The organism is Streptomyces olivochromogenes (assembly GCF_021538895.1).
In the GTDB taxonomy this organism is placed as follows: domain Bacteria; phylum Actinomycetota; class Actinomycetes; order Streptomycetales; family Streptomycetaceae; genus Streptomyces; species Streptomyces olivochromogenes_A.
In genome coordinates, this window is record NZ_JADDRL010000026.1 from 55,672 (window position 1) to 97,905 (window position 42,234).

37 protein-coding genes and 1 riboswitch (1 of these 38 only partly in view) are annotated in these 42,234 nt (G+C 70.9%); of the genes, 16 read left to right on the forward strand and 21 right to left on the reverse strand.

Annotated features, from left to right (window positions below):
• The 6 genes from IPZ69_RS15835 to ctaE form a co-directional block, all read right to left on the reverse strand.
• On the reverse strand, positions 1 to 1,182 hold the 5' portion of the coding sequence (locus IPZ69_RS15835; protein WP_235454760.1) for an aminotransferase class V-fold PLP-dependent enzyme. Its footprint begins 180 nt before the window's first position; the window shows 1,182 of its 1,362 coding nt (coding positions 1-1,182); it begins with the start codon at positions 1,180 to 1,182; the stop codon falls past the left edge of the window.
• 190 nt (positions 1,183 to 1,372) lie between these two features.
• Positions 1,373 to 1,489, reverse strand: a riboswitch (SAM riboswitch).
• 86 nt (positions 1,490 to 1,575) lie between these two features.
• Positions 1,576 to 2,640, reverse strand: a complete 1,065-nt coding sequence (gene trpD / locus IPZ69_RS15840; RefSeq protein ID WP_235454761.1) for an anthranilate phosphoribosyltransferase — start codon at positions 2,638 to 2,640, stop codon at positions 1,576 to 1,578.
• 137 nt (positions 2,641 to 2,777) lie between these two features.
• The gene (qcrB, locus tag IPZ69_RS15845; protein WP_235454762.1) at positions 2,778 to 4,415 is read right to left on the reverse strand and encodes a cytochrome bc1 complex cytochrome b subunit; all 1,638 of its coding nucleotides are present in this window, start codon (positions 4,413 to 4,415) and stop codon (positions 2,778 to 2,780) included.
• Positions 4,412 to 5,470, reverse strand: coding sequence for a cytochrome bc1 complex Rieske iron-sulfur subunit (qcrA, locus tag IPZ69_RS15850; RefSeq protein WP_235454763.1), 1,059 nt, complete (start codon positions 5,468 to 5,470; stop codon positions 4,412 to 4,414). Before qcrA ends, qcrB begins: the two co-directional genes overlap by 4 nt.
• On the reverse strand, positions 5,467 to 6,279 hold the full coding sequence (qcrC, locus tag IPZ69_RS15855; RefSeq protein ID WP_235454764.1) for a cytochrome bc1 complex diheme cytochrome c subunit: 813 nt from the start codon (positions 6,277 to 6,279) through the stop codon (positions 5,467 to 5,469). The genes qcrA and qcrC overlap by 4 nt, the downstream gene beginning before the upstream one ends.
• 80 nt (positions 6,280 to 6,359) lie before the next feature.
• Entirely contained in the window at positions 6,360 to 6,980 is a 621-nt protein-coding gene (gene ctaE, locus IPZ69_RS15860; protein WP_235454765.1) for an aa3-type cytochrome oxidase subunit III, read from the reverse strand.
• Between the two features lie 190 nt (positions 6,981 to 7,170).
• On the opposite strand from ctaE, the gene IPZ69_RS15865 reads away from it, so the two are divergent.
• Entirely contained in the window at positions 7,171 to 7,572 is a 402-nt protein-coding gene (locus IPZ69_RS15865) for a hypothetical protein (protein WP_235454766.1), read from the forward strand.
• A gap of 267 nt (positions 7,573 to 7,839) precedes the next feature.
• Here IPZ69_RS15865 and IPZ69_RS15870 read toward each other — a convergent pair whose 3' ends face one another.
• From IPZ69_RS15870 to ctaC, 4 genes are all read right to left on the reverse strand, one after another.
• Positions 7,840 to 9,102 (reverse strand): L,D-transpeptidase, encoded by a 1,263-nt coding sequence (locus tag IPZ69_RS15870; protein ID WP_235454767.1) that lies wholly within the window; start codon positions 9,100 to 9,102, stop codon positions 7,840 to 7,842.
• 175 nt (positions 9,103 to 9,277) lie between these two features.
• A complete protein-coding gene (locus IPZ69_RS15875; RefSeq protein ID WP_235454768.1) occupies positions 9,278 to 9,676 on the reverse strand; it encodes a cytochrome c oxidase subunit 4 in 399 nt (132 codons plus the stop codon).
• Positions 9,673 to 11,409, reverse strand: coding sequence for an aa3-type cytochrome oxidase subunit I (gene ctaD / locus IPZ69_RS15880; protein ID WP_235454769.1), 1,737 nt, complete (start codon positions 11,407 to 11,409; stop codon positions 9,673 to 9,675). Before ctaD ends, IPZ69_RS15875 begins: the two co-directional genes overlap by 4 nt.
• The gene (gene ctaC / locus IPZ69_RS15885) at positions 11,406 to 12,365 is read right to left on the reverse strand and encodes an aa3-type cytochrome oxidase subunit II (RefSeq protein WP_235454770.1); all 960 of its coding nucleotides are present in this window, start codon (positions 12,363 to 12,365) and stop codon (positions 11,406 to 11,408) included. The genes ctaD and ctaC overlap by 4 nt, the downstream gene beginning before the upstream one ends.
• A 304-nt stretch (positions 12,366 to 12,669) precedes the next feature.
• Between ctaC and IPZ69_RS15890 the strand changes: the two genes are divergently transcribed.
• Positions 12,670 to 14,049, forward strand: a complete 1,380-nt coding sequence (locus IPZ69_RS15890; RefSeq protein WP_235454771.1) for a cysteine desulfurase/sulfurtransferase TusA family protein — start codon at positions 12,670 to 12,672, stop codon at positions 14,047 to 14,049.
• Position 14,050: 1 nt separating this feature from the next.
• On the opposite strand, the gene IPZ69_RS15895 is transcribed toward IPZ69_RS15890, so the two are convergent.
• Positions 14,051 to 15,025, reverse strand: a complete 975-nt coding sequence (locus tag IPZ69_RS15895) for a carbohydrate kinase family protein (protein WP_235454772.1) — start codon at positions 15,023 to 15,025, stop codon at positions 14,051 to 14,053.
• 131 nt (positions 15,026 to 15,156) lie between these two features.
• Here IPZ69_RS15895 and IPZ69_RS15900 point away from each other — a divergent pair, with 131 nt between their 5' ends.
• Positions 15,157 to 15,366, forward strand: a complete 210-nt coding sequence (locus tag IPZ69_RS15900; RefSeq protein ID WP_235454773.1) for a hypothetical protein — start codon at positions 15,157 to 15,159, stop codon at positions 15,364 to 15,366.
• A gap of 117 nt (positions 15,367 to 15,483) precedes the next feature.
• Positions 15,484 to 17,292, forward strand: a complete 1,809-nt coding sequence (locus IPZ69_RS15905) for a hypothetical protein (protein WP_235454774.1) — start codon at positions 15,484 to 15,486, stop codon at positions 17,290 to 17,292.
• An 89-nt stretch (positions 17,293 to 17,381) separates the two neighbouring features.
• Here the strand turns inward: IPZ69_RS15905 and erpA are convergent, their stop codons facing one another.
• Positions 17,382 to 17,738: an iron-sulfur cluster insertion protein ErpA gene (gene erpA / locus IPZ69_RS15910; protein ID WP_062702780.1), complete on the reverse strand. Its 357-nt coding sequence runs from the start codon at positions 17,736 to 17,738 to the stop codon at positions 17,382 to 17,384.
• Between the two features lie 253 nt (positions 17,739 to 17,991).
• Here erpA and nadA point away from each other — a divergent pair, with 253 nt between their 5' ends.
• Complete coding sequence (gene nadA, locus IPZ69_RS15915) at positions 17,992 to 19,176, forward strand: quinolinate synthase NadA (RefSeq protein ID WP_235454775.1); 1,185 nt, start codon at positions 17,992 to 17,994, stop codon at positions 19,174 to 19,176.
• An 18-nt stretch (positions 19,177 to 19,194) separates the two neighbouring features.
• Here nadA and IPZ69_RS15920 read toward each other — a convergent pair whose 3' ends face one another.
• The 6 genes from IPZ69_RS15920 to IPZ69_RS15945 form a co-directional block, all read right to left on the reverse strand.
• Positions 19,195 to 21,459: a protein kinase domain-containing protein gene (locus IPZ69_RS15920; protein ID WP_235454776.1), complete on the reverse strand. Its 2,265-nt coding sequence runs from the start codon at positions 21,457 to 21,459 to the stop codon at positions 19,195 to 19,197.
• Between the two features lie 160 nt (positions 21,460 to 21,619).
• On the reverse strand, positions 21,620 to 24,748 hold the full coding sequence (locus IPZ69_RS15925; RefSeq protein WP_235454777.1) for an efflux RND transporter permease subunit: 3,129 nt from the start codon (positions 24,746 to 24,748) through the stop codon (positions 21,620 to 21,622).
• Positions 24,749 to 24,906: 158 nt separating this feature from the next.
• Entirely contained in the window at positions 24,907 to 25,590 is a 684-nt protein-coding gene (locus IPZ69_RS15930) for a response regulator (protein ID WP_235454778.1), read from the reverse strand.
• Entirely contained in the window at positions 25,587 to 26,870 is a 1,284-nt protein-coding gene (locus IPZ69_RS15935; protein WP_235454779.1) for a sensor histidine kinase, read from the reverse strand. The genes IPZ69_RS15930 and IPZ69_RS15935 overlap by 4 nt, the downstream gene beginning before the upstream one ends.
• 25 nt (positions 26,871 to 26,895) lie before the next feature.
• Complete coding sequence (pspAA, locus tag IPZ69_RS15940; protein ID WP_235454794.1) at positions 26,896 to 27,174, reverse strand: PspA-associated protein PspAA; 279 nt, start codon at positions 27,172 to 27,174, stop codon at positions 26,896 to 26,898.
• A gap of 29 nt (positions 27,175 to 27,203) precedes the next feature.
• Complete coding sequence (locus IPZ69_RS15945) at positions 27,204 to 27,995, reverse strand: PspA/IM30 family protein (RefSeq protein WP_235454780.1); 792 nt, start codon at positions 27,993 to 27,995, stop codon at positions 27,204 to 27,206.
• Between the two features lie 211 nt (positions 27,996 to 28,206).
• On the opposite strand from IPZ69_RS15945, the gene IPZ69_RS15950 reads away from it, so the two are divergent.
• Positions 28,207 to 28,881, forward strand: coding sequence for a DUF3043 domain-containing protein (locus IPZ69_RS15950; RefSeq protein ID WP_235454795.1), 675 nt, complete (start codon positions 28,207 to 28,209; stop codon positions 28,879 to 28,881).
• An 83-nt stretch (positions 28,882 to 28,964) separates the two neighbouring features.
• The gene (locus IPZ69_RS15955; RefSeq protein ID WP_235454796.1) at positions 28,965 to 29,666 is read left to right on the forward strand and encodes a class I SAM-dependent methyltransferase; all 702 of its coding nucleotides are present in this window, start codon (positions 28,965 to 28,967) and stop codon (positions 29,664 to 29,666) included.
• Between the two features lie 74 nt (positions 29,667 to 29,740).
• On the opposite strand, the gene IPZ69_RS15960 is transcribed toward IPZ69_RS15955, so the two are convergent.
• Positions 29,741 to 29,953: a hypothetical protein gene (locus IPZ69_RS15960; RefSeq protein ID WP_235454781.1), complete on the reverse strand. Its 213-nt coding sequence runs from the start codon at positions 29,951 to 29,953 to the stop codon at positions 29,741 to 29,743.
• A 113-nt stretch (positions 29,954 to 30,066) separates the two neighbouring features.
• Here IPZ69_RS15960 and IPZ69_RS15965 point away from each other — a divergent pair, with 113 nt between their 5' ends.
• A complete protein-coding gene (locus IPZ69_RS15965; RefSeq protein ID WP_235454782.1) occupies positions 30,067 to 31,275 on the forward strand; it encodes a bifunctional adenosylcobinamide kinase/adenosylcobinamide-phosphate guanylyltransferase in 1,209 nt (402 codons plus the stop codon).
• A gap of 3 nt (positions 31,276 to 31,278) precedes the next feature.
• Here the strand turns inward: IPZ69_RS15965 and IPZ69_RS15970 are convergent, their stop codons facing one another.
• Positions 31,279 to 32,289 carry a class I SAM-dependent methyltransferase gene (locus tag IPZ69_RS15970; protein ID WP_235454783.1) on the reverse strand — a complete coding sequence of 337 codons (1,011 nt, stop codon included), beginning with the start codon at positions 32,287 to 32,289 and terminating at the stop codon, positions 31,279 to 31,281.
• Between the two features lie 133 nt (positions 32,290 to 32,422).
• Between IPZ69_RS15970 and cobT the strand changes: the two genes are divergently transcribed.
• The 3 genes from cobT to IPZ69_RS15985 all read left to right on the forward strand — a co-directional run bounded on the left by cobT (position 32,423) and on the right by IPZ69_RS15985 (position 36,291).
• Positions 32,423 to 33,535 (forward strand): nicotinate-nucleotide--dimethylbenzimidazole phosphoribosyltransferase, encoded by a 1,113-nt coding sequence (gene cobT / locus IPZ69_RS15975; protein ID WP_235454784.1) that lies wholly within the window; start codon positions 32,423 to 32,425, stop codon positions 33,533 to 33,535.
• A gap of 141 nt (positions 33,536 to 33,676) precedes the next feature.
• Positions 33,677 to 35,473 carry a phosphatidylglycerol lysyltransferase domain-containing protein gene (locus IPZ69_RS15980; RefSeq protein WP_374293279.1) on the forward strand — a complete coding sequence of 599 codons (1,797 nt, stop codon included), beginning with the start codon at positions 33,677 to 33,679 and terminating at the stop codon, positions 35,471 to 35,473.
• Positions 35,470 to 36,291, forward strand: a complete 822-nt coding sequence (locus IPZ69_RS15985) for a hypothetical protein (RefSeq protein ID WP_235454785.1) — start codon at positions 35,470 to 35,472, stop codon at positions 36,289 to 36,291. The genes IPZ69_RS15980 and IPZ69_RS15985 overlap by 4 nt, the downstream gene beginning before the upstream one ends.
• Here IPZ69_RS15985 and IPZ69_RS15990 read toward each other — a convergent pair.
• Entirely contained in the window at positions 36,231 to 36,995 is a 765-nt protein-coding gene (locus tag IPZ69_RS15990; RefSeq protein WP_235454786.1) for a hypothetical protein, read from the reverse strand. The genes IPZ69_RS15985 and IPZ69_RS15990 overlap by 61 nt on opposite strands.
• Before the next feature lie 72 nt (positions 36,996 to 37,067).
• On the opposite strand from IPZ69_RS15990, the gene IPZ69_RS15995 reads away from it, so the two are divergent.
• The 5 genes from IPZ69_RS15995 to IPZ69_RS16015 form a co-directional block, all read left to right on the forward strand.
• Entirely contained in the window at positions 37,068 to 37,871 is an 804-nt protein-coding gene (locus IPZ69_RS15995; protein WP_235454787.1) for an adenosylcobinamide-GDP ribazoletransferase, read from the forward strand.
• Between the two features lie 45 nt (positions 37,872 to 37,916).
• On the forward strand, positions 37,917 to 38,522 hold the full coding sequence (locus IPZ69_RS16000) for an RDD family protein (RefSeq protein WP_235454788.1): 606 nt from the start codon (positions 37,917 to 37,919) through the stop codon (positions 38,520 to 38,522).
• A gap of 237 nt (positions 38,523 to 38,759) precedes the next feature.
• Positions 38,760 to 40,286, forward strand: coding sequence for a leucyl aminopeptidase (locus IPZ69_RS16005; RefSeq protein ID WP_235454789.1), 1,527 nt, complete (start codon positions 38,760 to 38,762; stop codon positions 40,284 to 40,286).
• A 284-nt stretch (positions 40,287 to 40,570) separates the two neighbouring features.
• The gene (lpdA, locus tag IPZ69_RS16010; RefSeq protein ID WP_235454790.1) at positions 40,571 to 41,959 is read left to right on the forward strand and encodes a dihydrolipoyl dehydrogenase; all 1,389 of its coding nucleotides are present in this window, start codon (positions 40,571 to 40,573) and stop codon (positions 41,957 to 41,959) included.
• A gap of 62 nt (positions 41,960 to 42,021) precedes the next feature.
• On the forward strand, positions 42,022 to 42,234 hold a 213-nt coding region (locus IPZ69_RS16015; RefSeq protein WP_308407472.1), incomplete at its 3' end, for a biotin/lipoyl-containing protein.

Here is a 42,234-nt window from a genome sequence, read left to right on the forward strand (position 1 = left end):
CTCGCCCTGGGCCTGCGGGTCGCCGCCGAGGAGGGTGCGCACCAGCGGGTGGGCGCAGAAGAGGCCGTCGCGCACGCCGATGCCGTACTCGGCGGAGAGCGCGGCGGCGAAGTGGGAGCTGTTCCAGCCCTCGACCACGAAGGACAGGACGCCGACGCGGGGGGCGTCGTCGCCGAAGAGGGACAGGATCCTGACCTCGGGGACCTCCGCCAGGCCCGCGCGGACGGTGTCGACCAGGTACCGCTCGCGGGCGACCAGGGCGTCGAAGCCCGCCTCCGTGAGCGCCTTGCAGGCGGACGCGACGGCATAGGCGCCGATGACGTTCGGCGAGCCGGCCTCGTGGCGGGCGGCGGTCTCGTGCCACTCCACGTCCACTCCCCCGTCCTCGCGCCGCGTGACCGCGCGGCTCGCGCCGCCGCCCGCGAGGTACGGCTCGGCCGCGCGCAGCCAGTCGGCGCGGCCGGCCAGGACGCCGGTACCGAACGGGGCGTACAGCTTGTGCCCGGAGAAGGCGACCCAGTCGACGTCGAGGTCCTGGACGGAGACCGGGTGGTGCGGGGCCAGCTGGGCGGCGTCCAGGACGATCCGGGCGCCGTGCGCGTGCGCGGCGGCGGCCAGCTCACGGACCGGCCACAGCTCGCCGGTGACGTTCGAGGCGCCGGTGACGCAGACCAGGGCCGGTCCGTGCGGGTCCCGGTCGGCCAGGGCGCGCTCCAGGGTCTCGACGGCCCGCCGCGGGGTGCGCGGGGCGTCCAGGTAGGTGACCCGGGCGTCCTTCCAGGGCAGCAGGGAGGCGTGGTGCTCGGTCTCGAAGACGAAGACCTGGCAGTCGGCGGGCAGCGCGGCGGCGAGCAGGTTGAGCGAGTCGGTGGTGGACCGGGTGAAGATCACCTGGTCGGCCTCGCGGCAGCCGAGGAACTCGGCGACCGTCCTGCGGGCGTTCTCGAAGAGGTCGGTGGAGAGCTGCGAGAGGTAGCCGGCGCCGCGGTGGACGCTGCCGTAGTACGGCGCGTAGGCCGCCACGTCGTCCCAGACGCGCTGGAGGGCGGGGGCGCTCGCCGCGTAGTCGAGGGCCGCGTAGGTGACTTCGCCGCCGGTCACGAGCGGGACGGTGACATCCCGGCCCAGAACGGGCAGCGGGGCACAAACGGACTGGGCGGGGACAGCGGTGGAGACAGACATGGGGGTACTCCCGTGAGGCAGGTGTGAACAACACGCGAGCGCACGTGCCTCGGGCACGGCTCGACGTGGGAAAGGGTGAAAAGGGGTGTGCGGAGGCGGGGCTCTGCGGCCCTATCGCATTCGCTTGCTCACGGAAGGCTCCCTCGACGACCAGGACCCCTGGTACTGCGCTCCTGCGGAGCGGGCGAGGGGTCCGCGCTTGCCGCAGACCTCGTTGCCTGCGACCTGGTCTTCACCCGGGGCACCCCGCCACGGACGGAGGGTTGCCGGACAGTCGGCCGGGGCCGAATGACTGTCACTCATGACCTGGTTCAGTATCCTGCCACACGATCTTCGGCGCGCAAGGCGCAGTCCGGCATCCGGACTGCGCCCCGCGTCACATCGTGCCGGGGGTCAGGCGTTGCTGACCGCCACCCAGCGCTCCAGCGTGCGCTTGGCCGCCCCCGAGTCGATCGACTCCGCCGCCTTGGCCATGCCGGCCCGCAGCTGCTCGGCCAGCGGCTCCCCCGTCGGATCCAGGGCCACCAGGGCCGCCGCCGAGTTCAGCAGCACCGCGTCCCGTACCGGGCCCTTCTCGCCGTCCAGCAGGCGCCGCGCGACCTCCGCGTTGTAGGACGGGTCGGCGCCGCGCAGGGCGTCCACCGGCACCAGTTCGAGGCCGACGTCGCGCGGGTCGAAGGTCTCCTCGGAGACCTTGCCGTCCCGGACGACCCAGACGTGGGAGGTGGACGTCGTGGTCAGCTCGTCGAGACCGTCGTCGCCGCGGAACACCAGGGAGGAGTTGCCGCGTTCGGCGAGGACGCCCGCGATGATCGGCGCCATGCGCGGGTCGGCGACACCGATCGCCTGGGACTTCACCTTCGCCGGGTTGGTCAGCGGGCCGAGGGCGTTGAAGACGGTCCGGATGCCCAACTGGCCGCGCGCCGCGGCGACATGACGCAGCGCCGGGTGGAACTTGACCGCGAAGCAGAAGGTGATGCCCGCCTCCTCCGCCACCTCGGCCACCCGCTGGGGGGTCAGGTCGAGGTTGACGCCGAGCTTCTCCAGGACGTCCGAGGAGCCCGAGGCGGACGAGGCCGCGCGGTTGCCGTGCTTGACGACCTTCGCGCCCGTGCCGGCCACCACGAGCGCCGACATGGTGGAGATGTTCACCGTCTTCGCGCCGTCGCCGCCGGTGCCGACGATGTCGACCGTGCGGCCCGACACCTCGATCACCTTGGCGTGCTCGTACATCGCCCGGACCACACCGGTGATCTCCTCGACGGTCTCGCCCTTGGCCCGTAGGGCCACCACGAACCCGGCGATCTGCGCGTCGGTCGCCTCGCCGCGCATGATCCGGTCCATGGCCCAGGCCGTCGCGTCGGCGCTCTGGTCACGGCCGTCGAGCAGGGCGTTCAGTACCTCGGGCCAGGAACGGCCCGCCGCGGTGTCGCCTCCAGCGGGGGTCACAGCGCTCATAAGCCGCTCCTGGGTGAGGTCCCGGATTCCGGGACGCGAGTCTCGACGAGGTCCACCCTATCCAGCCGCAGGACACGGCGAAGGGCCCCGTCCGAACACCGGACGGGGCCCCTGCCGTGGCGTGGCGTGCGCAGCGATCAGTGGTGGCCGTGGCCGCTCGTGATCTCCTTGTACTCCTCGACAGTGGGCTTCGGGATCTGGGAGTCCTCGCCGTAGAGCGCGTCGCTGAGCTTGGCGCGCAGCTTCTGCGTGCCCGCCACCTTGCGCTCGACACCGTTCTCGTCGACCAGCGGGCCGATCTCGGCCGGCTCGTACTGGTGGTGAGCCGTGAGGGTGTGCAGCTGCTCCTGGCTCAGCGGCTCGTGGACCTCGATGAACTCACCGTGCGGCAGGCGCTTGATGATGCCGGTCTCGCGACCGTGCAGCACCTTGTCCCGGTCCCGGCGCTGCAGGCCGAGGCAGATCCGCTTGGTGATGAGGAACGCGAGGACCGGTCCGACGAACACGAAGATCCGGACGAACCAGGTGACCGCGTTGATCGACAGGTGGAAGTGCGTGGCCCACAGGTCGTTGCCGCCGCCGATCAGCAGCGTCAGGTACACCGTCATCCAGGCGACACCGAGGCCGGTGCGCGTCGGGGCGTTGCGCGGGCGGTCCAGGATGTGGTGCTCGCTCTTGTCGCCGGTGACCCAGGACTCGATGAACGGGTAGACCGCGATCGCGACCAGGACCAGCGGGAAGATCACCAGCGGGATGAACACGCCCAGGACGAGCGTGTGACCCCAGAAGTTGATCTCCCAGCCCGGCATGAAGCGGATCAGCCCCTCGGAGAAGCCCATGTACCAGTCGGGCTGGGCGCCGGTGGACACCTGGTCCGGACGGTAGGGGCCCATGGCCCAGATCGGGTTGATCTGCGCGATCGCGGAGATGGCCGCGATGACACCGAAGACCAGGAAGAAGAAGCCACCGGCCTTGGCCGCGTACACCGGCAGCAGCGGCATGCCGACGACGTTCTTCTCGGACTTTCCGGGACCCGCGAACTGCGTGTGCTTGTGGTAGATGACCAGGATCAGGTGGCCCACCACCAAGCCGAGCATGATGCCCGGCAGCAGCAGGATGTGGATCGAGTAGAACCGGGCGACGAAGTCGTGGCCGGGGAACTGACCGCCGAAGAGGAAGAACGACAGGTACGTGCCGACGATCGGCACGGACAGGACCGCGCCCTCCATGAAGCGGACACCGGTGCCGGAGAGCAGGTCGTCCGGGAGCGAGTAACCGGTGAAGCCGGTGAACATGCCCAGGACGAACAGCAGGAAGCCGAACAGCCAGTTGATCTCACGCGGCTTGCGGAACGCGCCGGTGAAGAACACGCGCATCATGTGCACGAACATGCCGGCGAGGAAGATCAGCGCGGCCCAGTGGTGGATCTGCCGGACGAGCAGACCACCGCGCACGTCGAAGGAGATGTGCAGGGTCGAGCTGAACGCCTCGGACATCAGCTGTCCCTGCAGCGGGACGTAGCTGCCGTGGTACTCCACCTCGTTCATCGACGGGTGGAAGAACAGCGTCAGGTACACACCCGTGAGGATGATGATGAGGAAGCTGTACAGGCACACTTCGCCCAACATGAACGACCAGTGGTCGGGGAAGATCTTGCGCATGTTGGACTTGGCCAGGGCGTAGATCCCGAGTCGGCCGTCGGCCCAGTCGGCGACGCGCTCGCCGGCCGGAGCCTTCCCGCGGCTGCGGGTCTCTTCGTTCGCTGCAGTACTCATCCGCGCTCCCAGAAAGCAGGACCGACGGGCTCTTCGAAGTCGCCGAGCGCCTCGAGGTAGCCCTCGTCGTTCACGCCGATGCGGAGCTGCGGCAGGGCGTGACCGGCGGGACCGAAGATCACTCGGGCACCGTCGGAGAGGTCGAAGGTGGACTGGTGGCAGGGGCACAGCACGTGGTGCGTCTGCTGCTCGTACAGCGAGATCGGGCAACCGACGTGGGTGCAGATCTTCGAGTACGCCACGATGCCCTCGTGCGACCACTCGAGCTCGCGCTTGTCCTTGATGTTGTCCGGCTGGAGCCGGACGATCATCAGGGCCGCCTTGGCGATCTCGGTCTGGAACTCCTCGTCGGTCTCCTCCAGGCCCTCGGGCTTGGCGAAGGTCAGCGAGCCGACGGCGACGTCCTCGGGACGCAGCGGCTCGTTGGTGTTCATGTTGACGAGCAGCTTGCCCTTGGACCACAGCGTGTGGCGGAGCGAGGTCCCGGGCAGCGGGCCGAGGTCGCGCAGCAGCACGACGCCGGCGAGCGGCACCAGCGTGAGCGCACCGAACATCGTGGTGCGGATCAGACCGCGACGGCCGATCGCGGATTCCTTGGCGCCCTGCTTGAAGTCCGCGATGACCTTCGCGCGGACGTCGGCCGGGGCCGCGATCGGGTGACGCTCGTCGGTGATCTCCACGTCGGACATCAGGGTGCGGGCCCAGTGGACCGCGCCCGCGCCGATGCAGAACAGCGCCGTGCCGAGGGTCAGCCCCAGCGCGAAGTTCAGCGCGCTGAGGTGGCCGATCGGGAAGACGAAGATCGACTTGTCGGACGGGATCGCCACGTACGCGGCGATGAAGGCGACGGTGGCCAGCATCGACACCGTGAACAGCAGGGCGACGACGCGCTCGGACCGCTTGGCGGCCCGCTCGTCGGTGTCCTGGATCCGGTGCTCGTGCGGCGGGAGGCCCGGGTTGGCGAAGGGGTTCTTCTCGTCCGCGACGCCTACCGCGCCGTGCGCGGCTTCCTGCTCAGCGGGCAGGTTCTCATCTGGAATGTCTTGGCTACTCATGACTTCTTGGCCTTTGCGGTCCGAGCGGCGACCCAGACGGCGACCGCGATCAGCGCACCGAGGCCGAAGATCCAGGCGAACAGACCCTCGGTGACCGGCCCGAGGCCGCCCAGCTCGAGACCGCCGGGGTTCTCCGTCCCGCTGCCGTCGACCGCGTTCAGGTACGCGATGATGTCCTTCTTGTTCTTCTCCGTCATGGTGGTGTCGGGGAAGGACGGCATGTTCTGCGGGCCCGTCTGCATGGCCTCGTAGATGTGCTTCGGGTCGACACCCTCAAGGGTCGGAGCGTACTTGCCGTCGGTCAGCGCGCCACCCTTGCCGGTGAAGTTGTGGCACTGCGCGCAGTTGGTGCGGAACAGCTCGCCGCCCGCGGCGATGTCCGCACCCTCCGGGCCGTACTGCTCCTTCGTCGGCACCTCGGGACCGGCACCCAGCGAGGCGATGTACGCCGCGAGCATGTCGATCTGGGGCTGGGTGTAGGTGGGCTTCTTGCGCGGGACCTGGGCACCCTGGGAGGAGGCGGCGGGCATACGGCCGGTGCCGACCTGGAAGTCGACGGCCGCGGCGCCCACGCCGACCAGGCTCGGCCCGTCGGAGGAGCCCTGGCCACCGGTGCCGTGGCAGCTGGCGCAGCCGACCTCGTAGAGCTTCTTGCCCTGTTCGATGGTCAGGGACTGGGCGGTTTCATCTGCCTGCGCCTTGCTCGCGGGCGCGAACGCGGAGTACAGCCCCCCCGTGGCCGCCAGCGCGAGGAGTAGGACGACGACCGCCGCCAACGGATGGCGTCGTCGTGCGGAGAGCTTTTTCACGGATTACCCCGGTGTCAGGATCTTCTGCGTCGATGCTTCTGGGAAGTGCGTTTCTGGAACGCACGCGGGATCGGGCCCGGCTACTTGATCATGTAGATCGTGGCGAAGAGGCCGATCCAGACGACATCGACGAAGTGCCAGTAGTAGGACACGACGATGGCCGCGGTCGCCTGCTCGTGGGTGAACCTCTTCGCCGCGTAGGTGCGGCCGAGGACGAACAGGAAGGCGATGAGGCCGCCCGTCACGTGCATGCCGTGGAAACCGGTGGTCAGGTAGAACACCGAGCCGTACGGGTCGGAGGAGAGCGAGAGCCCGTCCTTCTTCACCAGCTCGGTGTACTCGTAGATCTGACCGCCGATGAAGATCGCACCCATGATGAAGGTGACGATGAACCAGGCCCGGAGCTTCTTCACGTCGCCGCGCTCGGCCGCGAACACGCCCATCTGGCAGGTGAAGGAGGAGAGCACCAGGACCGTGGTGTTCGTCGCCGAGAAGGGGAAGTTCAAGGCCTCGGCCATGTGCTTCCAGTGCTCGGGACCGGTCACCGATCGCAGGGTGAAGTACATCGCGAAGAGGGCCGCGAAGAACATCAGCTCGGAACTCAGCCAGATGATGGTTCCGACGCTGGTGAGGTTCGGCCGGTTGACCGACGGGTGCGCGTGCCCGGTATCTACTGTCGTTGCTGTCGCCACGACCGACATTATGTCGGTCGCTTATCCCGCCCTCACTCCGGGGGGTGCCGTTCGGAGTGTCCGTACCGTGTGTACTGCCCGGATGGCCCATCAAGGGGTCCTTCGAAGTCGTGTCCGAGCCAGTGTTGACAAGGTGTCGGAAGGGGTAGCATCCGCCGCATCGGTCCTGTCCGTACGACGCTGACGTCCCGGAGGAACAATGCAGCCGACCGCCACGGTGCTGGTCTACAGCGACGACTCCAACACCCGCGAACAAGTCCGGCTCGCCACAGGCCGGCGGCCGGCTCCGGACGTCCCCGTGGTGGAGTTCGTGGAGTGCGCGACGCCCCAGGCGGTGCTGGCCGAACTGGACAAGGGCGGGATCGACGTCTGCGTGCTCGACGGCGAGGCCGTGCCCATGGGCGGCATGGGGGTGTGCCGGCAGATCAAGGACGAGGTCTTCAACTGCCCGCCGGTGCTCCTGCTGATCGGACGCCCGCAGGACGCCTGGCTCGCCACGTGGAGCCGCGCGGACGGGGCTGTGACGCTGCCCGTGGAGCCCGTGGAGTTCGCGGAGGCCCTGGCCGCCCTGCTGCGCCGACAGAGGCTGCTGAGCGCCTAGGTCCTGTCGTCAAACTCACGTCGTCCGCCCGCAGGGCGGGCCTTGCGGCGTCAGGTGCGTGCTCTCGGCGTGCCGGCTCCTGGCCCTCGTACTGGATGTACTTGGGTCAGGGGCCGGTGCGGTGAGAGTGCGTGCATGGCGTCGCGAGGCAGGCGGGAGTTTGACGACAGGGCCTAGCGGAGCGGGGTGCGGGGGGGTGTTGGACGCCCCGCACCCCAGGATGCCTCTCGTGGCCGTGCGGCCGCCTCTCACGGCCGTCCGGACGGGTCACACGGCCGTCGGCCGGAGCCGGTCCGCCTCCTCCGGCCTCGGGCTGTCCTTCTTACCCTGGACCAGGGCGCTGCCCGTGCGCCACTTCGCCCAGGCGACGTTCCAGTCGCCGAAGCCGTTGCCGAACGGCTCCATCACGTGGCCGTTGGAGTTGATGACCTGGACCAGGTCGCCCGGGTGGAAGGTGTTGAAGAACCATTCGGCGTTGGTGTTGTTCATGCCGGTGCAGCCGTGGCTGACGTTCTCGTAGCCCTGTGAGCCGACGGACCAGGGCGCGGCGTGCACGTACTCGCCGGACCAGGTGACCCGGGTCGCGTAGTAGACCGGCAGATCGTACGAGTCGGGGTCGCCCTCGGAGATGCCGACCGTGGTGCCGCGCATGCGTACGAAGTACTGCTTCTCCAGTACGACCTTGACACCGTTGCGGGTCTCGTAGCCGGCCTTGCCGGTGGTGATGGGGATCTGGTTGATCTCCTGGCCGTTCTTGTACACCTTCATCTGGTGCGTGGCGGCGTCCGTGACGGCGAGCAGTTTGTCCCCGGTGGTGATCCGCAGGGGTTTGGCCTTGCCACCCCACAGGCGGTCGGCGACCCGGATGCCCTCCAGGTTGCTGTGCACCTGGATGGTGGCGTGCGCGGGCCAGTAGTCCTTGGGGCGGAAGTGCAGCTGCTTGTCGCTCACCCAGTACCAGGAGCCGGCCACCGCGGGCGTGGAATCCACCCTGAGGGCGCCTTCGACCACGGCACGCTGGGCCTTGTCCTTGACCGGCTGGTTGAGGTCGGCCGTGATGGGCTGCCCGACGCCGTACTGGCCCGCCTTCGGCCCGAAGGTGACGTCCAGGGTCTTGCGGCTGGTGGGCGCGCTGGTGTCGAAGGTGATGACCTTGCGGCCGGGTGCGCCGTCGTCGTCCTCCGTGCTGACCCGCACCGTGTAGTGGGCGTTGGCGGCGAGCGGGGCGGTGCTGTGCCAGCGGCTGCCGTCGGCGTCGAGTTCGCCCGCCACGTAGCGGCCCGTGGCGTCCGTGGCCGTGACGTCCGTGATGCGCCCGTCACCGCTCTCGGAGGTGATCTCCAGGGGTTTGTCCGGGTCGGCCTTCTTCCCCGCCTGGGTGGGGGTGTTGAAGGAGATCTGGTCCGCCGCGTCGTACGGCTTCGCGGACAGCGGGTCGCCGTCCGCGCTGCAGGCGGTGACGGCCGCGCCGAGGGCGGTCACCAGCAGCGTGCAGCCGACGACGGTGCGGGTGCGCGGAGAGGTGCTCATGACCTCACGCTAGGAAGGTTCGCGAGCCGGGGCGCGGTGGGTGAGGCGGACGAGGGAACGGCCGCACCCGAAGGGCGCCCAGAGCGTCGTACGGGCCCCGCCGGAGCCCTCCGGGAAAGGCGGAAGCCCGGACTCCCCGAGGGGGTGTCCGGGCTTCCGAAGCGCTCGGCGCGTGCTACTGGGTGCGGTTCTCACCGTGGTAGTACTCGAAGACCCAGCCGAACAGGCCGACCAGGATGATCGGTGCCGAGAAGTACAGCAGCCACCAGCCGACCGCCACACCGAGGAAGGCCAGCGCGCCACCGATGCCGAGGGCGAGCGGCTGCCAGCTGTGCGGGCTGAAGAAGCCCAGCTCGCCCGCGTCGTCCGCGACGTCGGCCTCCTTGTTGTCCTGAGCACCCGCGTCGACCCGCCGGGCGGTGAAGCCCAGGTAGAAGCCGACCATGATGCACAGGCCGAACGCCAGGAAGAGCGCCGTGGTACCGGCCGGCTCCTTCGACCACACGCCGTACACGATCGCGATGGCGAGGACGAAGACGCTCAGCCACATGAACATCCGGCCCTGGATCTTCACTTGCCGGCCTCCTTGTTGCCCGCGATGGCGCTGGTGCCGTGACCGGCGAACTCCAGCTGCTCCATGGCGGCGATCTCCGGGTGGTGCAGGTCGAACGCCGGGGATTCACTGCGGATCCGCGGCAGGGTGAGGAAGTTGTGCCGCGGCGGCGGGCAGGACGTCGCCCATTCGAGCGAACGGCCGTAGCCCCACGGGTCGTCGACCTCGACCTTCTTGCCGTACTTGGCCGTCTTCCACACGTTGTAGAGGAACGGCAGGATCGACAGGCCGAGCAGGAACGAGCTGATCGTCGAGATCGTGTTCAGGGTGGTGAATCCGTCGGCCGCGAGGTAGTCGGCGTAACGGCGCGGCATGCCCTCCGCACCCAGCCAGTGCTGGACCAGGAAGGTGCCGTGGAAGCCGACGAACAGCGTCCAGAAGGTGATCTTGCCGAGGCGCTCGTCGAGCATCTTGCCCGTCATCTTCGGCCACCAGAAGTGGAAGCCGGAGAACATCGCGAAGACGACCGTACCGAAGACCACGTAGTGGAAGTGCGCCACCACGAAGTACGAGTCGGAGACGTGGAAGTCCATCGGCGGCGAGGCCAGGATGACACCGGTCAGACCACCGAACGTGAAGGTGATCAGGAAGCCGGTGGCCCACAGCATGGGCGTCTCGAACGAGAGCGAGCCCTTCCACATGGTGCCGATCCAGTTGAAGAACTTCACACCGGTCGGGACCGCGATCAGGAAGGTCATGAAGGAGAAGAACGGCAGCAGCACACCGCCGGTGACGTACATGTGGTGGGCCCACACGGTCACGGACAGACCGGCGATCGAGATGGTCGCGGCGATCAGACCCATGTAGCCGAACATCGGCTTGCGGGAGAAGACCGGGATGACCTCGGAGATGATGCCGAAGAACGGCAGCGCGATGATGTACACCTCTGGGTGTCCGAAGAACCAGAAGAGGTGTTGCCACAGCAGTGCTCCGCCATTTGCCGCGTCGAACACATGGGCGCCGAATTTACGGTCCGCCTCCAGGGCGAACAGCGCGGCGGCCAGGACCGGGAAGGCGAGCAGGACCAGGACGGCGGTCAGCAGCACGTTCCACACGAAGATCGGCATCCGGAACATGGTCATGCCCGGGGCACGCATGCAGATGATCGTGGTGATGAAGTTGACCGCACCGAGGATGGTGCCGAAGCCGGAGAAGGCCAGACCCATGATCCACATGTCGGCGCCGATGCCCGGCGAGCGGACCGCGTCCGACAGCGGGGAGTAGGCGAACCAGCCGAAGTCGGCCGCGCCGTCCGGGGTGAGGAAGCCACCGACCGCGATCGTCGAGCCGAACAGGTAGAGCCAGTAGGCGAACATGTTCAGCCGCGGGAACGCGACGTCGGGGGCGCCGATCTGGAGCGGCATGATCCAGTTCGTGAAGCCGGCGAACAGCGGCGTCGCGAACATCAGCAGCATGATCGTGCCGTGCATCGTGAACGCCTGGTTGAACTGCTCGTTCGACATGATCTGCAGGCCCGGACGGGCCAGCTCGGCGCGCATGAGCAGCGCCATGACGCCGCCGATCAGGAAGAACGCGAACGACGTGACGAGGTACAGCGTTCCGATCGTCTTGTGGTCGGTGGTCGTCAGCCACTTCACCACGACATTGCCGGGCTGCTTGCGCCTGACCGGCAGCTCGTTCTCATACGAGTCTTCGGCTGCCCCGGCACCCTGGGGTTCGTTGAGGATGCTCACAGGTTGTTCGTCTCCCGGTTCTTCTCGTGCGGCGTCTGCGCGATGCCGGCGGGAATGTAACCGGTCTGCCCCTTCTTGGCGAGGTCCTTGAGGTGCTGCTCGTAACGCTCGGGCGAGACGACCTTCACGTTGAACAGCATCCGGGAGTGGTCGACGCCGCAGAGTTCGGCGCACTTGCCCATGAAGGTGCCCTCGTGGTTCGGGATCACCTGGAAGGCGTTGGTGTGGCCCGGGATGACGTCCTGCTTCATCAGGAAGGGCACCACCCAGAAGGAGTGGATGACGTCACGCGAGGTGAGGACGAAGCGAACCGTCTTGCCCTCGGGGAGCCAGAGCGTCGGGCCGGGGTTGCCGGTCTGCGGGTTCCTCGTGCCCGGCGTGCCCACGTCGTAGACACCGCCGGCGTTCGCCGGGAATTCCTTCTTGAACCGGTCCGGAATGGCGAGCAGTTCCGGAGACGTCTTGGCGTTGCCGGTGGAACCGGGGACGTCCGCGATGTAGTTGAAGCCCCAGCTCCACTGGAAGCCGACCACGTTGACCGTGACGTCGGGCTTCTTGGAGAGATCCAGGAGCTTCGTCTCGTCCCGGGCCGTGAAGTAGAACAGGACCGAGATGATGATGATCGGGACCACCGTGTACAGAGCCTCGATCGGCATGTTGTACCGGGTCTGCGGAGGTACCTCGATCTTGGTGCGGCTGCGCCGGTGGAACATGGCGCTCCACAGGATCAGGCCCCACACCAGCACGCCGACGGCGAGCGCGGCAGCCCAGGAGCCCTGCCACAGGGAGAGGATCCGCGGAGCCTCTTCCGTGACCGGGGTGGGCATACCAAGGCGGGGGAAGTCCTTGTATGTGCAACCGGTAGCGGTCGCCAGGACCAGGCCCGCGGTCAATGCCTGCAGCAGCTTCCGCCGCATCGGGCGCCGCGGCGAGCGGTCGGAGCCGTTGGGACTCACGTAGCGCCTTCCCGAGAGTCTCGCCCGCGCGGTCGGCTGCGGCCTTCTCGCTGGTCGGTCGCCGCCCTGCGTCGGGCAGGGGTTTGGATGTTTATGCGGACCAAACCCTAGCCGACGCCCTCGGGGGGTTCGCGGGGAGGGTGCCATACGCGCTACGGGTCACCCGAAAGCGCCTAGTAGCTCGGGGGTTCGGGTGGTTTGGCGGGTGCGGGATCGCCGTGGTTGCCCGCGTCCACGCGGCCCAGCCGCACCTGAGCACGGTCCCGCACCCCTGCCTGACCTGCGGAAGCTTTAACGTTGCTGTATGTCCTACTTCGACTCCGCCTCCAGCGCTCCCCTTCATCCTGTGGCCCGTCAGGCGTTGTTGGCCTCCCTGGACGAGGGGTGGGCCGACCCGTCCCGGCTGTACCGGGAAGGGCGGCGGGCGCGGTTGCTGCTGGACGCCGCGCGGGAGGCGGCCGCGGAGGCCGTGGGGTGCCGGACCGATGAGCTGGTGTTCACCTCGTCCGGTACGCGTGCCGTGCACAGCGGGGTCGCGGGGGCGTTGGCTGGGCGGCGGCGGGTCGGGCGTCACCTGATCGTGTCAGCGGTCGAACACTCCTCAGTGCTCCATTCGGCTGAGGTGTGGGAGGCGGACGGCGGGACGGTGACCCGGGTGCCGGTGCTGCGGACGGGGGCGGTGACCGCGGCGTCGTACGCCGACGCCCTGCGCGCGGACACCGCGCTGGCGTGCCTGCAGTCGGCCAACCACGAGGTGGGCACCGCGCAGCCGGTGGCGGAGGTGGCCGAGGTGTGCCGGGCGGCCGGGGTGCCGCTGCTGGTGGACGCGGCCCAGTCGCTGGGCTGGGGACGGGTGGAGGGCGACTGGTCGCTGCTGACGGCGAGCGCCCACAAGTGGGGCGGGCCGTCCGGGGTCGGGCTGCTCGTGGTGCGCAAGGGGGTGCGGTTCGCGGCCCAAGGGCCCATGGACGAAAGGGAGTCGGGGCGGGCGGCCGGGTTCGAGAACCTCCCGGCGATCGTCGCGGCCGCGGCCTCGCTGCGGGCGGTACGGGCCGAGGCGGCCCAGGAGGCGGTGCGGCTGCGGCAACTGACGGAGCGGATCCGGGCGCGGGTACCGGAGTTGGTGCCGGACGTCGAGGTGGTCGGCGATCCGGAGCGGCGGGTGCCCGGGATCGTCACGTTCTCCTGTCTCTATGTCGACGGGGAGACCGTGCTGCACGAGTTGGACCGGGAGGGTTTCTCCGTCTCGTCCGGATCGTCCTGTACGAGCAGCACGCTGACGCCGAGCCATGTGCTGAGGGCGATGGGGGTGCTGAGCGAGGGGAACGTCCGGGTGTCGCTGCCGCCGGGGACGGCGCGGGAGGACGTGGAGCGGTTCCTGGCTGTGCTGCCGGGCGTGGTGGCGGGGGTGCGGGAGAAGCTGGGCGCCCCGGCGCCGGCGACCACGGCCCCCGAGGCCGACGTGCTGGTCGTGGACGCCCTCGGCAAGCGGTGCCCGATCCCGGTCATCGAGCTGGCGAAGGTCATCGGGGACGTACCGGTGGGCGGCACGGTACGGGTACTGGCGGACGACGAGGCCGCGCGGCTGGACATCCCCGCGTGGTGCGAGATGCGGGGCCAGGAGTATGTCGGCGAGGAGCCGGCGGACCACGGCTCGGCCTATGTGGTCCGCCGGGTGTCCTGAGCTAGGCGAGGTGCCGCTTGACCTCGGCGGCGGCGTCGTGGCCGTACGCCTTGGTGAAGCGGTCCATGAAGTGGGCGCGGCGCAGCTGGTACTCCTGGGTGCCGACCGTCTCGATGACGAGGGTGGCGAGCATGCAGCCGACCTGGGCGGCGCGCTCCTGGGAGACGCCCCAGGTGAGGCCGGACAGGAAGCCGGCGCGGAAGGCGTCGCCGACGCCGGTGGGGTCGGCCTTGCGCTCCTCCTCGGGGCAGCCGACCTCGATCGGGTCCTCGCCGGCCCGCTCGATGCGGACGCCGCGCGAGCCGAGGGTGGTGACGCGGTGGCCGACCTTGCCGAGGATCTCCTCGTCGGTCCAGCCGGTCTTGGACTCGATCAGGCCCTTCTCGTACTCGTTGGAGAAGAGGTACGTCGCGCCGTCCAGCAGTATCCGGATCTCTTCGCCGTCCATACGGGCGATCTGCTGGGAGAAGTCGGCGGCGAACGGGATGTTCCGGGAGCGGCACTCCTCGGTGTGGCGGAGCATGCCCTCCGGGTCGTCGGCGCCGATGAGGACCAGGTCGAGGCCGCCGACGCGGTCGGCGACGGTCTTCAGCTCGATGAGCCGGGCCTCGCTCATGGCACCGGTGTAGAAGGAGCCGATCTGGTTGTGGTCGGCGTCGGTGGTGCACACGAAGCGAGCGGTGTGCAGGGTCTCGGAGATACGGACCGAGTCGGTGTCGACACCGTGCCGGTCGAGCCAGGCACGGTAGTCGTCGAAGTCGAAGCCCGCGGCTCCGACCAGGATCGGCTTCGAGCCGAGCTGCCCCATGCCGAACGCGATGTTCGCGCCGACGCCTCCCCGGCGTACGTCCAGATTGTCGACCAGGAAGGAGAGCGAGACCGTGTGCAGCTGGTCCGCGACGAACTGGTCCGCGAATCGGCCGGGGAAGGTCATGAGGTGGTCGGTGGCGATGGAGCCGGTGACTGCGATGCGCACGGCGTGGACGCTCCTGAGGGGAGGTGGATTGACAGTTCACGCTACCGGGTTCAGGCAAGGGTCTGAAGCTGGCAAAACTACCCGATAGTAGATCTTTCTTCGCGCGCCTCGGCGTGCTTACGGTGGCGCCTATGACGAACCTGAAGGTCTCTGCCCCCGCTCCGGCCGACCCCGACGGCGACCTCGCGTCGCTGCGCGGTGACTGTGCCCGGATGGCCCCCCACTGGGCGGTTCCCCCTCACGTCCATTCCCGCCCGGTGTCGCCGTCACTCATCCACGGGGTGTCCGTTCCGGCCAAGTCGGCGCGGCTCCTGGACGCGATGTCCGACTACGGGGACTGAGACTGCGCCGGTCGGCTGAACCGGCGCCCGATCAGGGAACCGTGCGCTCCCCCGGTGCGTCCCATCGCCGTCCCCCGAGAAGGGGATGCGCGATACGACCCCACAAGGAGCGATGCGGTGAACACCGAGCGACCCGACCACGACGACGACGCGGGCGCCGTGGCCGGCGCCGAGGTTGAGGGTGAGGCCTCTGTTGCCGCTGAGGCCTCTGCCGACGGCAAGGCCTCTGCCAAGGCTGAGATCCCTCTTGACGGTGAGGCCTCTGGCGAGGCCGAGACGCCTGTCGATGGCGAGGCCTCCGGCGAGGCTGAGGCCTCTGTTGACGGTGAGGCCTCTGCTGATGCCGAGACGCCGCCTCTTGCCCCTGAGCCCTCTGCTGAGGCCGAGGCACCTGTTGCGGCCGACGCGCCGGTCGTGCAGACCGGGGTCGTCGCGGCCGACGGGGACGTCGACGGTGACGGCGGTGAGCGGTCCGGGCGGCGGAAGTCTCCGCTGGTCGCCGCCTCCGTCGCGGCCGCCGTACTGCTGGTCGGCATCGGCGGGACGTACCTGGCCGCCCACGCGAGCGGCGACTCCCGCGGCGGTACGGGATCGTCGGCGCCCGGCGGGGACGGGACTCCCCCGCCGCTCGCGCTCGACGGTGTCTCCGAGGGCGGTACGGAGGGCATCGCGCCCGGTGAGCCCAATCCGTACGGCGTGCGCTACGCGGTCGGCGGCTCGCTGCCGGACGGCCCCGGCTCGGCGGCCGTGTACCGGGCGCAGGGCCAGGTCACCCGGGACGAGGTGGCCCGGCTGGCCAAGGCGCTCGGGATCGACGGGACGCCGGTGGCCGAGGGGCAGACCTGGCGGGTCGGCCGGGACGCCATGGGGCCGAGCCTGCGGGTGAACAAGGAGGCGCCCGGCTCCTGGACCTTCAGCCGGTACGCGCCGGGCACCGACAACTGCAAGGGCACCCTCGTCTGCGCGCAGGACCCGGCCGCCCCGGCGGACGACCCGGTGACCGTGACGGCCGCGAAGAAGGCGGCGGCGCCGATCCTGAAGGCGCTGGGCCAGGACGACGCGAAGGTGGACGCGAACCAGGTCATGGGCGCCCAGCGGGTGGTGAACGCCGACCCGGTGGTGGGCGGACTTCCCACGTACGGCTGGACGACGGGGCTGACCGTCGACAAGCAGGGCGAGGTGATCGGCGGCAACGGGCTGCTGAAGTCGCCGGCCAAGAGCGACACGTACCCCGTCCTGAGCGCGCGCAAGACGCTGGACCTGATGAACGCGGCGCCGCACACCGACGACCGCATGGGCATCGGCGGCTGCGCCAGCCCCGTACCGATGAAGGACCGTCTTGAGCAGCCGTGCGGCTCCTCGACGACGGCGCCGAAGCAGGACACGGCCGCGGTGACGGTCGAGCACGCGGTGTTCGGGCTGGCCTCGCACTCGGTGGACGGGCGGCAGGCGCTGGTGCCGTCCTGGCTGTTCGAGGTGCGGGGCAAGGACGCGCGGGGCACCTTCACGGTGACGCATCCGGCGATCGACCCGAAGTACCTGGCGCCGGCGTCGGCACCGTCCACGGCGCCGTCCGCGGCCCCGACCTCGCCGGGCGACCGGCCGACCGCGACCGAGGCGCCGACCGCACGGAACGTCAAGGTGGACGGCTACACGTCCGACGACAGGGAACTGACCGTGAGCTTCATGGGCGGGGTGTGCGCCGACTACAAGGCGTCCGCGGAGGAGAGCGCGGGCGAGGTGACGGTCAGGGTGACGGAGACGCCGTGGCCGGACAAGGTCTGCATCCTGATCGCCAAGCAGTACGCGCAGACCGTGCGGCTGGACCAGCCGCTCGGCACCCGGAAGGTCGTCGGCACGGACGGCTCGGCCGTCCCGCTCACCAAGCCGGGAGCCCGACTGCCCGCACCGCCCTCGGCCCGCTAAGGCCCGGGCTCTTCGGGCGGATCACGAAAGCACGAAGGCGGCGGCCCTGTCGGAGGGGGCCGCCGCCTTCGCGGTGTTCAGGGTGCGACTCAGCTGAAGGAGTCGCCGCAGGCGCAGGAGCCGGTCGCGTTCGGGTTGTCGATCGTGAAGCCCTGCTTCTCGATCGTGTCCACGAAGTCGACGGTGGCGCCGCCCAGGTACGGGGCGCTCATGCGGTCGGTGACGACCTTGACCCCGCCGAAGTCCTTCACGACGTCGCCGTCGAGGGAACGCTCGTCGAAGAACAGCTGGTAGCGCAGGCCGGAGCAGCCGCCGGGCTGGACGGCGACGCGCAGCGCGAGGTCGTCACGGCCTTCCTGGTCGAGCAGGGCCTTGACCTTGGACGCGGCGGCGTCGGTCAGAACGATGCCGTCGGTGACGGTGCTGGTCTCGTCCGATACGGACATCTACATCTCTCCCGGGTTGTACGGAGACTGCTTGCCGACGAGTGCAACCGTCGGGCCCGCGGATTCATTCCGGGCCGAGCACTTGCGTCCTCTTCCTCCTCATGCTCGCACATACGCGGTGGAGCGGACAGTGAGCGACGGTCGGGTCCGCCGGGATTCACGTCACATAGACGCTATGACCATCGTCAAAGTGACGTGAAGCAGGTTATGATAGATAGCGTCAGTTAGACGAAAAGAAGAAAGGGTGCGTGTCGTGACCACCGCCCAGACCCCGGAGCTCGACGTCCAGCCGACTCCTCTCGCCCTGCTGCTCCTCGGCCGTGAGGCCGACCCGAAGAGCGAGCGCGGCGTCGAATGCCCCGGCGACCTGCCCTCGCCGTCCGACCCCGACCTGGTCGAGCGCGCCCGCGCGGCCAAGGCGAAGCTCGGCGACAAGGTGTTCGTGCTCGGCCACCACTACCAGCGCGACGAGGTCATCCAGTTCGCGGACGTCACGGGCGACTCCTTCAAGCTGGCGCGCGACGCGGCGGCCCGCCCGGAGGCCGAGTACATCGTGTTCTGCGGTGTGCACTTCATGGCCGAGTCGGCCGACATCCTGACGACCGACGACCAGAAGGTCGTGCTGCCCGACCTCGCCGCCGGCTGCTCCATGGCCGACATGGCCACCGCCGAGCAGGTCGCGGAGTGCTGGGACGTGCTGACGGAGGCCGGCATAGCCGACCAGGTCGTGCCCGTCTCGTACATGAACTCGTCCGCGGACATCAAGGCGTTCACGGGCAGGCACGGCGGCACGATCTGCACCTCGTCGAACGCGAAGCGGGCCCTTGAGTGGGCCTTCGAGCAGGGCGACAAGGTGCTGTTCCTGCCGGACCAGCACCTCGGCCGCAACACCGCCGTCCGCGACATGGGCATGTCCCTCGACGACTGCGTGGTCTACAACCCGCACAAGCCGAACGGCGGGCTGACCGCGGACGAGCTGCGCGCGGCCAAGATGATCCTGTGGCGCGGCCACTGCTCGGTCCACGGCCGCTTCAGCCTGGACTCCGTGAACGACGTGCGCGCCCGGATCCCCGGCGTGAACGTGCTGGTCCACCCCGAGTGCAAGCACGAGGTCGTGGCCGCCGCCGACCACGTCGGCTCGACGGAGTACATCATCAAGGCCCTGGAGGCCGCCCCGGCCGGCTCCAAGTGGGCCATCGGCACGGAGCTGAACCTGGTCCGCCGCCTGGCGAACCGTTTCGCGCCCGAGGGCAAGGAGATCGTCTTCCTCGACAAGACGGTCTGCTTCTGCTCCACCATGAACCGCATCGACCTCCCCCACCTGGTCTGGGCCCTGGAGTCCCTCGCCGAGGGCAACCTGGTCAACCGCATCGAGGTGGACCGGGAGACGGAGAAGTTCGCGAAGCTGGCCCTGGAACGGATGCTGGCCCTGCCGTAAGCCACGTCCCGACACCGGTCACCCCGCCGCCACCGGATTCCTGGTGGGGTGACCGGGGTCCAGGGCGAAGACCGTGCCGTCGGGGGTATCGACGACCAGCGTGCCCTTGTCGACGAGCACATCGGCCAGGTCCCAGCCCGCACCCGTCACCCGCTCGGCGCGCGGCGGCGATTCCCACAGGACCGTGCCCCGGCGGGCGTCGAGGGCGGCGACCCGGCCGGCGGCGCTGGACAGGTAGAGCGTATGGGTCCGGTCGTCGAGGACCGGCCGGCCCGGCTGCTGCAGCGTCGTCCGGATACGCCACACCTGCTTGCCGGTGCCGGGAGACACCGCGGTCACCTCGCCGCTGGACCTGGCGAGGAACAACATGCCGCCCTCGACCGTGGGCTGTCCATGCAGCTTCTGCGCCGGTTCGACCTCCTGCCGCTTACCGGTGTCCGGGTCCAGCAGCAGGATGCGGGCGTACGCCATGTTGTCGGGGCCGTTGTCGGACTCGCCTTCGTCCCACTGCAGGCACACCAGCCGCCGGGCGACGGTGCCCTTGCAGCTGCTCCCCGCCGGTGTCGTCAGCCGCCGTGTCGAACCGTCGCCCGGGTCGATGACGAGGAAGTCGGTGTCGGCCGCCCTGCTCGTCAGCGCGTCGCATTGCGCGTACAGCCCCTCCCCGAACGTGACCAGCCCGCAGGAGCGGTTCGCCGGGAGGGGTGCCGTCCAGCGTGTCCTGCCGGTGCGCGGAGCGCGGGCGGTCACCGACCGGCCGTCGGCGCCGGGCGTCAGGACCAGGTCGCCGGTGAAGGCGATCTCGGTGCCACCGTCGTTCACCGTGCGGGTCCACAGCTGCTTGCCCGTCCCGATGTCGAAGGCCGTGACGCGGGTGAGCTCGACCTGCGGTGACTCGGCCGGGGCACTCTGGGTCACCAGCACCGCGCCGTCCCGTACGCCGAGAACCCGGGACGTGTACTGCTCGGTGGCGCCGATGGCGGGTCGGGGCACGGCACGCCAGAGCGTCTTCCCCGTCCGCGCGTCCAGACGCACCGGCAGAACGCCCTCGCCCCCGCAGTAGACGGCGCCCGCGCTCACCTCGCAGGACAGGCCGCCCCCTCCGGTCGCCCGGCGACTCATGTCCAGCGCCTGCGCGGCGCCGACCGGGGCGCGCTCGCGCACCGTCGTCTGCCAGGGTCGCCAGCCGGCGGGCGGCGGCCCCCACCGGGAGACCGCGGACGCCGAGGGGCTCACCCGCCCCGTCCCGGCCGCGTCGTCCGCCGCGTCACCCGGAAGCCCGGGCCCGAGAACGAAGTAGGCCGTGAGGCCGAGGGCCACGGCACCGACGGTGCCCGTCGCGGCCAGCAGTGAACGCGAGCGCCGCCGACGTACGGGGGACATGACCGCCCGCTCCGCGAGGGCGCCGTAGTGCTGCGACTCCTCGTCGAGGGCGGGGCGGCACAGGGTCACGGTGGGCAGGTCGCCCGGCGCCGGTTCGGGCAGGGCGTCCGCGAACTCCCTTGCCAGCTCGTCGAGTTCCGGCCGCGCGGCCGGGTCCTTGGCCAGGCACCGGACGAGGATCCCGAGCAGGGGCCGGCCCACACCGTCCAGGACCGGCTCCTCGCTGATCACCCGATACGCCGTCAGATAGGGGCTTTCCTCGTCGAACGGGCCACGCCCGGTCACGGCGTACACCAGCAGCGCCGCGAGCGAGAAGACATCCGAGGCCGGGCCGACCGAGCGGGCGTCGGTGAGCTGCTCCGGGGACATGAAAGGCGGAGTGCCGATCATGTGCCCGGTCTCGGTCAGTGTCTGGTTCTCCGTCGCGCGGGAGATGCCGAAGTCGATGACGCGCGGGCCGTCCTCGGCCATCAGCACGTTCGCCGGTTTCAGGTCCCGATGCACGACGCCGACGCGATGGATGTCGCGCAGGGCCTCCACCAGGCCCAGGGCGAGCGGCCGCAGCGCGGCGCTCCGCAGCGGGCCGGACACCCGGATCCGGTCGGCGAGCGAGGGCCCGGGCACGTACTGCGTCGCCATCCAGGGCCGGTCGGCCTCCGGGTCGGCGTCCACGACCGGCGCGGTGAAGGCACCGCTCACCTTGCGGACGGCCGCGATCTCCTGCCGGAAGCGAGTGCGGAAAACGGCGTCCTGGGCGTACTGGGCGTGGACCACCTTGACGGCGACCTCACGGCCCGAGCGCGCCCTGCCCCGGTAGACGACCCCCATGCCCCCGGCGCCCAGCCGGTCGACGAGTCGGTAGCCGCCGACCGACCGCGGATCGTCCTTGTGCAGTGTCACCGCTTCAAATCCCTTCCCCCGTCGGGCAGTTCGCGGCCACAGGATACGAAAAGACCCGGGCGCGGAGACAACCGTCCGCGGGCATGCGCAACGGCCGGGTCCGAACTCTCAGTTCGGACCCGGCCGTTGTGGCTTACGAGGTCGTGCGCCTCTTACGGGGTCACACGCCCGCCGGCTCCGGCTCGTCCGTGGCCGGGGTCGGGTCGGTGGGCAGGCCCGCCTTCTTCGCTCGCTTCGCCGCCCGCTTCTTCGCCCGGCGTTCCTTGCGGAGCTCCAGCATCGCGTAGAGCGTGGGCACCAGGAGGAGGGTCAGCAGGGTGGAGGTGATCAGACCGCCGATCACGACCACCGCGAGGGGCTGGGCGATGAAGCCGCCCTCGCCAGTGACGCCCAGGGCCATCGGCAGCAGGGCGAAGATCGTCGCCAGGGCCGTCATCAGGATCGGGCGGAGCCGGTGGCGGCCGCCCTCGATCACGGCCTCGACCACACCGTGACCCTGTCGACGGTACTGGTTGATCAGGTCGATCAGGACGATCGCGTTCGTCACCACGATGCCGATCAGCATCAGCATGCCGATCATGGCGGGCACGCCCATCGGGGTGCCGGTGGCGATCAGCAGACCGATCGCTCCCGTGGCCGCGAAGGGTATCGACACCAGCAGGATCAGCGGCTGGACCAGCGAGCGGAACGTCGCGACCAGGAGCATGAAGACGATCGCGATCGCGGCGAGCATCGCCAGGCCCAGGTTCTTGAACGCGTCGTCCTGGTCCGAGCTGACGCCGCCGATCTCCGCCGTGGCGCCGGCCGGCAGCTTCAGGGCCTTGATCTTGGACTGGAGCTTCGTGCTCACCGCGCCCGTGTTCTCACCCGTCGGCTTCGCCGTGATCGTGGCCGCGCGCCGCCCGTCGATACGGGTCATCGACACCGGGCCGTCGACCAGCTCGACCGTGGCGATGTCGCCGAGCTTCACCGCGCCCAGGCACAGATCGCGCAGCTGCGCCAGCGTCTTGGCGGGCTTGGCCGACCGGATCACGATGTCGCGCTCGGTGTCGTCCAGGATCGCCTTGCCGGCCGTGGTGCCCCGTACCGCCTGGGCCACCGCGCCGCCCAGCGTCTGGTCGTCGAAGCCCGCGGCGGCCGCCGTGGAGTTCGCCTTCACCGAGATGCGCGGCACGCTCTGCGACAGATCGCTCGACACGTTCGTGACGTGGTCCAGGCTCGCGACGACGGACCGGACGTCCTCCGACGCCGTACGCAGGACTTCGGGGTCCGACGCCTTCACGACGACCCGCAGGTCCTGGTTGCCGAAGCCGTCACCGGCCGACACCGTGGTCGTGCCGATGCCCTTGAGCTCCTTGAGGCCGTCCTCGATGCGGGTCTGCACGTCGTCGGACGACGCGGAGTCCTCCAGCATCACCTGGTACGAGGCCTGGTTGGTGTCCGTACCGCCGCCGAAGGCCGCCATGAAGCCGGACGAGCCGACGGTGACCTGGTAGTCCTTGACGCCCTTCACTCCGGCGAGCAGCTTCTCCACCTTGCGCGCCTGGGCGTCCGTGGCCGCCAGGCTCGTACCGGGCTTGAGCTCCTGCTTGACGGTGAGCACTTCCTGGTCGCCCTGGTCGAAGAAGTTCGTCTTCAGGAGCGGGGCCATGCCGAAGGTGCCGATCAGGACCACCACCGCGATCAGCACGCTGGTCAGCCGGCGGCGGGTCGCGAAGCGCAGGACGGGGACGTAGAAGCGCTGCAGGCGGCTCCTCGCCTCCTTCTCCTCGGCCGCGCGTCGGGCCTCGGCCGCGTCCTCGGGGGTGCCCTTCGGGGCGCGCAGGAACCAGAACGACAGCACCGGTACGACCGTCAGCGACACCAGCAGGGACGCCAGCAGCGCCGCCGTCACCGTGAGGCTGAACGAGCCGAACAGCGCGCCCACCATGCCGCCGACCAGGCCGATCGGGAGGAACACGGCGACCGTGGTGAGCGTCGAGGACGTCACCGCACCGGCCACCTCGCGGACCGCGTCGATGATCGCGGACTGGCGCTCCTCGCCGTAGCCGAGGTGCCGCTTGATGTTCTCCAGGACCACGATCGAGTCGTCGACGACCCGGCCGATGGCGATCGTCAGCGCGCCCAGCGTCAGCATGTTCAGGGACAGGTCGCGCGTCCACAGCACGATCAGGGCCAGCACGACCGACAGCGGGATGCTCACCGCGGTCACCAGGGTCGAGCGGATCGAGGCCAGGAACACCAGGATGACGAGGACCGCGAAGAGCAGGCCGAGCGCGCCCTCGGTGGTCAGGCCCTTGATGGCCTTGGAGACCGCCGGGCCCTGGTCGCTGACGACGGTGAGCGTCGCGCCCGAGCCGAGGTCCTGGCGCAGCTTCGGCAGCTTGTCCTTGACCGCGTCGGAGATCGCGACCGCGCTGCCGTCGTGGTCCATGGTGACGTTCACGGCGAGGCTCGGGCGGCCGTCGGTGCGGGTGATCGAGTCGGCCGTGGCCTGCTGCGCCTCGACCGTGGCGACCGAGCCGAGACGCACCGGCTTCTTCACGCCCTGGCCGGTGACCATCAGGTCCTTTATCTGCCGCAGCGAGGTGAAGCCGCCGCCGACCTGGACGGTGCGGTTGGCGCCGTCCTCGTCGAAGGAGCCGGCCGGGACGGTCGCGCCGCCCGCCTGCAGCGCCTGGCCGAGGGCGGCGGAGGTGAGACCCGCGCGGGCCAGCTTCGCGTTGTCCGGGGTGACGGTGACCTGGAGGTCCCGCACGCCCATGACCTGGACGCGGCCGACGCCGTCGATGTCCTTCAGCTCCGGTACGACCGTCGTGTCGAGCTGGTCGGCGAGGGCCTGCTGGTCCTTGCCGGAGGTGACGGCGAGGACCACGGTCGGCATGTCGTCCGTGGAGCCGGAGACGACCTGCGGGTCGACGCCGTCCGGGAGCTGGGCGCGGGCCCGGTTGACGGCCTGCTGGACGTCCGTGACGAGCCGCTTGGTGTCGTTGCCGTAGTCGAAGGACGCCATGATCACGGCGTTGCCCTCACTGGCCGTGGAGGTGACGCCGGTGATGCCGTCGACGCCCTCCAGGTTGTCCTCGATGGGCTCGACGACCTGCTTCTCGACGACGTCGGGGGACGCACCCTGGTACGGCGCGAGGACCGACACCATGGGCAGTTCGATGGTGGGCAGGAGCTGCTGCTTGATCTGGGGTATCGCGATCGCACCGAAGGCGAGCGCGACGACGGACATCAGTCCGATCAAGGCCCGCTGCGCGAGGCTGAATCTGGACAGCCAGGACATGGGTCAGGGTCTCTTTTCAGTGAACATCCGTGAGCGGCGGAGGGGCACTGGTGAGCGCCCACCCCACACCCTGAACCATGTGCGGACGCGAATCCGTAGGCCCCAGGTCCCGTTCCTTGTCCGGCGCCTACTCCGGTCGCAGTACACGCGGGTGGAGGTCAGTCCATCCTCGGACGTACCAGCCCGGACTCGTAGGCGATCACCACGAGCTGCGCGCGGTCCCGTGCGCCCAGCTTGGCCATGGCCCGGTTGACGTGCGTCTTCACGGTCAGCGGGCTGACCTCCAGGCGCTCGGCGATCTCGTCGTTGGACTGCCCGCCGGCGACCTGGACGAGGACCTCGCGCTCCCGGACGGTGAGGGCGTCGAGCCGGTCGGCGCGGGCCGGGTCGCGGCCGTCGTCCGCGCCGTCGCCCTGGGCCAGGAAGCGGGCGATCAGGCCCTTGGTGGCGGTCGGGGAGAGCAGGGCCTCGCCGCCCGCGGCGAGCCGGATCGCGTTCAGCAGCTCCTCGGGCTCGGAGCCCTTGCCGAGGAAGCCGGAGGCACCGGCACGCAGTGCCTGCACCACGTAGTCGTCGACCTCGAAGGTCGTCAGGATGACCACGCGGACGTGCCCGAGGGCGGGGTCGGCGCTGATCTGCCGGGTGGCGGCGAGGCCGTCGGTGCCGGGCATCCGGATGTCCATGAGGACGACGTCGGCCTGCGTCTCCTTGGTCAGCAGGACCGCCTCCGCGCCGTCGGAGGCCTCGCCGACGACCTCCATGTCCGGCTCCGAGTCGACCAGCACACGAAAGGCGCTGCGCAGCAGTGCCTGGTCGTCGGCGAGCAGGACGCGGATCGTCATGCGGGCTCCCCCGTGGCGGTGGCGGTCTTGATCGGCAGGATCGCATGGACCCGGAAGCCGCCGCCGTACCGGGGGCCGGTGGTGAGGGTGCCGCGCAGGGCGGTGACCCGCTCCCGCATGCCGAGCAGCCCGTGGCCGCCGCCGGCCTCGGGGGCGCCGTCCTCCCCCGGGTCGTCGCCCGGGGAGCCGACGGCCGTCGAGCCGCCGCCCGCCGCGCCGGATCCGCCCCCTCCCGAGCCGTCGTCGAGGACGGTGACCTCGATGTTCGGGCCCACGCGTACGACGCTGACCTCGGCCCTCGCGGCGGGGCCCGCGTGCTTGCGCACGTTGGTGAGGGCCTCCTGGATGATCCGGTAGGCGGCCAGGTCGACGGCGGCGGGGAGCGTGGTGCCCTGGTCGGCGCGGGCGACCTCGACCCGCAGGCCGGCGTTGCGGAAGGTGCCGGCGAGGTCGTCGAGGCGGCTGAGGCCGGGCGCGGGTTCGGTGGGGGCCTCGGGGTCGCCGGTCTGGCGGAGCAGGCCGACGGTGGCGCGCAGTTCGTTGAGCGCGGAGCGGCTGGCCTCGCGGACGTGCGCGAGGGCCTCCTTGGCCTGGTCCGGGCGTTTGTCCATCACATGGGCGGCGACTCCCGCCTGGACGTTGACCAGCGCGATGTGGTGGGCGACGACGTCGTGCAGGTCGCGGGCGATGCGCAGCCGCTCCTCGGCGACGCGGCGGCGGGCCTCCTCCTCCCGGGTGCGCTCGGCCCGCTCGGCCCGCTCCCGGATGGCCTTGACGAACGCGCGACGGCTGCGCACCGCGTCGCCGGCGGTGGCGCCGATGCCGGTCCAGGCGAAGATGGCGAGGTTCTCCTGCGCGTACCAGGGAAGCGGGCCGGCGAGCATGGCCGCGCCGGTCAGCACGGTCATGGTGAGCAGGCCGACGCGCCAGGTGGTGGTCCGGTCGGTGGTCGAGGCGACGGTGTAGAGGGCGACGACGGCGGACATCGCGACCGGGGCCCGGGGGTCGCCGGTGACGCTCTCGACGAGGGAGACCGTGCCGGTGACGGCGAGGACCGTCTTGGGGGCGATGCGCCGGAACACCAGGGCCACGCCACCGATGGTGATGAGGAGCAGGCTGAGCAGGTCCGGGGTGCGCACGCCCCAGGTCACGCCGTTGCCGCCGTGGGAGTCCGCGAAGGATCCGACGACCATGCACACGAGGACGCCGGCCGCGAGAGCCGCGTCCAGGGCCAGGGGATGTGCTTTCAGGCGGCACCTGGCGCGCTCAAGGGTGCTCACGAAGGGAACAGTACGTGTCCGGGACTCACCCCGGAATGAGACCGTCGTCGCTGAGCAGGTCCCGGACCTCCTCCAGGGTCGCGTCCTCGGACGGGAGGATGAGGTCGGAGGGGTCGAGGGAGTCGTCGGGCACGGGTTCGCCGAGGTCGCGGACCTTGGCCAGGAGGGCCTGGAGGGTGCGGCGGAAGCCGGGGCCGTCGCCGTTCTCCATCTCGGCGAGCAGCTCGTCGTCCAGCTTGTTGAGTTCGGTGAGGTGGCTTTCGGCCAGCCTCACCTGCCCCTCGCCCATGATCCGTACGATCATGTCCGCCATCTCGCCCTCCAGGACGTCGGCTACTGCTTGTCGAAGCGCGGGGTGTCCTGCGGCTGCTGGGACTGCTGTCCCTGGCCCGTGCCGCCCTCGATCGCCTGCTGGGGCGATCCGCCCGCCAGCTCCGCCTTCATGCGCTGGAGTTCCAGCTCTACATCCGTACCACCGGAGAGCCGGTCCAGCTCGGCCTGGATGTCGTCCTTGGCCATGCCGGACGGGTCGTCGAGGGCGCCGGAGGCGAGCAGCTCGTCGATGGCGCCGGCCCGGGCCTGGAGCTGGGCCGTCTTGTCCTCGGCACGCTGGATGGCCAGGCCGACGTCGCCCATCTCCTCGGAGATGCCGGTGAAGGCCTCGCCGATGCGGGTCTGCGCCTGGGCGGCGGTGTACGTGGCCTTGATCGTCTCCTTCTTCGTACGGAAGGCGTCGACCTTGGCCTGGAGTCGCTGGGCCGCCAGGGTGAGCTTCTCCTCCTCGCCCTGGAGGGTCGTGTGCTGCGTTTCGAGGTCCGTGACCTGCTGCTGGAGGGCGGCGCGGCGGGACAGCGCCTCACGGGCGAGGTCCTCGCGGCCCAGCGCGAGCGCCTTGCGGCCCTGGTCCTCCAGCTTGGTGGACTGCTGCTGGAGCTGGTTGAGCTGGAGTTCCAGGCGCTTGCGCGAGGTGGCCACGTCCGCGACGCCGCGGCGGACCTTCTGGAGCAGCTCCAGCTGCTTCTGGTACGAGTAATCGAGGGTCTCGCGCGGGTCCTCGGCCCGGTCAAGGGCCTTGTTCGCCTTCGCGCGGAAGATCATCCCCATACGCTTCATGACACCGCTCATGGGCTTCGCGCGCCCCCTTCTGACGGACTCCAGCTCACAGATCCTGCGACAGAACCCACAGTACGGGCCCTGCATCCATTACCGCACCGTTCGGGGACGGATGCTGTCCTCCCCAAGGACGACTGCGTACGTACCCGCTCCGGCGTAGGGAGTAGGTGACCCTCGGGGTGGCCACCGGGTGAACCGTCTGCAACGTCCCCTCTGTCCCGTACTGACGATCGGTGTTGCCGGATCGTTCCCCACCGGGCTGGGGTCTACGCCCCGCCACCCCGTACCCTTGGGTTTTGTGTTTCGTAGCCGTGCCAAGGACGAGAAGGCCACCCCCGCCGACAAGGCGCCGGTGACCGACTCCAATCAGCCCCGTGACCCGCAGGCCCCGAAGGGTCGGCCCACGCCCAAGCGCAGTGAGGCCCAGTCCCAGCGCCGCAGCGTCGCCAGTACCCCGACGACCCGCAAGGACGCCGCCAAGCGGCAGCGCGAGGAGCGCCGCCAGGCCCTGGACCGGCAGCGCCAGGCGCTGTCGGGCGGCGACGAGCGGTACCTGCCGGCCCGCGACAAGGGCCCGGTCCGCAAGTTCGCCCGCGACTGGGTCGACGCGCGCTTCAACGTGGCGGAGTTCTTCCTGCCGCTGGCCGTGGTCATCCTGGTGCTGAGCGTGGTGCAGGTGCCCGCGCTGCAGAACATCGCGCTGCTGCTGTGGCTGGTCGTGATCGTGCTGATCGTGCTCGACTCGATCCTGTCCGGGTTCCGGCTGAAGAAGCGGCTGGCGGAGCGCTTCCCCGACACGAACAAGCGGGGCGCGGTCGCGTACGCCCTGATGCGCTCCCTCCAGATGCGTCGGCTCCGGCTGCCCAAGCCGCAGGTCAAGCGCGGAGAGCGGCCCTGAGCGCAGACTCTTTCTCGGGGGGCGCGGCACGCGTGTGGCTGAGCAGACTCGGCGGATTGCGTGATGTCGTACGCCAGGAGCTGGTGGCCCGGCAGCTCGACGAGCAGATAGCCGGGCGGTTCCCGGTCGGGCAGCGACTGCGGGTGCTCGACGTGGGGATGGGCCAGGGCACGCAGGCGCTGCGGCTGGCCCGGGCCGGCCATCAGGTGACCGGTGTCGAGCGGGACACCACGATGATCACGGCCGCGCGGGAGGCCCTGTCCGGTGAGCCGGAGGGGATCCGCGAGCGGATGCGGATCGTCGAGGGCGACGGGCGGGACACGGGCGTCCACTTCCTGCCGGGCAGCTTCGACGTGGTGCTGTGCCACGGCGTACTCATGTACGTCGAGGATCCCGACGCACTGCTGGCCGGGCTGGCCCGGATGCTGGCGCCCGGCGGGCTGCTGTCGCTGCTGGTGCGCAACGGGGACGCGCTGGCCGTCCGGCCGGGGCTGAGCGGGGACTGGGCGGGTGCGCTCGCGGCGTTCGACACGACCGCCTACCGCAACCGGCTGGGGCTCGACGTACGGGCCGACCGGCTGGACACCCTGACGGCGACGCTGGCCGGGATCGGGGCGCCGCTGCACGCCTGGTACGGCGTGCGGGTCTTCACGGACACGGCGGCGGACGGGGCGGAGATCCCGGCCGACGTGAACACCCTGCTGGCCGCGGAGGAGCGGGCGGGCCGGACGGATCCCTACCGGGGTGTGGCGGCGCTGCTGCACCTGTGCGGGGTACGGGGCTGACCGAGTCCCGGCACCGGTGACGAGGGGCGGTTCGCGGTGAGTGCGGCGACCGCCCCCCTGCCGCCTCGGCGCCGTTACGACTCGTCGGCGTGCAGGTTCATCGGGCCGTAGATCTCCGTGGCGTCCTCGAACAGCCGTACCTGGTCCGCGCCGCCTTCGAGCAGGGCCTTCCAGTGCTCACCGATCCACGATTCGGCATCCCCCTGCGTGGTGAACTCCTCCGGCTCCACCGCGGGCTGGACCTCCGTCCCGTCGGCCTTCTCGAACCGCCACGTCCATGCCGCCATGTACGCCTCCCTGGTCTGAGCACATGCGGAGCAGCAGCCGGATCTTGGTCCGGCTCCTGCCCGCAGCCTAGTCGGATGCGCAAGACCAGCGGCGACAGGCGAAAATCAGGTCCGTGGAAGTGACTTTGCTCGGCACCGGTGCCCCGGCGGGCCTGCCCCGCTCCGACTGTCCCTGCGCGGTGTGCGCGTCCGCGCTCGGACCGGACGCGCGGGCGGCCACCGCGCTGCTGGTCGACGAGGCGCTGATGCTCGACCTGACGCCCGGCGCGGCGTTCGCGGCGGCACGGGCGGGGCACTCGCTGGGCGGCGTACGCCAAGTGCTGCTCTCGCATCCGCACGAGGGACCGGCCGTGGAGGTGCCGGCCGGCCTGCCGCAACCGGTACGGGTGCCGGACGGGCGGGAGTTGACGCTGCTGACGGGGCATCGGGTGCGCGCGCTGGCGATGGACGCGGGCGGCACCGGGTACGCGGTGACCGGGCCGGACGGGCAGCGACTGCTGTATCTGCCGCCGGGGGGCGCGCCGGCCGGGCTGGAGGAGGGGTCGGCCTCCGCCGAGGTGTACGACATGGTGCTCGCGGACGTCGTGGGGCGCCCGGACGCGCTGGCGAGGCTGCGGGCGGTGGGCTCGGTCGGGCCGACGACGGACGTCGTCGCCGTGCACCTGGACCATGACGTGCCGCCGGGCCCGGAGCTGCGGCGACGGCTGGCCGCGGCGGGCGCGCGGGCGGTGCCGGACGGGACGACGCTGGTGGTGGGGGCGTACGAGGACGTCCCGGACGTGCCGCGCCGCACGCTGGTGCTGGGCGGTGCCCGGTCGGGGAAGTCGGTGGAGGCCGAGCGCCGGCTGGAGTCGTTCCCGGACGTGCTGTACGTGGCGACGGGCGGTTCGCGCAACGGGGACACGGAGTGGGCGGCACGGGTGGCCGCGCACCGGGACCGGCGGCCGGGCTCGTGGCGTACGACGGAGACGTGCGACCTCGTGCCGTTGCTGGCGCAGGACGGGTCGCCGCTGCTGATCGACTGTCTGTCGCTGTGGCTGACGGACGCGATGGACTCCGTCGGGGCGTGGGACGACGCGGAGTGGGCGGCCGGCGGCGAGCGCGCCCTGCGCGAGCGGGTACGGGAGTTGACGACGGCGGTGCGCGCCACCCGGCGGACCGTGGTCGCCGTGTCCAACGAGGTGGGGTCGGGGATCGTGCCCGCCACGGCGTCCGGGCGGCGCTACCGCGACGAACTGGGGCGGCTGAACGCGGCGTTCGCGACCGAGTGCGAGCAGGTCCTGCTGGTCGTCGCGGGCCAGGCCCTGGTGCTGCGCGGGTGAGGGCTACGCCCCCGGCCCGGTGTCCTTGCGGGCGATGACGCGGTAGGCGTTGGAGAAGCGGGTGCGGCGGAGCAGGGGGGCCAGGGCGTGGTCCAGGACCGTGGCCGCGACCACCAGCGGGGTGGTCGCCCGCAGCCATCTCTTCGGCAGGAGGTGGGCGAGGGCCAGGGAGAGGGCGGCTGACAGGTCGTAGGGCAGGTGGGCGGCCCTGCGGTCGGTCGCCACGACGGTGCAGCCCTGGGACTCCAGTTCCGCGCGGAGGTTGTCCAGGGGCAGCAGGTGCAGGTGGCGGGGTCCGCCGCCGGGGAGCCACCACTTGCCCAGCAGCACGGCGAACGCGCTGTGCGGGTCGGGGACTTCGACGAGGAGATGGCCGCCGGGGCGCAGGGCGGTCAGGGCGGCGCGGAGTTCGGCGCGCGGGTCGGGGGTGTGTTCCAGGTGGTGGAACATGCTGACCACGTCGTAGCGGGAGCGCAGGCGGGCGAGGACCTCGGGGGTGGTGAGGTGGCCCAGGTGGGCCTCCTCGACATGGCCGGCCGCGCGGGCCCGCTCGACGCGCTCGGTGGGGTCCAGGCCGTCGAACGCGGTGTACGGGAACAGCTCCCTGGCCGTCTCCGGGAAGTGGGCGTGGCCCGTGCCGACGTCCAGCCAGCTCTCCGGCTCACGGCTCTCCGGATCGGGCAGGGTCAGCATCGCGCGGGCGGCGGCCCGGTGGTGCCGGCGGCGGGTGCGGTCGGCGCGGATCCGTTCGGCGAAGTCCTCGGTGCCTTCGACGGTGCCCTCGTAGAAGTCCCGGTGGTGGAAGGCGAGTCCCTCCGCGGTCAGCCGGGGGTTCTGGAAGGCGTGGGCGCAGTCCCGGCATTCGTCGACGACGAAGGTACCGGAGCCGTACCGCGGGGTGCCGGGCGCGCGCAGCCGGGTGCGCAGGCTCGTCGAGCCGCACCAGGGGCAGTCCTCGCGGCGCGGTTCGTGGAATCCGTCGGTGGACTGCGGGGTGGGGGGCGAGGACTGCATGGGCGGCTCCCTGTACGACAATCCGCTGCAAAACGGAACGTATGGGATCCGGATCTTGGGTGCAAAGACATCGTGGTGGTGTGGTGGCGATGTGGCGCGGAACCCTTCGTTCGCTGGCGGTACTGTTCGGCGAATGAGCTCCCTTAATCTCGACGACTTCACCGATCTGATCGAGCGCCCGGACGGGGGCGTGCGCCGTGACGCCGAGGCACACCGGGAACGTCTGCTCGTGCCGCCCGGGTCCCTGGGGCGCCTCGACGAGCTGGGTGAGTGGCTGGCCGCCGCGCAGGGGGCCGTACCGGTCCGGACGGTCGACCGGCCGCGGGTGGTGCTCTTCGCCGGTGACCACGGGATCGCCGGACTGGGGGTCTCGGCCCGGCCCGCGGGCAGCGCGGTGACGCTGGTGCGGTCCGTGCTTGAGGGCGGCAGCCCGGTCGCGGTGCTGGCGCGGCGGTTCGGGGTGCCGGTGCGGGTCGTGGACATGGCGCTGGACTGCGAGCCGGACGCGTTGCCGGCGGAGGTCGTACGGCACCGGGTGCGGCGCGGCAGCGGTCGTATCGACATCGAGGACGCGCTGACCCAGGAGGAGGCCGAGGCGGCCTTCCTGGCGGGGGTCGCGGTGGCCGACGAGGAGGCCGACTCCGGTACGGATCTGGTGGTGCTCGGCGATGTGAGCGTGGGCGGGACCACGGCGGCGGCCGTGCTCGTGGCGGCGCTGTGCGGGACCGACGCGTCGGTGGTGACCGGGCGGGGCGGGCTCGCGATCGACGACCTCACGTGGATGCGCAAGTGCGCGGCCGTGCGGGACGCGCTGCGGCGGGCACGGCCGGTGCTCGGGGACCAGTTGCTGCTGCTGGCGACCGTGGGCGGCGCCGATCTCGCGGCGATGACCGGTTTCCTGTTGCAGGCCGCGGTGCGGAAGCTGCCGGTGATCCTGGACGGGGTGGTGGCGTCCGCGTGCGCGCTGGTCGGACAGCGCATCGCGTTCCGGGCGCCGGACTGGTGGCTGGCCGGGCACAACAGCGGGGAGCCGGGGCAGGCGAAGGCGCTGGACCGCATGGCCCTCGAACCGCTCCTGGACCAGGGCGTCACCGTCGGCGAGGCCGCGGGCGCGCTCCTCGCCCTGCCCCTGGTCCAGTCCGCGGCGGCACTGGCCGCGGAGCTTCCCGAGCGGGAGCCGGCGGAGAAGCCCGAGACATCAGAGCTGTCGGAGACGTCAGAGGCGCCGGAGGCCGAGGAGGACTAGCGGGCCGGCGGCAACGGCACGGCGGCCCGCGGGTTCGGGTTCGGGTTCACGCTCGGGCTCGGGCTCGGGCTCGGGCTCGGGGAAAGTTGCGCCCACCCGGAGACGTGGTTCGCCGGGTATGCGCACATATGATCCTCCTCTATGGGAGATGCCCGAATTGCCGCGGAGCAGGAAGCCAACCCGGGGCGCCCGGGTGACATGGTGCGCGCCGGTGGTGCGGCCTCCTCGTGGGGGGCCGCCTTCGCCGTCTGGTACCTGCGGGCCGTCGCCTTCATCAACTTCCTCAGCGCGGTGTGGGTCTCCCTGGGGCAGGACGTGCGGCGGCACAACCACGAGAACTTCTTCACGCCCTACCTGCTGACCGCCGGCTTCGCCTCCGGCGTGTTCACCGCCTTCCTCGCGATCACCATGCGCCGCCGCAAGCGGGCCGCGTGGATCCTGAACCTCGTGCTGAGCGGCCTGTTCCTGGCCCTGTTCGCGCTCGCCATGGCGTTCCCGGAGATCAGGCAGTACGCGCAGAACTGGATCTCCCTGGGCCTGACGGCCGCCTTCGTCGCCGCGCTGCTCGTCGGCCGCCGGCAGTTCTACGCCAAGGGCGACCGGGCCAACCCCAAACTCGCCGCCACCGTCGCGATCGGCGGCGGCCTCGTCGCCTCCCTCTTGGCCGCGCTCCTGGTGACCGCCACCGACCAGGCCCCGGACGCCGCCCACTCGACGTTCCTGGAGCGCTGGCACTACGGCACGCTGCGGCTGATCTCGGTCTCCGCCGACGAGTCCCGCTTTCCCGGGATCTCCACCCCGAACTGGGTCAACGTCGTCATCAACGTGCTCAGCACGGCCCTCGTCCTCGCCGTCCTGTACGCCGCCTTCCGCTCCCGGCGCGCCGTCGACGCGCTCACCGAGGACGACGAGAAGCGGCTGCGGGCGCTGCTCGACCGCAACGGCGAGCGGGACTCGCTCGGCTACTTCGCGCTGCGCCGGGAGAAGAGCGTCGTGTGGTCGCCGACCGGGAAGGCGGCGGTGGCCTACCGGGTCGTGGGCGGGGTGTCCCTGGCCTCGGGGGACCCGCTCGGCGACCCGGAGGCCTGGCCCGGGGCGATCGTGCCGTGGCTCGCCGAGGCGCGGGCGCACGGCTGGATCCCGGCCGTGATGGGCGCGAGCGAGGAGGCCGGGACCGTGTACGCGCGGCACGGCCTTGACGCCCTCGAACTCGGCGACGAGGCGATCGTGGACGTCGCCGAGTTCACGCTGGAGGGACGGGCGATGCGCACCGTCCGGCAGGCCTACAACCGGGTCAAGCGGGCCGGCTACGAGGTGCGGATCCGACGGCACGCCAACATCCCGGCGGACGAGATGGCGTACCTGATCGAGCGCGCGGACGACTGGCGCGACGGGGCCACCGAGCGCGGGTTCAGCATGGCGCTGGGCCGGCTCGGCGATCCGGACGACGGGCAGTGCGTGATGCTGGAGTGCACGGACGCGACCGGCCGGCTCAGGGCGCTGCTGTCCTTCGTGCCGTGGGGACCGCACGGCCTGTCCCTGGACCTCATGCGCCGCGACCGGGATTCGGACAACGGCCTGATGGAGTTCATGGTCATCGAACTCCTGCGCCGCGCCGGCGAGATCAGGATCACTCAGGTCTCCCTCAACTTCGCCATGTTCCGCTCCGTCTTCGAACGCGGCGCACGTCTCGGCGCCGGGCCGGTGCTGAGGCTGTGGCGCTCCCTGCTCAGCTTCTTCTCACGCTGGTGGCAGATCGAGTCGCTGTACCGCGCCAACGCCAAGTACCGGCCCATCTGGGAGCCGCGGTTCCTGCTCTTCGAGAAGAGCGCGGACCTGCCGCGCATCGGACTCGCGTCGGCCCGCGCGGAGGGGTTCCTGGAGGCGCCGGGGCTGCCCAAGTGGCTGCACCGCAAGCACCTGGAGACACACAGATGAACTCGCTCGCCCGCTGGGCCCGCGCCGAATGGGGACTGCTTCACGTCACCGTGCGCGAGCCGCTGCAAAAGCGGCACCTGCGGGCGATCCCGATGACGGTCGGGGCGGTGTGCCTGACGGCGCTGCTGCACTTCACGCAGAGCCGGCCGTGGGGGTACCGGTTCATAACGGACGTGGGCACGGTCAGGGCCGAGGACCCGCTGTGGTCGGCCCTCCTGCGCACCCCGCTGTCCCTGTTCGTCCCTGCGCTCGACCTGCCGGTGTGGGGCGCGCTCGCCCAGATCCTGTTCGTGTTCGGGATCGCCGAGCTCTGCCTGGGCCGGCGGCGGACCCTGGCCGTCGCGTACGTCGCGACGCTCGCCGGCACGCTCTACGCCCGCGTCGGCATCGCGCTGGGCCCGGACGCCCCGCTCGGCCTGTCGGCCTCGGACGCGCGGGTCGTGGACACGGGTCCGTCGGCCGCCGTGGTGGGCCTCGCCGTGTACGTCGGCTGGCGGTACGGGGCGTACGTCACCGCCGGTGCGGTGGTGGCGGCGATGGTGGTGGAGGTGCTGCTCAAGGAGAACCTCGCCGGCAAGGAGCATCTGGCGGCCATCGCGGGCGTGACGGTGCTGTGCGTGCTGCCGCCCGCGCTGTGGCAGCGGCGGCGTCAGTGGTCGCGGCGGTGGTCGGCGCGGCGGCCGCCTCAGGGGTGGCGGCGCCGTCGGTGGCGGCGGCCGCGCCAGTGGCAGTGGTTCCGTCAGGTGCGGCGGCGCTGTCACCGGTGGCCGGGGAATCGGGCCGGGTCCGGGTCGGGACGGCCGCCGATCCAGTCCTGAAGGGCGCGGCCGCGGCCGACCCAGCGGCGGTCGTGCCGGTAGGCGCGCAGGACGGACCGGGCGCGGGCGCGCGGGCGGTCGCGGTAGAAGCGCCGCGCCCAGGGGGAACCCGGCAGGGCCAGCCGGACCATTCCCACGAGGGCGATCACGGGGACGACGACTCCGAAGAGCGCCGTGCGGACCTTGCCCTTGCTCAGCGCGATCAGCGAGAAGAAGAAGTTCGCCGCGATGGTCAGGACGACGGTGCCGCGGTCCTGGAGCTCGTCCTGGGTGAGGTCGTTGACGCCGAACGGCAGGAACCCGGCGAGCAGCAGTGCGACGAGGGCGGCGGTGACGACGACGACCTCGACGCTCTTGCGGCCCTCCTCGGACCAGTAGACGTCGTCGAGGTGCAGGATCAGCGCGAACTCGTCCAGGACCAGGCCCGCGCCGATGCCGAAGACGACGGCGGACAGGGCCATGCCGAACCCGTTCCGGTCGCTGGCGACGGCGCCGAAACCGCCGGCGACGATGAGGACGACCCCGGGCACGACGTGGTGGATGTGCAGCCCGCCCGCCTTGACGTTGCCGAACGGGCCCCGGCCCGCCCGGATCAGACGCGTGATCACACGGGTGATCACGAAGGTCAGGACGAACGCGGTGAGGGCGAGGAGCAGCGGGAGTTTGCCGGGTTCGACGATGTTCCGGTCCAGCCAGTGCCCCATGTGCGCACTTTAGCCCTGAACATCCTTTGTTCAGCTGAACATCCCCGCGCGACCGCCCGGTAACCTGCGCCGGTGTCCGATACCGCGCCGACCGCGCCTACCGCGCCTCTCGACGGCCTCCGCTTCGCCTTCGGCACCCTGACCGTGCTGCCGGTCACGGTGCGCCGCTGGGACCGTCGGGCCGCGCGCCCCGGGATGCTGAGCGCCCCGCTGGTCGGGCTGGTCGTCGGCGGCTGCGCCGCCGTGCCGGGCCTCCTGGCGCTGCTCCTGGACGCGGGTCCGCTGCTCGCCGCCGTCGCCACCGTCGCCGTACCCGCCGTACTGACCCGGGGTCTGCACCTCGACGGGCTCGCCGACACCGCGGACGGGCTCGGCAGCGGGAAGCCCGCCGAGGACGCGCTGCGCATCATGAAGCAGTCGGACATCGGGCCGTTCGGTGTGCTCACCCTCGTCCTCGTGCTCCTGGCCCAAGTGGCCGCGCTGGCCCGGATGTACGACGATTCCTGGGCCCGGGGCGCGCTCGCCGCCGTCGTCTCGGCGGTCGCGGCGCGGCTCGCGCTCACCCTGGCCGCCCGCGCCGGGGTGCAGGCCGCCCGGCCGGAGGGGCTGGGGGCGGCGGTCGCGGGCGTGGTCCCGGTGCCGGGCGCGCTGGCCGTGGCGGCGCTCTGCGCGGCGGCGGTGGCGGCCGCGGGCCAACTCCTCGGCCCCTACGGCGGCGTCCACACCGTCCTCGCCCTCGCCGCGTCCCTCGCCGCCGCCGAACTCCTGCTCCGTCACTGCACCCGCCGCTTCGGCGGGATCACCGGCGACGTGTTCGGCGGCCTCGCGGAGACGGCCGCGACCACGGCGCTCGTGGCCCTGTCCTTCGGAGGCTAGGCTCTCCCGCCGACATGGACACATGAGTGTGATCGGGGGACTCCCATGCCGAAGCTGCGCCGTGCCGTGGCCTGGTTCATCGACTTCGGGCTGGTGGTCGCGGCGGCCTCGCTGCTCGCCGTGCTCACCTTCCACCGCATATCCGCGCTCGTCACCGACGTGCCGGACCTCGCGACCCGCGGCGGGTTCGATCTGCTGACCTCGCGCGGCGACGTCGTCGACGCGTCGGCGGACCTCGGGCTGTCGCTGTGGAACAAGGCCGTCCTGTACGTGGAGGAGGCCTTCGCGGCGCTCGCCGTCGTCACCTTCCTCTACCAGTGGGCCTGTCTCGCCCTCGTCGGCAGCACCCTCGGCAAGGGCCTGCTCGGACTGCGCGTCACCCCGAGCCGGCCGCGCCGCGCCGCCCTGCGGGCCGCCGTCACCACCGCGGCCGACGTCGCCGTGTACGCGGTGGCCTGCGTGCTGCTGATCGAGGGCCACTTCGTGCTGTCGGTGCTGGTGTGGACGCTGGCCGTGGTCCTGTTCCTCGTCAACGCGCTGCCGGTGCTCTCCCCCACCCGCCGCTCCCTCGCCGACCGGCTGGCGGGCACCTCGGTCACCGGCTTCGGCCTCGGCGCGGCGGAGGCCGAACCCGTGGCACGGACGTTCTGAAAAGTGACGAAGCGGGAGCCCGGGCGGTAAGTGGCGCAGGCGCCACGGCCGGGTGAACGGCATGCGGGCATGAGCGAACGCACACACACGCGTAGGCTCGTCCCGGGTGTTCGCCGACAGGGTGAAGGCCCCGGTTTCCTACGCGCCCCGGGCCGCGACCCAGGGTCGGCGCCGGGGCCCGGTCGACCCACCCGTTCGGCCACAGCAACTTCACATCGGAAGCGAGATTTCACCACAGTGACTGCTCTCACTCTCAGCACCGCCGCGGCGCCCGGCCTGCGGGCCGACGCGATCGTGATCGGTGTCGCCAAGGGCGCCAAGGGACCCGTCGTCGCGACGGGCGCCGAGGCCGTGGACAAGGCGTACGACGGCCGGCTCGCCGACGTCCTGGAGACCCTCGGTGCCTCCGGTGCCGAGGGCGAACTGACGAAGCTGCCCGCCCCGGCGGGCTTCAAGGCGCCGCTCGTGGTGGCGGTCGGCCTGGGCGCGCAGCCCGAGAAGAAGGCCTCCTTCGACGCCGAGGCGCTGCGCCGGGCCGCGGGTGTCGCCGCCCGCGCCCTGTCCGGCACCAAGAAGGCCGCCTTCGCGCTGCCCGTCGACGACGCCGACGCCGTCGGCGCGATCGGCGAGGGCGTGCTGCTCGGCGCGTACTCCTTCGACGCGTACAAGGAGAACGGCAAGGACCCGAAGGCGAAGAACGGCAAGGGCCCGCTCGCCGAGGCCGCGCTGCTCGGCGGCAAGCCCCGCGACGCCGCCCACAAGGCGGCCCTCGCGCGTGCCACCGCGGTCTCCGAGGAGCTCAACCGCGCCCGCGACCTGATCAACATGCCGCCGAACGACCTCACCCCGGCGGCGTTCGCCGCCGTCGCGCAGGACGCGGCGAAGGAGCACGGTCTCAAGGTCCAGGTGCTCGACGAGAAGGCCCTGACCAAGGGCGGCTACGGCGGCATCCTGGGCGTCGGCGGCGGCTCGGCGGCGGCCCCGCGCCTGGTGAAGCTGTCGTACACGAACTCGAAGGCGAAGAAGCACCTGGCCTTCGTCGGCAAGGGCATCACCTACGACTCGGGCGGCATCTCGCTGAAGCCCGCCGGTCACAACGAGACGATGAAGTGCGACATGAGCGGCGCCGCCGCGGTGTTCGCCGCCGTCGTCGCGGCCGCCCGCCTCGGTCTTGAGGTCAATGTCACCGGCTGGCTGGCGCTGGCCGAGAACATGCCGTCGGGCACCGCGGTCCGCCCGGGTGACGTGCTGCGCATGTACAGCGGCAAGACCGTCGAGGTGCTCAACACGGACGCCGAGGGCCGGCTCGTCCTGGCCGACGCGCTGTGGGCGGCGTCGGCGGAGAAGCCGGACGCGATCGTCGACGTGGCGACGCTGACCGGCGCGATGATGATGGCGCTCGGCAGCCGGCTGTTCGGGATCATGGCCAACGACGACACCTTCCGCTCCACCGTGCACGAGGCGGCGGAGGAGGTCGGCGAGCCGGCCTGGCCGATGCCGCTGCCGGAGCACCTGCGCAAGGGCATGGACTCCCCCACCGCGGACATCGCGAACATGGGCGAGCGGGCGGGCGGCGGCCTGGTCGCCGGTCTCTTCCTGCGCGAGTTCGTCGGCGACGGGATCACCTGGGCGCACCTCGACATCGCCGGACCCGCCTTCAACGAGCAGGGGCCCTTCGGGTACACGCCCAAGGGAGGCACGGGTTCCGCTGTGCGCACGCTGGTGCGGGTCGCCGAGCGGGCGGCCGGCGGCGACCTCGGGTGACGTTCGCCTAGCGGCGCGGACCGTTCCGTCGTAGGGCGGCCGCGGGGGCGTGGGGGCTGGTCGCGCAGTTCCCCGCGCCCCTCAGGGGGCTGCCCTCGAACGTGTCACGGGGGAACGTGGGCTGTCTCACACCACAGCCCCGCGTCTCGAACTCAAGCGACAAGTGCGAAGATGGAGCCCGGCAGGACAGGGCCCCCACCACAGGGCCGAAGAAGAGCGGCCGGACACCAGCCGCCGACCGGTCGTCGAAGACCGGCGTGGCGCACATGCATGGAGGACGTGACGTGGCGAACGACGCCAGCACCGTTTTCGACCTAGTGATCCTCGGCGGTGGTAGCGGTGGTTACGCCGCGGCCCTGCGCGGGGCTCAGCTGGGCCTGGACGTCGCCCTGATCGAGAAGGACAAGGTCGGCGGCACCTGCCTGCACCGGGGATGCATCCCCACCAAGGCCCTGCTGCACGCGGGCGAGATCGCCGATCAGGCCCGCGAGAGCGAGCAGTTCGGCGTCAAGGCCACCTTCGAGGGCATCGACGTCCCCGCCGTCCACAAGTACAAGGACGGCGTCATCTCCGGCCTGTACAAGGGCCTGCAGGGACTCATCGCCTCCCGCAAGGTGACCTACATCGAGGGTGAGGGCCGTCTGTCCTCCCCGACCTCCGTCGACGTGAACGGCCGCCGCGTCCAGGGCCGCCACGTGCTCCTGGCGACCGGCTCCGTGCCGAAGTCGCTGCCGGGTCTGGTCATCGACGGCGACCGGATCATCTCCTCCGACCACGCCCTGGTCCTGGACCGCGTACCGAAGTCCGCGATCATCCTGGGCGGCGGTGTCATCGGCGTCGAGTTCGCTTCGGCGTGGAAGTCCTTCGGCTCGGACGTCACGGTCGTCGAGGGCCTCAAGCACCTCGTCCCGGTCGAGGACGAGAACTCCTCCAAGCTTCTTGAGCGCGCCTTCCGCAAGCGCGGCATCAAGTTCAACCTGGGCACCTTCTTCTCGAAGGCCGAGTACACCCAGGACGGTGTCAAGGTCACCCTCGCCGACGGCAAGGAGTTCGAGGCGGAGGTCCTCCTCGTCGCCGTGGGCCGTGGCCCGGTCTCGCAGGGCCTGGGCTACGAGGAGCAGGGCGTCGCCATGGACCGCGGTTACGTCCTGGTCGACGAGTACATGCGGACGAACGTCCCGACCATCTCCGCCGTCGGTGACCTGGTCCCGACGCTCCAGCTCGCGCACGTCGGCTTCGCCGAGGGCATCCTGGTGGCGGAGCGTCTGGCCGGTCTGAAGACGGTTCCGATCGACTACGACGGTGTCCCGCGGGTGACGTACTGCCACCCGGAGGTCGCCTCCGTCGGTATCACCGAGGCCAAGGCCAAGGAGATCTACGGCGCGGACAAGGTCGTCGCTCTCAAGTACAACCTGGCGGGCAACGGCAAGAGCAAGATCCTGAACACCGCGGGCGAGATCAAGCTCGTCCAGGTGAAGGACGGTGCCGTGGTCGGCGTCCACATGGTCGGCGACCGCATGGGCGAGCAGGTCGGCGAGGCTCAGCTGATCTACAACTGGGAGGCCCTGCCGGCCGAGGTGGCGCAGCTCATCCACGCCCACCCGACGCAGAACGAGGCGCTCGGCGAGGCGCACCTGGCCCTGGCCGGCAAGCCGCTGCACTCCCACGACTGACGCCTTCAGTTTTCGGGCGCGACGACACAGACTTCCGCAATTCGTAAGGAGCAACCGAAACCATGGCGGTTTCCGTAACCCTTCCGGCGCTCGGTGAGAGCGTCACCGAGGGCACTGTCACCCGCTGGCTGAAGGCCGAGGGCGAGCGCGTCGAGGCCGACGAGCCGCTGCTGGAGGTGTCGACCGACAAGGTCGACACCGAGATCCCGGCGCCCGCCTCCGGCATCCTGGCCTCGATCAAGGTCGCCGAGGACGAGACCGTCGAGGTGGGCGCC

Bases quoted from the DNA above. Each gene is read 5' to 3' on its own strand.
- pspAA (WP_235454794.1), bottom strand. From the start codon at position 27,174: ATGATCGTACGGATCATGGGCGAGGGGCAGGTGAGGCTGGCCGAAAGC.
- IPZ69_RS15960 (WP_235454781.1), bottom strand. From the start codon at position 29,953: ATGGCGGCATGGACGTGGCGGTTCGAGAAGGCCGACGGGACGGAGGTC.
- IPZ69_RS15985 (WP_235454785.1), top strand. From the start codon at position 35,470: ATGAACTCGCTCGCCCGCTGGGCCCGCGCCGAATGGGGACTGCTTCAC.
- IPZ69_RS15945 (WP_235454780.1), bottom strand. From the start codon at position 27,995: ATGAGCGGTGTCATGAAGCGTATGGGGATGATCTTCCGCGCGAAGGCG.
- IPZ69_RS15900 (WP_235454773.1), top strand. From the start codon at position 15,157: ATGACGAACCTGAAGGTCTCTGCCCCCGCTCCGGCCGACCCCGACGGC.
- IPZ69_RS16000 (WP_235454788.1), top strand. From the start codon at position 37,917: ATGCCGAAGCTGCGCCGTGCCGTGGCCTGGTTCATCGACTTCGGGCTG.
- IPZ69_RS15990 (WP_235454786.1), bottom strand. From the start codon at position 36,995: ATGGGGCACTGGCTGGACCGGAACATCGTCGAACCCGGCAAACTCCCG.
- cobT (WP_235454784.1), top strand. From the start codon at position 32,423: ATGAGCTCCCTTAATCTCGACGACTTCACCGATCTGATCGAGCGCCCG.
- IPZ69_RS15970 (WP_235454783.1), bottom strand. From the start codon at position 32,289: ATGCAGTCCTCGCCCCCCACCCCGCAGTCCACCGACGGATTCCACGAA.
- IPZ69_RS15865 (WP_235454766.1), top strand. From the start codon at position 7,171: ATGCAGCCGACCGCCACGGTGCTGGTCTACAGCGACGACTCCAACACC.
- trpD (WP_235454761.1), bottom strand. From the start codon at position 2,640: ATGAGCGCTGTGACCCCCGCTGGAGGCGACACCGCGGCGGGCCGTTCC.
- qcrB (WP_235454762.1), bottom strand. From the start codon at position 4,415: ATGAGTACTGCAGCGAACGAAGAGACCCGCAGCCGCGGGAAGGCTCCG.
- qcrA (WP_235454763.1), bottom strand. From the start codon at position 5,470: ATGAGTAGCCAAGACATTCCAGATGAGAACCTGCCCGCTGAGCAGGAA.
- erpA (WP_062702780.1), bottom strand. From the start codon at position 17,738: ATGTCCGTATCGGACGAGACCAGCACCGTCACCGACGGCATCGTTCTG.
- IPZ69_RS15890 (WP_235454771.1), top strand. From the start codon at position 12,670: ATGTCCTACTTCGACTCCGCCTCCAGCGCTCCCCTTCATCCTGTGGCC.
- IPZ69_RS15980 (WP_374293279.1), top strand. From the start codon at position 33,677: ATGGGAGATGCCCGAATTGCCGCGGAGCAGGAAGCCAACCCGGGGCGC.
- IPZ69_RS15930 (WP_235454778.1), bottom strand. From the start codon at position 25,590: ATGACGATCCGCGTCCTGCTCGCCGACGACCAGGCACTGCTGCGCAGC.
- ctaE (WP_235454765.1), bottom strand. From the start codon at position 6,980: ATGTCGGTCGTGGCGACAGCAACGACAGTAGATACCGGGCACGCGCAC.
- IPZ69_RS15925 (WP_235454777.1), bottom strand. From the start codon at position 24,748: ATGTCCTGGCTGTCCAGATTCAGCCTCGCGCAGCGGGCCTTGATCGGA.
- IPZ69_RS15870 (WP_235454767.1), bottom strand. From the start codon at position 9,102: ATGAGCACCTCTCCGCGCACCCGCACCGTCGTCGGCTGCACGCTGCTG.